This window comes from Vibrio crassostreae (assembly GCF_024347415.1).
Classification (GTDB): domain Bacteria; phylum Pseudomonadota; class Gammaproteobacteria; order Enterobacterales; family Vibrionaceae; genus Vibrio; species Vibrio crassostreae.
In genome coordinates this window covers 2,536,286-2,593,956 of the sequence record NZ_AP025476.1, presented here as the reverse complement: position 1 = coordinate 2,593,956, position 57,671 = coordinate 2,536,286, and the positions used below count along the sequence as shown (strand labels likewise).

Genomic DNA, 57,671 nt, shown 5'->3' with positions numbered 1-57,671 from the left:
GTGAACTGTCTCGTACCTTTGCTCACGTTGATCCAGTAAAAGAGCCAATCCCAGTAATCCCAACATGTCACTACATGATGGGTGGTGTTCCAACACAAGTTTCTGGTCAAGCTATTAAGCAAACTGAAGATGGCACTGATGTTGAAATCCAAGGCCTATTTGCTTGTGGTGAAATTGCATCAGTATCTGTACACGGTGCTAACCGTCTAGGTGGTAACTCACTGCTTGATTTAGTGGTATTTGGTCGTGCGACAGGTCTACACCTAGGTGAGACACTGAAGAAGCAAGACGAAGCTAAGCCTGCAACTGAAGCTGACATTGAACGTTCACTAGAGCGTTACAACCGTTGGGAAAACAGCACAGACGGTGAAGATCCAGCGCAAATTCGTAAAGATCTTCAGCAATGTATGCAGAACAACTTCTCGGTATTCCGTGAAGGTAAAGCAATGGCTGAAGGCCTAGAAGAGCTTAAGGCGATTCGCGAGCGTCTGAAGAATGCACACCTATCTGACAAGTCGACAGAGTTCAACACTCAACGTATCGAGTGTCTAGAGCTTGAAAACCTGATGGAAACTGCATTCGCAACCGCGGTTGCTGCAAACTTCCGTACAGAGAGCCGTGGTGCACACGCTCGATTCGATTTCCCTGACCGTGATGATGAGCAATGGCTATGCCACTCTCTTTACAACCCAGAGTCAGAGAGCATGACTAAGCGTGGTGTAAACATGGAACCTATCCATCGTGAAGCGTTCCCACCAAAAGCACGTACGTACTAAGGAGATATGACCATGAAACTGAATTTCTCTTTATACCGTTACAATCCAGATGTCGACCAGAAGCCTTATATGAAGGAATACACCCTAGAGGTGGATGAAGGTTCAGACATGATGCTTTTGGACGCGCTTATTCTGTTGAAAGAGCAAGATCCAACTATCTCATTCCGTCGCTCATGCCGTGAAGGTGTATGTGGTTCGGATGGTTTGAACATGAATGGTAAAAACGGTCTGGCTTGTATCACTCCATTGTCTGCGCTTTCTGGCCAAGACAAGATTGTGATTCGTCCGCTGCCTGGTCTACCTGTTGTTCGTGACCTGATTGTAGACATGACTCAGTTCTACGATAACTACGAGAAAGTGAAGCCATTCTTAGTGTCTGATGGCAATGTACCGCCGGCACGTGAAAACTTACAAAGCCCTGATGAGCGCGCGCACTTAGATGGATTGTACGAATGTATCATGTGTGCATGTTGTACGACATCTTGCCCATCGTTCTGGTGGAACCCTGACAAATTCATCGGACCAGCAGGCCTACTTGCAGCGTACCGTTGGCTAATTGATAGCCGAGATACAGCGACAGACGAACGTTTGTCCGATCTTGATGATGCATTTAGCGTTTTTCGTTGCCATGGCATCATGAATTGTGTAAGTGTTTGTCCTAAGGGATTAAATCCGACGAAAGCTATTGGTCACATCAAGACCATGTTGGTGAATCGTTCGGTTTAAGTTATATAAAAATTGCCGCCCTAGAAGTTTTGGGGCGGCCTTTTAATAGCTCGGCATAGACCGCAGCAAACGTGAAAACTACTGGTTAAGGGAAAATATGCACAACGGCGTGATGAAGGCATGGCTCGAGTCTTCACACTTGGCTGGCGCCAATGCAACGTACGTAGAAGAACTCTATGAACTGTATCTAAGTGACCCAGATTCGGTAAGTGACGAATGGAGAAGTGTTTTTGAAGAACTGCCTGTGCAAGCTTCAGAGACAGTGGAACAACCACACTCTCGTGTTCGTGAATACTTCCGTCGACTCGCTCAAGAAACAAAGCATTACAGTGTCCAAGTTAGTGATCCAGATGTCGATGCGAAACAAGTAAAGGTTCTGCAACTTATTAATGCCTATCGATTCCGAGGGCATCAATCAGCAAATCTAGACCCCCTAGGTTTATGGAAAAGAGATACAGTTGAAGAGCTGGATCCTTCTTTCCACACTCTTACCGAAGATGACCTCAATGAGACGTTTAACGTCGGCTCTTACGCGATTGGCCAAGAGACGATGGTGCTTAAAGATTTATACAAATCTCTAAAGCAGACTTATTGTGGTTCTATTGGTGCTGAATACATGCACATGACAAATACAGAGCAAAAACGTTGGATTCAACAACGTTTAGAGTCTGTATCTGGTCAACCCTCTTTCAATAAAGAAGAAAAGCAAGCTTTCCTAGAAGAGCTAACTGCAGCTGAAGGTCTTGAGCGCTATCTTGGTGCGAAATTCCCAGGCGCGAAACGCTTCTCGTTGGAAGGTGGTGATGCGCTTATCCCAATGACGAAAGAAATTATTCGTCATGCTGGCGGACAAGGCATGCGTGAAGTTGTTGTTGGTATGGCTCACCGTGGTCGTCTAAACATGTTGGTCAACGTGCTTGGTAAAAAGCCACAAGACCTGTTTGACGAATTTGCGGGCAAGCACGATGACACGTGGGGTACTGGTGATGTGAAATACCACCAAGGCTTCTCTGCGGACTTCGCAACGCCAGGCGGCAACGTTCACTTAGCACTTGCATTTAACCCATCTCACTTAGAAATCGTAAACCCGGTAGTTATCGGTTCAGTACGTGCACGTCAAGATCGCCTTGGTGATAGTGACGGCAGCCGTGTACTTCCAATTACTATCCACGGTGACTCAGCTATCGCTGGTCAGGGTGTAGTACAAGAGACGTTTAACATGTCTCAAGCTCGTGGTTTCTGTGTGGGTGGTACGGTTCGTATCGTTGTAAACAACCAAGTTGGTTTTACAACGTCTAACCCACGCGATACTCGTTCTACGATGTACTGTACTGATATCGCGAAGATGGTTCAGGCTCCGATTTTCCACGTTAACTCTGATGATCCAGAAGCGGTTGCGTTCGTCGCTCGTTTGGCATTGGATTACCGTAATACGTTTAAGCGTGATGTTGTTATTGATTTGGTTTGTTACCGTCGCCACGGTCACAACGAAGCCGATGAGCCGAATGCAACACAGCCTTTGATGTACCAAAAAATCAAGAAGCATCCAACGCCACGTAAGCTTTACGCTGACGTGCTAATGGAGCGCGGTGAGTTTGGTATTGATACAGCAACTCAACTAGTTAACGAATATCGTGATGCACTTGATCACGGTGAAGTTGTGGTTAAAGAGTGGCGCCCAATGGCACTTCACTCTGTGGACTGGTCTCCTTACCTAGGTCACGACTGGAACATCGAATGGGATAACAAGATTGATATCGAGCGCCTGAAAGAGCTTGGTACCAAACTTTGCCAATACCCAGACAGCCATAAGCTGCAAAGCCGAGTCAATAAACTGTACAACGATCGTACTGCCATGGTGAATGGTGAGAAACAAGTCGATTGGGGCATGGCTGAAACCCTGGCATACGCAACACTGGTTGATGACGGTAAGCGTATTCGTATCTCTGGCCAAGATTCTGGTCGTGGTACGTTCTTCCACCGTCACTCAGTACTGCACAATCAATCAGATGCAAGCACGTATGTTCCTCTTGCGAACATTCATGATAAACAAGGGCCATTCCAAGTGTTTGACTCTGTGTTATCTGAAGAAGCGGTACTCGCATTTGAGTATGGTTATGCAACAGCAGAACCAAGCGGTCTAACCCTTTGGGAAGCACAATTTGGTGACTTCGCAAACGGTGCACAAGTTGTTATCGACCAATTCATTTCATCAGGTGAGCAAAAGTGGGCACGTCTATGTGGTTTAACTATGCTGCTTCCTCACGGTTATGAAGGTCAAGGCCCAGAGCACTCTTCTGCACGTCTTGAGCGTTACCTTCAGTTATGTGCTGAACAAAACATGCAGGTTGTTGTTCCTTCAACACCGGCTCAGGTTTACCACATGATTCGTCGTCAGGTTGTTCGACCAATGCGTCGTCCTCTGATTGTAATGTCGCCTAAGTCATTGCTTCGTCACCCTCTGTGTACTTCTTCTCTGGAAGATTTGGCAGAAGGTACGTTCCAACCAGCTATCGCAGAAATTGATGATCTGGCTCCTGAGAACGTAAAACGCGTCGTGTTCTGTTCAGGTAAGGTTTACTTTGACCTACTTGACCAAAGACGTAAGAACGAGCAAGACGATGTCGCTATTGTGCGTATTGAGCAACTTTACCCGTTCCCTTACGAGGACGTGAGAGCTGCAATCGCACAGTACACGAATGTAGTCGATTACGTTTGGTGTCAAGAAGAGCCTCAAAACCAAGGTGCTTGGTACAGTAGCCAACATAATTTCCGAGCTGCTATCCCAGTGGGTGCTGATATTCAATACGCAGGTCGTCCTGCATCAGCATCACCAGCTGTTGGCTATATGTCGGTACACTTGAAACAACAAAAAGCGTTAGTTGACGACGCTTTGACCCTACTTAAGAACTAGAAGTAAAAGGAAAATACGCACATGACAATTGAAATTCTGGTTCCAGATTTACCTGAATCTGTGGCTGATGCAACAGTTGCTACTTGGCACAAAAAACCGGGCGAAGCGGTTGCACGTGATGAAGTCATTGTAGATATCGAAACAGATAAAGTAGTTCTAGAAGTACCGGCTCCTGAAGCGGGTGTTCTGGAAGCTATCATCGAAGAAGAGGGTGCTACGGTACTTTCTAAACAGCTTCTGGCTAAAATCAAGCCGGGTGCTGTCGCTGGTGAACCAACGAAAGATACAACTGAAGATACAGAAGCTTCTCCTGATAAGCGCCACAAAGCGGCTCTTACAGAAGAGAGCAACGACGCACTAAGCCCAGCTGTTCGTCGCTTGCTTGCAGAGCACAACCTACAACCAGCTGACGTTAAAGGCACTGGTGTTGGTGGTCGTATTACTCGTGAAGACATCGACGCACACCTAGCAGCAGCGAAAGCGGCTCCGGCAGCAGCATCTGCACCAGCAGTTGAAGCGCCAGCAGCGGCTCGTAGCCAAAAACGCGTGCCTATGACTCGCCTACGTAAGACAGTGGCTAACCGTCTTCTAGAAGCGAAGAACAGCACAGCAATGCTGACTACTTTCAACGAAGTGAACATGAAGCCAATCATGGACCTTCGTAAGCAGTACAAGGACCAATTCGAGAAGCGTCACGACACGCGTCTTGGCTTCATGTCTTTCTACGTGAAAGCAGTAACAGAAGCGCTAAAACGTTTCCCAGAAGTGAACGCTTCTATCGATGGTACAGATATTGTTTACCACAACTACTTCGACATCAGCATGGCAGTATCAACGCCACGTGGTCTAGTAACTCCAGTACTGAAAGACTGTGACACACTAGGTTTCGCTGACATCGAAAAAGGCATCAAAGAGCTAGCAATCAAAGGCCGTGACGGCAAGCTAACTGTTGATGAGCTGATGGGCGGTAACTTCACTATCACAAACGGTGGTGTATTTGGTTCTCTAATGTCTACGCCAATCATCAACCCGCCTCAAGCGGCAATCCTGGGTATGCACAAAATCCAAGATCGTCCAATGGCTGTTGACGGCAAGGTAGAGATTCTACCAATGATGTACCTAGCGCTTTCTTACGACCACCGTCTAATCGATGGCCGTGAATCAGTTGGCTTCCTAGTGACCATCAAAGAGCTACTAGAAGATCCTGCACGTCTGCTGTTAGACGTTTAGTATCGCTAAAACGTCTAGTTAACCCAGTTAGCTAGACGTAAAAAGTTTCAAAGGCTAGGCTGCTCAACGTCTGGCCTTCACTTGAACTGTAAAGCCATTAGAAAATGGACAGCAGTTTATTTGAGAAGACCCTACAGACGTAACACAGGAAACTGTGTCGTTATGGAAATAATAATCCCTTAAGGGAAAATAAACGGAATATCAAAATGAATTTGCATGAATACCAAGCCAAACAGCTGTTTGCAGAATTCGGTTTGCCTGTACCAGAAGGTTTCGCATGTGATACTGCACAAGAAGCTTTCGAAGCTGCAGGTCGTATCAGTACAGCCAAGAAAGTCGTTAAGTGTCAAGTACACGCTGGTGGCCGCGGTAAAGCGGGCGGCGTAGAGCTACATGACACGAAAGAAGGCGTTAAAGAGTTTGCACAAAAGTGGCTAGGTAAAAACCTAGTAACTTACCAAACAGACGCTAATGGTCAGCCTGTAACAAAGATCCTAGTTGAAGAAGCATCGAACATTGCTAACGAACTTTACCTAGGTGCTGTTGTTGACCGTGCAACGCGCAAAATTGTATTCATGGCGTCAACTGAAGGCGGTGTGGACATTGAGAAAATCGCTGAAGAAACTCCAGAGTTGATTCACCAATCAGCGATCGATCCTCTAGTGGGCCCTCAAGCTTACCAAGGCCGTGAACTTGCGTTCAAACTTGGTCTAGTTGGCGATCAAATTAAACAGTTCGTTAAGATCTTCATGGGTCTTGGCCAAATGTTCTCTCAGTACGACCTAGCTCTACTAGAAATCAACCCGCTTGTAATTACTGGCGAAGGCAACCTACTTTGTCTAGACGGCAAAATCAACATCGACTCAAACGCGATGTACCGTCAGCCTAAACTACGTGAAATGCACGATCCATCTCAAGAAGATGAGCGCGAAGCACACGCAGCACAGTGGGAACTAAACTACGTAGCACTAGATGGCAACGTTGGCTGTATGGTTAACGGTGCAGGCCTTGCGATGGGTACGATGGATATCGTAAACCTACACGGCGGCAAGCCAGCAAACTTCCTTGATGTAGGCGGCGGCGCGACAAAAGAACGTGTAGCTGAAGCATTCAAGATCATCCTTTCTGATGACAATGTTAAAGCAGTACTAGTAAACATCTTCGGTGGCATCGTTCGTTGTGACATGATCGCTGAAGGTATTATCGGTGCGGTTAAAGAAGTTGGCGTAACAGTTCCTGTAGTTGTTCGTCTAGAAGGTACTAACGCAGATCTAGGTCGCGAAGTACTTGCTAATTCTGATGTTGATATCATTGCAGCTGAATCTCTAACAGATGCTGCTCAGAAAGTTGTTGCTGCTGCGGAGGCTAAATAATGTCTGTATTAATTAACAAAGACACTAAAGTAATCTGTCAGGGTTTCACTGGCGGTCAAGGTACATTCCACTCAGACCAAGCTATCGCATACGGTACGCAAATGGTTGGTGGTGTTTCACCTGGTAAAGGTGGTCAAACTCACCTAGGCCTTCCAGTATTCAACACAGTACGCGAAGCAGTAGAAGTAACTGGCGCAACAGCAACCGTTATCTACGTACCAGCACCTTTTTGTAAAGATGCAATCCTAGAAGCGATTGATGCAGGTATCGAACTGATCGTAACGATCACTGAAGGTATCCCTACAACAGATATGATCGACGTTAAGGTGAAGCTAGAAGAAACTGGCGTTCGCATGATCGGTCCTAACTGTCCAGGTCTTATCACTCCAGACGAGTGTAAGATTGGTATCATGCCTGGTCATATCCACAAGAAGGGTAAAGTAGGTATCGTATCTCGTTCAGGTACTCTGACGTACGAAGCAGTTAAGCAAACAACAGATGAAGGCTTTGGTCAGTCTACATGTGTTGGTATCGGTGGTGACCCTATCCCAGGTTCAAACTTCATTGATATCCTAAAACTTTTCCAAGAAGACCCAGAGACTGAAGCAATCGTAATGATTGGTGAGATCGGTGGTACTGCGGAAGAAGAAGCAGCTGAGTTCATCAAAGCAAACGTAACTAAGCCAGTTGTTTCTTACATCGCTGGTGTTACTGCTCCTCCGGGTAAACGTATGGGCCACGCAGGCGCAATCATCTCTGGCGGTAAAGGTACTGCTGAAGATAAATTCGCGGCACTAGAAGCAGCAGGCGTTAAGACAGTTAAGTCTCTTGCTGACATCGGTAAAGGCCTACGTGAAATCACAGGTTGGTAATCAGTTCACTTTTATCGAGTGAGATAGAAGCTAACTGAACGATATTAAAAAGGCTTGGTCACTGACCAAGCCTTTTTTGTATGTCTTCAATGATACGAGATACGAGATACGAGATACGAGATACGAGATACGAATCGTATGATTACGCTCGGGTCTTCACCATTTGAGATAGCATAAACATCGCAGCCGCACTGATAACCACAGACGGGCCTGCAGGCGTGTCATAGAACCAAGACAGGCTTAATCCACCGAATACAGAGATAGAGCCAATAATCGATGCGATGAAGGCCATTTGCTCGGGTGTATTCGCGAATTTCCTTGCTGTAGCCGCAGGGATGATCAGCAGCGATGTCATGATTAACGCACCAACAAACTTCATACCGACAGCAATCACGATACCAACAAGCAACATCAAAATCAGACGCATTAAATCAATGTTGATGCCATCAACCGCCGCTAGGTCTTCGTTAACCGTTGTGGATAGTAGTGGGCGCCAAAAGATAGCAAGTACCAATCCAATCACGGCTGCACCCGCATAGATAAACACTAAATCAGTCGGAGATACCGCCAGCAAGTCACCAAATAGGTAGCTCATCAGATCAACGCGAACATTATCTAAGAAGCTGACAGCAACCAAACCAAGTGATAGTGCACTGTGCGCCAAAATACCGAGTAGGGTATCGGTCGCGACCAGTTTTTGTTTTTGCAATGTTACGAGCAACACAGCCAGCATCAAACAACAGATCAGCAGCGCGAAGTACAAGTTAATGTTGAACAGGAAGCCAAGTGCTAATCCCATCAAAGAAGCGTGAGCAAGCGTGTCACCAAAGTAAGCCATCTTGCGCCAAACCACGAATGAACCTAGTGGGCCTGCAATCAGTGCAATACCCAAACCCGCCAAAATAGAGGGAAGAAGAAACTCAAGCATTAGTGGTGTCCGTGTTTATGGTTTGAACATTCATGTGCACCGCCCGTTACTGGTTGGCCTGCAAGATCATGGTGGTGATGTTCGTGTTGGTGGTGATAAAACGCTAGCGTCTCTTGGGTCGCGGTGCCAAAGAGCGCAATATACGAAGGATGGTGTTTGATGTCTGCAGGTGCACCTGAACAGCAAATGTGGTGGTGCAAACAGATAACATCGTCTGTTTTTGCCATCACTAAATGCAGGTCGTGCGAAACCATAAATACGGCACAACCAAAGCGGTGACGAATGGTGTCAATCAAGTCATACAGGTCAATTTGCCCTTGAACGTCGACTCCTTGAGCCGGTTCATCAAGAACCAGTAGGTCTGGTCTTCTTAGTAATGAACGAGCAATGAGCACACGTTGGTTTTCACCGCCTGATAACTGGTGCATGTTGCTCTTTTGCAGATGTTCAGCACCAACGAGCTTCAATGCTTCAAGGATTTCTTGCTGACTGAACTTGCCAGTGAGCTTTAGAAAACGCTCTACGTTGAGCGGTAGTGAGTCATTGAGCTTTAATTTTTGTGGTACATAGCCAATTTTCAGTTTTTTGGCTTTTGTTATTGTGCCTGAAAATTTGGTCTGTAAACCCAGTACCACTTTTACTAATGTCGACTTTCCTGCACCGTTTGGCCCAATCAGGGTGGTGATTCTGCCGCGCTCTAAATTTAGAGAGATGTTGTCTAGAACTTTTCGACCGTCAAATTCGACGCTCACAGAATCTAGTTGGATTAAGTTATCCATGAATAGAACTCATTTGCAATTCGCTGATGTTATAATGTAACATTTACCTCAAGCCTAAGCTACTTTTCAATTATCGAGGGATTATGTCACGTTCATCTTTTATACTTGCTACTTTGCTTTTAGCGCCAAGTGTCGCAAGTGCCAATACTATTCTAACAAGCTTTAAACCAATTCAAATGATTGTGACGGAATTAACGCAGGACGTTAGTGAACCGGATGTGTTGATGAACAGCAATGCTTCGCCGCACGATTATGCGCTTAAGCCATCTGATGTCAAAAAAGTTCACAGTGCCGATATGGTTATCTGGTTTGGCCCTGACCTAGAAGCCTTTTTGACTAAGGTGATTGGTTCAAAAGAAAACGTTATCAAGATCAGCGAGATTCCAGGAATTAACTTGCGAGAGTTCGGACACGATGACCACGATGCTCATGAAGGACATAATCATGGTAGCCATGACCCGCATTTTTGGTTAGGCATCGATCAAGTTGAAGTGGCCGCAAAATACATCTCAGCAAAGTTGATTGAATCTGACCCTGATAACGCAATGGCGTATCAAGAAAACCTAGATTCATTCCTGATTGTTTTAAAAGAAAAGCAGCAGTCTATTCATGAACAACTTGCGCCAGTGAAAGACAAAGGTTACTACGTATTTCACGATGCGTATGGCTACTTTGAGCAAGAGTTTGAACTAAATAACTTAGGCCACTTTACGGTGAGCCCAGAGCGTAAACCGGGCGCAAAAAGCCTGATTGCTATCAAGAAAACCTTGGTGCGTGACAATGTTCAATGTGTATTCGCAGAGCCTCAATTTACTCCGGCTGTGATCGAATCGGTGACTCGTGGAAGTAACGCTAAACAAGGCCAGCTTGATCCGATCGGTTCAACGGTTGAAGTGAAGAGTGGAAGTTATTTCGATTTTCTTCAGCAACTTACAGATAGCTACACAAGCTGCTTAAGTGGGAAGTAATTCATAACGAGTATTCTTTACTCTACTTTGCTCTCGTTAATTTATGAATGATGCCGCTTTTTGCGGCATTTTCGTGACCGTTAAGATAAAACCTCCTAACAAATAGCAAACCTCCTTTCTCCTTTTCTAATTTCCGCTAAAATAGAAAGATAATAATAATCACAAAAAAACTCAGTTTTTGGTTCAGCAACGATAAGACGTTGTGGTGCCCAAAATTTCATGCGTTGTTGCTGTTCAGGATTAAGAGTTGTATCGAATTATCTTTAAAATGTTCATGTTTATGAGCATTTCATTTAGCGTTCTAGCGGTAAATACATCACCCTCCGTTTTCTATCCTTTGCCCGTTCAAGCGCAAGGGAATTTTCTTGCGGCTAAAAACTTGTACCTAGGTGCTGGAGGTGGGCTTTGGGTTCATGATGTGCATGGAAAAATACTTTTTTACGATGGCCGAACCTTATTTCCTCGCAAAGGTAGCTTGCTGCAATTTTCTTCAGAAAGAGTCGCGTTTCTTAATGATGAGTTTTGGACATTTTTCGACAACGAGGTGTATCGACATAGCCCAGGAATTGGCAATGAATTGGCGTTTAGCCTAAGTCCCGGCGCTGAAATAACGAATATCGGTGCATCAGGCGATTATATTTGGGTCACTGACGGCAGCAATTTTTATACCTACAACACTCAATCTTTAGAATTCAACACGTACTCTTTACTGAAATTGTACCGATACAATAACAGTAGTGACATTGCGATTAACGATGCGGAGTGGGTGCTGTCAAAGTGGGTACTGGCGACCAGTTCAGGCGTTTACCTTTCAGAGAATCAAGAGTTTACCCATGTCACCGCATCAAACAAGAGCCATATTGAGACGGTTTATTTTTCGAATGCTCGACGTGAGTTAGTGATTGGTACCTTAAATGGTGCTGTGATTGTTGATCTCGCGAACCCAGATAAAGAGACCATCGTTAAAGGGTCGCATGTTCTCTCGTTGGCCGAAACTTCGGACCAGTATTGGATTGGTACAGAGCACGGCCTTATTAGCTACAATTTTATTACGGGACAAATTACTCGATTCAAACAAGCCGCCAATCAAGACTTCTCGTTACCGGGTGAGAAAATATATTCATTGATCAATGACCATGCTGGTGGCATGTGGATTGCGACAAACAACGGTATCCGATATTTCTCACTGTTCAGCAAAACTTTTTCGAGAACGCCCCTAACTGGTATGGGCATGCATTCGAGTAGTGTGGTGATCAACAAAGTACTGCCTGTCAGTGACCAGTTATCTTGGGTCGCGTCTTCAATGGGGCTCTACTTGGTTGATTCTGAAAGTGAAGAGAATCCAATTCGTGTTTACTCTAATTCCGTTAATGATTTTGAGATTTTTGGCTCGTCAATTTGGTTGGCGACCGAAGAAGGCATCATTAGTCTAAATACGGAAACGCTACAACCTGAAGCCCTTGATTTACCAAGGCCGATTAAGGGAGTACACGTTGAAAACTTTGCGCTTCAGGCAGACAACGTACTTTGGATGACTTCTGGGCAAAACCTTTATTCGTTATCTATCGAAACCATGAAACTAACGAGCTATGGTACTGACTGGTTAGTCGACAAGTTTTTGCCTGCGAAGATCACTGATCTCAATATAGGCTTGCTCGGTCGTATCTATATAGGCACTGACCATGGCTTCTACTCGTTCATTGATAAACGAATTAGTTTTAGTCGTTCCAGCGAGCGTTTTGGCAAAGTCGTCGATATTGAAAAAGCGAAGGACGGGGCTCAGTGGTTTGCAAGCAGTTATGGCGTGTATCGAATCCCTGATGACAGCTCTATTATTCAAGAAATCACGCTTGTTGAAGATAATATTAGCCCTAACTGCTTGATAAGCGATGATAATGGTGTGTGGTTAGGCTCTTCGAAAGGCATCAGTTATTACGGGTTGGATGGACAGTTGCATAAACACATCGGTTCACCATTTGGTTTGATCACCAATGAATTGGCGGCGGGAGCATGTGCTCTGTTTTACAGCGAAGAGAGCCAATCTTCGAGGTTGGTTTTCGGCTCAAAGTATGGCGTAGTCAGCGCATTATCCAACGAATTACTGGTATCCACAACACCTCATAGCCGTGCCTTATTGAGTAAGATAAGTGTCGATCAACAAACGGTATCTCTTGGCGGAAGAACGGCTGAACTGGATGAGATCCCTTATGGTTCCTCGATGGGTTTTAAGCTAGGCATCTTACCAGCAACGTTCGCGCCTGCGATGGAGTATCGACTGAGCGATGATGAACCTTGGAGTGAGTTTGAAGGGGGATTGTTAACGCTCGACCATCTTCTTCCTGGAGATTACACACTTGAAGTGAAGCCGGTTAAGGACTCCCATTACCGCTTTGTGTCAACGAACCAAAGTTTTTCGATTGCGGAGCCTTGGTATCTGACGAATTGGGCTGCAGCAAGCTCTCTGATGTTACTGATTGGCGTTGTAACTATCTTGGTGTTTTGGCGTTCGCGTTATGTCACTTTTGCCAACAGGCACTTAAAAGCGCAAGTTGCATTGAAGACGGATCAATTGAGACACCAAAGCCGTATACTACTTACGACCAATCAACAGCTTAAAAAGCAGCTATCGGTTAAGAATGCGCTTGTAGCTCACACTGCCAATGAACTCTCTTCTGAAGTGAATCATATTGCTGCGATGATCCCTAATTGGAATGACGAGCACGGGAAGTCGCCAATTCTAACCTTGAAAAATGGCTTAGCTCAATTGAGTAATACCCCTCAAGGGGAAGGGCAAGTTTGTTACGATATAATTTTAATCTTAGAGGCGGTACTCAAAGCTTGGCAAGATGACTTAGCCAAAGCCGGTATTGAACTGGATATTAAAGTCGAAACAAAGCAACGATATGTCTCTTTGCTGTATTTTAATCTCGATATTATCTTCAATAGCTTGGTTGCGAGCATCATCAAGAGAAACTTTAAGTCTCAGAGTATGGTGGTTCTGGTTGAAGAGGTTAAGGAGCATCTTGTTGTTACCATTCGAGATCATGGGATGCCTTTCCCTAAACTGGCATCAAGTATGAGTGACAATACCGGAAAGTCGACCGATCTTAACATCGAAAAGCTGCCTCTATTGATGAATCAAAGCGGTGGCGAGCTTAACGCCTTTGTTTCGGAATCTCAAAATAAGGTTCAGCTTTCGTGGCCAATTGAATATCAAGTACTCGATAATCTTGAAGCCAGCACAATTGAACAGATTGAAACCATTAAACTTACCGCTTCAACGCCAGAGCAGCAAAAACTGACAGCGGAACAAGAGTGGAAGAACAGAGTGTCTCAGCTTGTGAGTGAAAACTACGCTGATGCTGAGTTCAGCACTGCAACTGCTGCCAAGTATTTGTTCATGTCTGAGAGAAGCTTGCAGAGACGCTTTAAATTGGCTTACAACAAGACCTTCAAAGAGCACTTGAATGAAGTACGTCTAGAGCATGCGTGTGAGCGCTTACTCGCTGGAGAGAAGATCTCTGATGTGGCGTTTGATTCGGGCTTCAATGACCCTTCCTATTTCAGTCAAAGGTTTAAGCACCACTTTGGTATGTCACCATCTAAGTTTGCGGAAAACAACGAAGAGTAGTGAGTTGCAGATAATAGAACGTAGATAAAGATACTTTAGCCTCGACATTCGTGTTGGGGCTTTTTTATGCTCTTACGAGATACGAGATACGAGATACGAGATACGAGATACGAGATACGAGATACGAGATACGAGATACGAGATACGAGATACGAGATACGAGATACGAGATACGAGATACGAGATACGAGATACGAGATACGAGATACGAGATACGAGATACGAGATACGAGATACGAGATACGAGATTAATATGGAGTGCAAAAAGGTTGTTGGGATAAAACAAAAGAGAAGAAAAAAAATATCGTGGTATAGCCGGGGGGACTATACCACGGGTGCCAATGACACCTTCGCTTGCTGCCGGAGTGATATAGCAAAGCTATATCACCTCTGGAATAAAATTAAAGAGAAGGAGTTTCTCTTCGATGGAGTAACTATACGTTCAGGTACTTATTTTACTTATAAAATTAACGACAGAAGGCTATGAGAAAAGCGACATTATTCTAAGTGTTTGATAATTTTGAGTTTGTTGTTTGTGAGGGCGATTTGTACTAGTGAGGTAGTTCTCGCTAATTGTTGAAAGTAACGTTTTTGACGTAAACGTTTTTAACGAAATTTACGAGTATGTATTTTCGAAAACATTGATTTCACACAATGGAATTGTGGACATGTATGTGTATCATGGCGGTAATAACAATCTTTCTCATTATCAGTCACGAATTGGGTATTTATGAAACTCTCACAACTAGAGCAAGGAAAGGCGGCTTCTATTGTTGCACTAACAGGTTTAACTCCAGACGTAAGAAAAAAACTTATGGTCATGGGTATGTTGCCAAAAACCAAGGTGACGCTTATCCGCCGTGCACCTATGGGGGATCCGCTTCAAGTTGAAGTGAGAGGTGTTTCGATCGCCATTCGTGAAAGCATTGCAGAACAAATCGAGGTTATCTAAATGGATTATCAAGTTCTTACCGTTGGTAACCCGAATAGTGGTAAAACAACACTGTTCAATGCACTAACTGGTGCCAAGCAGCACGTTGGTAACTGGGTTGGTGTCACCGTAGAAAAGAAGACGGGTTTATACTCACACGCAGGTGATCAGTTCCAGCTTACCGACTTACCCGGTATTTACGCGCTAGACAGTGGTAATGACGCGAACAGCATCGATGAATCTATCGCGTCTCGCGCTGTTCTGACTCACCCTGCAGATGTGATCATCAATGTTGTTGATGCTAGCTGTCTAGAACGAAGCTTATACATGACATTACAACTACGTGAGTTGGGTCGCCCAATGATCGTTGTATTGAACAAAATGGATGTATTAAAGCGCGAGCGTCAGGTGATTAACCTTAAAGCGCTAGAGAAAGAGCTAGGTTGCCCAGTTCTGAGCTTGTCCGCAAACGACAAAGGTCAAGTAGTTCGCTTTAAAGAACGCCTTCATAAACTGCTTGTTCAGGGTGTGAGTCTTGACCCTATCTCTATTGATTACGATGTCGCGTTAGAAGCTCTCATCCCTTCTGTTGAGTCACAATTTGATGATGCTGACGTATCTCACCGAGCGCTCGCGATTCGTGCTTTAGAAAATGACTACTTGGTATTGAATGGACTGGCTCCACAAACTCGCACTCAAATTGACAATGTGCGTCTAGGTGCCGATTTCGATATTGACCTTGCTGTTGCTGACGCTAAGTACACTTTCTTACATGACCTTTGTAAACGTGTTCGTCGCAGCGAAGGCAAACTAAGCCGTAATTTTACAGAGAAAGCAGACCAATTCATTTTGAACAAATGGGTCGGTATTCCTTTCTTCTTCGTCATCATGTACTTAATGTTCATGTTCTCTATCAATATCGGTAGCGCGTTTATCGACTTCTTCGATATTGGTGTTGGGGCAATATTAGTTGATGGTGGATACCACTTATTGGATGGTCATTTGCCTGTTTGGTTAGTTACTATACTTGCTGATGGTATTGGCGGCGGTATTCAAACCGTTGCGACCTTTATTCCGGTTATCGCGGCGCTTTACTTGTTCTTAGCTGTGCTTGAAAGTTCAGGTTACATGGCGCGTGCTGCGTTTGTACTTGATAAAGTGATGCAAAAGATTGGTCTGCCGGGCAAAGCATTTGTCCCACTTGTACTAGGGTTTGGTTGTAACGTGCCTTCAATCATGGCAACTCGTACTCTTGACCAAGAGCGCGAACGTAAATTGGCAGCATCAATGGCGCCGTTTATGTCATGTGGTGCTCGTTTACCGGTATACGCATTGTTCGCAGCGGCATTCTTCCCTGGTGCTGGCCAAAACGTAGTATTCGCTCTGTACATCATGGGTATCGTTGCTTCTGTATTTACGGGGCTGTTCCTGAAAAATACGATCTACCCGGGTAGCAGTGATAGCTTAGTGATGGAAATGCCAGATTACGAACTGCCGACAGTGCAAAACGTAATGCTGAAAACTTGGCAGAAGCTAAAGCGTTTCGTACTGGGCGCAGGTAAAACCATCGTGATGGTTGTGGCTATTCTTAGCTTCCTAAATTCACTAGGTATGGACGGTAGCTTTGGTAACGAAGACAGCGAAAATTCAGTACTTTCTAAGGCAGCTCAAGTAGTGACCCCTGTATTCCAACCAATTGGTATCACAGAAGAAAACTGGCCAGCAACAGTAGGTATCATCACTGGTATCTTCGCGAAAGAAGCGGTAGTCGGCACGTTGAATAGCCTTTACACAACACCATCAGACGAAGAAGCAGCTGAATTCGATTTGGCAGCAAGCTTGCAAGAAGCGGTAATGACGATCCCTGAAAACCTATCAGGCTTGAGTTACTCAGATCCGCTAGGTATTGAGGTTGGCGATTTAAGCGATTCAGGCGCAGTTGCTGAAGAGCAAGAGGTAGACTCATCAATCTTCGGTAACCTAAAAGACAAATTTGTTTCTGGTCATGCTGCATTTGCTTACTTAATCCTTATCTTGCTTTACACGCCTTGTGTGGCAGCGATGGGTGCTTACGTTCGTGAATTTGGTCAAATGTTTGCACGCTTTATTGCGGTTTGGACAATGGCGCTTGGTTACTTTGGTGCGACCTTCTACTACCAAGCAGCAAACTTTGCTGCACATCCGGTGACAAGTGCAGTGTGGATGGTGGCAATTGCTGGTGGTTTTGTGGTGACGTATCGCGTGTTCAAGAAAGTCGGCAGTAAGCAGAAAGCGCTAGAGGTGCAAGTCGTATGATTTTAACTGAACTTCATCAATACATTGATAGCCAAGGTGTTGCGGCTCGTAAAGAACTCGCTGCAAAGTTTGGCATGAGTGAAGATGGCGTCGATGCGATGCTGAGTGTGTGGGTTAAGAAAGGGAAAGTATCTCGCTTGGTCGACACCAACAAGCATGGTCATACAACACGTGTTCGCTACACCATCAGCAAACAAGATGGCCTGTCGCTGAATGTGATGATGTAGTTCAGAGCTGTATACACTCGTTGAGAATGGCGATGTTAGAAAATTAAAAGGCCGCTTATCTATTTTAGATAAGCGGCCTTTTGTTATGTGTCTTTTCTAAACGGTCTGGTTTTAAAGCTTAACAAGATACTCGAATTAAGCTTTCTTAAAGATAGAGCTTAGTGACAGAACGTTCTGAATACGAGTCAGAATAGCAGCTTGCTCTTCTTCACTACGTTGTTCACCTTTGGTGTTGCCCCATACTGGACCAGGCCAAGCAATGTCATCTTTGAAACGCGCAATATGGTGAATGTGCAGTTGTGGCACCATATTACCCAGCGCGCCTAGGTTGAGCTTATCCGGTTGGAACGTTGCTTCTAGTGCTTGGCTTACCGCTTGAGATTCATGTAAGAATTGCTGTTGCTCTTTCATTGGTAGGTGGTGCAGCTCTTTCAGGTTGGCACGTTTTGGTACCAAGATAACCCAAGGCACTGCGTTATCTTTGCTTAGTAGTGCTAGGCTCAGAGGAAACTCGCCGATAAGCGTGGTGTCTTTCGCTAACTGTGGGTGAAGTTCAAAGCTCATTATTATTATCCATTTCGATTTCTTGAATTCAGTATACGTTAGATAAAACAAAAGGTTGATGCTCTCACATCAACCTTTGTATTTATTCTTTGTAACCCTAAGGGAATTACATACGCTCTAGAGTATCGATACCTAGAAGCGATAGACCTTGCTTGATAGTCTTCGCTGTTAGTGCAGCAAGCTTCAGACGGCTCTGCTTAACAGTTTCGTCTTCAGCAACTAGGATAGGGCATGCTTCGTAGAAGCTAGAGAATTGACCCGCTAGTTCGAACAGGTAGCTACACATGATGTGTGGTTGACCTTCACGAGCAACAGACTGTACCGCTTCTTCGAATTGTAGAAGTTTCGCGATAAGAGCTTTCTCTTTCTCTTCAGTGATTTTAATTTCACCCTCAAGAGAGTCCATAGAAATGCCAGCTTTAGCAAAGATTGAAGCAACACGAGTGTATGCGTATTGCATGTACGGTGCTGTGTTACCTTCGAACGCAAGCATGTTGTCCCAATCGAACACGTAGTCAGTAGTACGGTGCTTAGAAAGGTCTGCGTACTTAACCGCTGCCATAGCAACCGTGTTAGCGATCACTTTCTTCTCGTCTTCTGCTAGTTCTGGGTTCTTAGATTCGATCAGTTGTGCTGCACGAACTTCTGCTTCATCAAGAAGATCAGCAAGACGAACAGTACCGCCTGCACGAGTCTTGAATGGCTTGCCGTCTTTACCTAGCATCATGCCGAACGCGTGGTGCTCAAGAGAAACAGATTCTGGGATGTAACCTGCTTTACGAACGATAGTCCAAGCTTGCATTAGGTGCTGGTGTTGACGTGAGTCGATGAAGTAAAGAACGCGGTCTGCGCCTAGTTCTTCAAAACGGTATTTTGCACAAGCGATATCAGTGGTTGTGTAAAGGAAGCCGCCGTCACGTTTCTGAATGATAACGCCCATTGGGTCGCCATCTTTGTTTTTGTATTCTTCTAGGAATACAACCTGTGCGCCGTCATCTTCTTTAGCAAGACCTTGCTCTTTTAGGTCAGCAACGATAGTTGGTAGCATGTGGTTGTACATGCTTTCGCCCATTACGTCATCACGCGTTAGAGACACGTTTAGACGATCGTAGTTGCGTTGGTTTTGAATCATTGTAACGTCAACAAGCTTCTTCCACATCTCTGCGCAGAACTCGTCGCCGCTTTGCAGTTTCACAACGTAGCCACGTGCTTTAACTGCGAACTCTTCGTCTTCATCGTAAAGCTTTTTAGATTCACGGTAGAAGCCTTCAAGGTCAGCAAGTTCCATTGAAACTTCACCAGACTCAGCTTGAACGCGCTCAAGGTTTGCGATAAGCATACCGAATTGAGTACCCCAGTCACCGATGTGGTTAGCGCGGATAACATTGTGGCCTAGGAATTCTAGAGTACGAACAACGGCATCACCGATGATCGTTGAACGTAGGTGGCCAACGTGCATTTCTTTAGCAACGTTTGGCGCAGAGTAATCCGCAACAATAGTTTGCGTTTCAGCAACTGCAACACCAAGGCGAGAGTCAGCCAATGCTGCGTCTGCTTGTTTTGCTAGGAAAGCTTCATCTAGGAAGATGTTTAGAAAACCCGGACCTGCGATTTCAACTTTAGACGCGATACCGTCTAGGTTTAGAACGTCCAATACTTTTTGAGCAAATTCTCGTGGGTTAGTGCCTAGTCGTTTAGCAACGCCCATAACGCCGTTTGCTTGGTAGTCACCAAACTGTGGTTTTGCAGATTGACGAACAGCAGCAGGAGAGCCTGCAGGTGCGCCAGCGGCTTCTAGAGCCTGAGATACTTTGTCATTAATAAGTGCTTGGATATTCACACGCGTTTCCTTCAATTCAAGGATGATAAGAGTGGCCGTTAATTCTTGGTCATTAAATTGGTTAATTATGCTTCTAGTTAACGATTTAATGCCAAAATCAGCAGCAGACTCTGTTTAAGTTCACAGAAATGGCGGTAATCATACCAATTTTGTGCGGTTTCTTATAGGTCGAATTGATAGAAAATTAACATTTCCTCAGGGGTTTTTGACAAACAACTTTTGCCAAGCCGAGTTTGAATGTTTAAGGAGTCGAATGAGCATACTTATTGAGTCTATTTTGCAAAAGCAACGCTTGTTGAAGAAAGCAAAACTGATAACATGCTGCCATTAATTGGAGAACACAGACAATGACGATGAGCCTCAAGCAAGCCGAACTCGAACCACAACAAATGATTGCCCGCCTTGATACGTTTATGGCGAAAATTGAGAACCTAGGAAATACACTGGGTTTGGATTTAAGCTTTGCTCAAGCGGATCATATTGCGCTGCGAGTCAATGACACTGAGTTAGCCAAATCTGCGCATCAAGCATGGTCTGAGTACGGCTCTACCATTTCAGAGGCGATGATCAACGGTCGCCCAATTGTGGTGTTGGCTTTCGATGAACCACTGCAAAGCCTTGGTTGGAAGATTGAATGCTTAGAGTTGCCATACCCAGCAGAAGGCAAGATTTACCCGAGCCAAGATTGGGAACACGTTGAGTTCGTGATTCCTTCTCACGCTCAAACGGCTGATGAGTACTTAGCGGATCTGAAAGACACTTACCCGCAATTCGCAGCTAACTTTGAAACGCTGGCTGAGCAAGGCGTTAAGATCAAACTTTCTAGCCCGAAGGGCGAGGGTGAACGTTTGAATAACCCAACGGTTGCATTCAAGTATCAAGGAATTTGTATCAAGCTGCACCCACACTCTTTGAAGAAGATTGTGGAGTCAGAGCAGGCTTAGCTTAAGGTTGTTCAAAGAAGAGATTCCTGATCTCGCTTAGGCTCGTCGGAAAGACGGATACGAATTGGACTTGTGCCATGCTGTCACTTGGTTTGGCCGACGTTTTTCGAGTTGTAGCTTTTGCTAGGTTAGAAAACACCGTCATTCCCGATAGCGACGAAGGAGTGTAGTCGGGAATCCCTTAAAGTTACCCTGAAGATCAAATACAAAAAACGCGCAATGGGTTAACCCTATTGCGCGTTTTTTTATTGGGTGCTAACTGGAAGTCGACCTTAAATAAGCGACTTACAGAATCACAGTCTTGTTGCCGTAAACAAACACGTGATCGTTGATCACCTTGTTGAGCGCCTTACTTAATACGTTCTTCTCTACGTCACGACCCGCTTGCGCCATGTCTTTCGCGCTGAAGTTGTGATCCACTGGGATAACGTCTTGCTTAATGATTGGACCTTCATCTAAATCATTAGTCACGAAGTGTGCCGTTGCACCGATGATTTTTACGCCGCGCTCATACGCTTGTTGGTATGGTTTAGCGCCAATAAACGCTGGCAAGAAACTGTGGTGGATATTGATGATCTTGTGGTTGTACTTTTCAACAAACCCTGGAGTCAGCACTCGCATGTATTTAGCCAAAACAAGGTAATCAGCATCGTATTGGTCAATCACTTCCAGCATTTTTTGCTCATGCTCTTCACGGTTCAGACCTTCGTGAGAAACATGGTGGTAAGGAATGTCAAAACGCTCGGTTAGGCTTTGTAGAATGTCATAGTTGCCAACAACGGCTGCGATTTCTACGTCTAAACTGCCATCGAAGTTCTTCATTAGAATGTCGCCTAGGCAGTGCGCTTCTTTGGTTACAAGAATCACAACACGCTTGCGAGAAGAGCTCATTAGCTTGCGTTTTGCGTTCTCTGGTAGCGCTTGGTCTAAATCGGCTAACAAGGTTTCGTCATTGAAGTAACCCTCTAGCTCGGTGCGCATAAAGAAGTGGCCGCTGGTGTTATCTACGAACTCATTGTTGTGCACAATATTGAGTTGGTGTTTGTAACAAATGTTGGTGATCTTCGAGATGAGGCCTGGGGCATCAGTACAATGTGTTAGTAAAGTTTTTCTTTCCATTTGCATCTTACTTCCATGAAATGTTGCACTTATTATATGAAATCGGGATTCTTCAAATTTAATGCAGGCCGTCGAACGGTGAACTGAGCCGCAATATCACCGTTATAATTAATCTATTATCAAGTTGGTTTCAACAAATTCTGCTGCTCATTTATCGCTTTGATAAATTGCTTGATGTGGAAATATCAGTTTTTAGACAGAAAAACAGGCAGAAGCTTCATTTTTAAAGTTTTGACCGTAGTACGCATTTGAACTTCAACCGAGGCATTTACGCCTTGGCCAAAAATAGAGGTGATACTTATGGATAAAGAGTTACTAGCAAAAAAACTGTACTGCAAGCGAGTGAATTCATTGGCGGGTGGTACGGAGTTAGATGGTAATGTTTTAGATGAAATGTGGGAAAGCAAAACCTCACCAACCGATGCTGCGAAAGCCATGCAGCCTTGCGAGAACCAATTTGAAGGCGCCCCTTGGTTGTCGCGTTACCTCAGCCGCAAATAAAACCCTTTCTTTGATTTCTGTTCCTTTCTCTTTTCAGGACGCTCAGACTAAACCAAACACCTCCGGTGCGAAGTCATTCTTGATTCGCGCCGGCTCACTAAACCTGCCATAATTCGCCTTCTATTTTTCTAAACTTCGTACTCTATGATATCTAAAACGTTTTCTGCTGATGGCGCTCTGGGCAAAGCAATCCCTGGGTTTCAACCAAGACAAGCTCAGTTAGACATGGCTGAAGCGGTTTCACAAGCGATTGAAAAACAAAGCCAATTGGTTGTTGAAGCGGGAACAGGTACCGGTAAGACGTTTGCTTACTTAGTGCCTGCGCTGCTTAGTGGCAAGAAAACCATCATTAGTACGGGGTCTAAAAACCTTCAAGAACAGCTGTTTCATCGCGATTTACCATTAATGGTCGATGCGCTTGGCTTTTATGGTCAAGTTGCGTTACTTAAAGGACGTTCCAACTATTTGTGTTTGGATAGGCTGAGCCGTCAAATGATCGAGAGTCATGGCACTCACACCGATCCAACACTGCTGGCTCAGTTAGTCAAAGTTCGTAGTTGGTCGTCATCCACTCAAACGGGGGATTTAGGTGATTGTGATGATATTGCAGAAGACAGCCTAATCATTCCGACGATTACTTCGACTAACGACAACTGCTTAGGTAAAGAGTGTCCAAGCTATACCGATTGCTTTGTGCTTAAAGCGCGTAAAAAAGCGATGGATTCCGATGTGGTCGTCGTAAACCACCATCTGTTCTTAGCCGATTTAGCGATTAAAGAAACCGGGTTCGGTGAGTTAATCCCAGAAGCAGACGTGTTTATCTTCGATGAAGCCCATCAGCTTCCCGATATTGCCAGCCAATACTTTGGTCAGTCCGTGTCGAGCCGACAGATTAATGAGCTCGCTAAAGACATCGAGATCGCCTACCGAACCGAAGCGAAAGACATGCGTCAGTTACAAAAGGTGGGGGACAGGCTTGTTCAGTCAGCTGCCGACCTACGCATTGTGTTGGGCGATACCGGCTTTCGTGGTAACTGGCGTGAAGCACTAAAGTCTGAGTCAATTGCACGAGAACTTGTTCGTCTACAAGATGCGTTGCAACTGGCCGTCGATGTATTGAAGCTAGCATTGGGTCGAAGCCAACTGTTAGACACCGCTTTTGAACGTGCGAACATGATTAAGTCACGCATTGAACGTGTGTGCGATGTGTCGATTACGGGTTACTCCTATTGGTATGACACAACACCAAGGCAATTCGCTTTGCACATCACACCACTGTCGGTTGCGGATAAATTCCATGAGCAAATCGAACTTAAACCGGGCGCTTGGGTATTTACCTCAGCAACCTTGGCGGTGTCAGATGATTTCGATCACTTTACCTCTCGACTTGGCTTAAAGCCGTCGGCTCAGTTTTCACTGCCGAGTCCATTTGATTATCCGAATCAGGCACGTTTATGTGTGCCTCGTTATCTTCCAGAACCCAATAGTCCGGGTTTGGCGGATAAGTTAGTTCGAATGCTGACTCCGGTGATTGAGCAAAACCAAGGCCGCTGTTTTTTCTTGTGTACTTCACACAGCATGATGAAAGAGTTGGGTGAGCGATTCCGAGAAACCCTCACTGTACCAGTCCTATTACAAGGTGAGACAAGCAAGCAAAAAACCTTAGCCGAGTTCATGGAATTAGGTAACGCATTGCTCGTAGCTACAGGTGCTTTCTGGGAAGGGATAGATGTTAGGGGCGACGCATTAAGCTGTGTTATCATCGATAAATTGCCCTTTACCGCCCCTGATGACCCTTTACTTAAGGCTCGAATCGAGGACTGTAAGTTAAAAGGGGGTGATCCTTTTGCACAGGTACAGTTGCCAGACGCCGTGATTACCTTGAAACAAGGTGTAGGCCGATTGATACGTGACAAGCGCGATAATGGCGCTTTGATTATTTGCGATAACCGATTGGTGACTCGCGATTACGGTGGCATATTTTTGGCGAGTTTACCGCCTATCCCACGTACCCGTGATTTAGGGGTCATTAAAGAATTCTTAGCTAAAGACCATTCAATCGCTGCTGAGTAATTGGCATTGTTGAGCTTAGCCATTATTTTTAGATTAGATAACAGATATTTGAGACACAAATGAGCGCGAAAATTCTTGCAGTAGATACCGCAACTGAAAACTGTTCAGTTGCATTAGTAATGGGTGACCAGGTGTTCGCACGTAGCGAAGAGGCTCCTCGAGACCATACAAAAAAAATTCTACCTATGGTTGATGAAGTACTGAAAGAAGCGAATGTCGCTTTAACCGATATTGATGCTATCGCGTTTGGCCAAGGTCCAGGCAGTTTCACGGGTGTACGTATTGGTATTGGTATTGCTCAAGGCTTGGCTTTTGGTGCGGATTTACCGATGATCGGTGTCTCTACACTGGCTGCGATGGCGCAAGGCAGCTACCGTAAATTTGGTGAAACTCATGTTGCGACAGCGATTGATGCGCGTATGAGTGAAGTGTACTGGGCTCGCTACAGCCGTGAAGAAGATGGTCGTTGGACTGCGGTTGATGCAGAGTGTGTTACACCACCGAGTGAGTTGGCAGCGCAGCTTGAAGCGGACTCTGAAACATGGGCAAAAGTCGGTACAGGTTGGGAAGCGTACGCAGAACATATGGATACTCTAGCGATCAACACCAAAGCATGTGAAGTGCTATTCCCAGAAGCTCAAGATATGGCTTTCCTTGCTCAATTCGCTTATGCAGAAGGCAAGGCGGTTGCAGCAGAAGAGTCTGAGCCTGTTTATCTTCGTGATAAAGTGACTTGGAAAAAACTGCCTGGCCGCGAGTAAATACATATTATTTTGGCTCTGCATTTACTTTGCGGAGCCGCTATTAAAGCCAGACACAAAGTCATTAAATTAGGTACAAAATTTCTTAAGCATGGTTTCAATAAACGGCTTACCTCCTTCTTCGATAGGCAATACATCCAAAACCAATCGAACCAATAAAAAGAATGAGGTAAAAAAAGGCGATGCAAAAACCTCAGTTGGTCAGCCAACTAAGGTCGCGAATGCTGTCTCGCATTCCATTCGCCAAGTCAAAGAATCTGAGATTCACAAAGCTCAGGTTCAGTATGATCTTCCAGAAGGGCGTGGTCGACGTGCGATGGAAGAGTATATGGATGTGATGAATCAAGCTAAAAAAGAGGAACTTGCGAAGCTTATTGGAGTCGATATTTACATCTAGCTTTGTGCTTTTATTTATCCTGTTCTAAGGACCAGCATTATGTTTTCTCTCATTTCTAAATCTCGCTTATTCTTCCTTATCGCTTTCTCTTCGATGGTGATGGGGTGCTCCTCGCTACCTCAAGAACTTAATGCAAACTCTGAACAAGTGGTCACCGATTACCAAGAGTGGGTTAACACAGTGCCTGATGCGGGTGACGTTCGCTTGGGTGGCGTGATTGCTAAAGTAACCAACTTGAAAGATAAGACTCGAGTTGAAGTGGTTAATTTACCTATTTCAAGCAATGGTAAGCCAGATATTGACGCCGAGCCAAAAGGACGTTTTGTTGGTTACATTGATGGCTACGTTGAACCATTGAGCTTTGCTGAAGGCCGCTTAGTCACTTTAGTTGGCACATCAAATGGCACTGAAGATGGCACCATTGGTGATTACCCTTACACCTTCCCAGTCATGAATGTCTACAATCAACGTTTATGGCAGATCACTGAGCGAGTGGTTATCAACGATTTTTCGCCGAACTATTACTCTTGCCGCAGTTTGCATTGTCGCAGTTTTCAAACCATGCCTAAGTCAGGGCGTGTGATTCAAGATGTGGAATAGTCGAACCTTACCCCGACACACTTAACGACAGGGACAACTTAAAATCAATGATTGAAAAGTCATACTCCCTTGCGAGCGGGACGCTTGCCACACAACAGATAGGCAACCCACAAACGACCGCAACGACGGTCGTTTTTATTCATGGGTGGTTGGATAATTCGTCCAGCTTTAATCAGGTTATACAGCAAGTCGCTAAGTTTGCGCCCAATGCTCACCTTGTTGCTATCGATCTCTTCGGACACGGCTTCTCGTCGCATAAATCGGGAAGTTATTACCCATTTCATGATTATATTGATGACTTGCATCAGTTGGTGACTAAATTATCGCCAAACAGACTGGTACTGGTAGGACATTCACTTGGTGCATTGATAGCAAGTTGCTATAGTGCCGCCTTTCCTGAAAAGGTGTCAGGATTAATTCAAATTGAAGGTCACGGACCTCTTTCTGAAGCTCCCCACGAAACAGTCTCTCGCTTGAGGGATGGGGTACTCAGTCGTCTTCGACAGCGAAGAAAGCCTTCACGTCCTCTGGCAAGCCTTGAGGATGCTATTAAGCTGAGAGCTCACGCCAACCAAATTAATGCTGAATTAATCGCTCCTATTGTTGAGCGAGGTATTGTCGAGTTCGAGAACTCTTGGCAATGGCGATGCGACCCTAATCTAAAATGTGACTCGTTATATCGAATGTCACAGGCGCACGCTGAAGCGATTATGGCGGCTATTGAATGCCCTCAATTAATAATCCTAGGGAATGGTGGATTCCGACATTTGCAGCATAATCGCTACAAATCAGTGCATAGTCCTCTGCATATAGAGACTGTTCCTGGCGGACATCATTGTCATTTAGAGAGCCCAGAGCTAGTTTCAGAGCTAATTCTTGGTGTAGTTAACAAAATTTAAACAAGTGTTTGAGCCTTTTAGTGCTCATGCACTAAAGCTGTGCTGTAATACCGCAATGATAAAAAGCGGCGAAGCAGTCGTCAGCTGATAAACGAGGAGTAACATCGTGGATAAACCTTGGCTTTCACGTTATCCAAGTGACGTACCAGAAACGATCAACCCAGATCAGTACCCATCTCTTGTAGAAATGTTTGAACAGTCGGTACAGAAGTACGCAGACCAACCTGCATTCGAGAACATGGGCTCGATTATGACATTCCGTAAGCTAGAAGAGCGCAGCCGTGCTTTTGCCGCTTACCTGCAGAATGACTTGAAACTGAAGAAGGGCGATCGCGTCGCGCTAATGATGCCAAACCTACTGCAATACCCAATTGCACTATTTGGTGTATTGCGTGCAGGTATGATTGCAGTGAACGTCAACCCACTGTACACACCTCGTGAGCTTGAGCATCAACTGAACGATTCTGGTGCAAAGGCGATTGTTATCGTATCTAACTTTGCGAGCACGCTAGAGAAAGTGGTTGATAACACGCCGGTTAAACACGTTGTACTCACCAGCCTAGGGCAAATGCTGCCACGCGCGAAAGGTACAATTGTCGATTTCGTAGTGAAGTACGTAAAAGGCATGGTGCCTAAGTATGACCTGCCGGGTGCTATCTCATTCAGAAAAGCACTGCACAAAGGTCGCCGTCTTCAGTATGTGAAGCCGTTTATGGCGGGTGATGACATTGCATTCCTACAGTACACGGGTGGTACAACGGGTGTAGCTAAGGGCGCAATCCTAACGCACCGCAATATGATTGCGAATGTACTTCAAGCGAAAGGGGCTTACGGTCCTGTTCTGCAAGAAGGCCGCGAGTTGGTTGTAACAGCACTGCCGCTTTACCACGTATTTGCACTGACCGTGAACTGCTTACTGTTTGTTGAGATGGGTGGTCGTAACCTTCTAATTACTAACCCTCGTGATATTCCAGGTTTCATTAAAGAGCTACAAAAGGTTCCGTTTACCGCGATTACTGGCGTAAATACCCTGTTCAATGCGTTGGTAAATAACGAAGATTTCCATGAATTGGATTTCAGTAACATGCGTTTATCTGTTGGCGGCGGCATGGCGGTTCAACGCGCTGTTGCTGAGCAATGGAAGAAAGCAACAGGCGTTCACCTATTGGAAGGCTATGGGTTAACCGAGTGTTCACCACTGGTAACGGGTAACCCATACGATCTAAAAGACTACACAGGTGCAATCGGCCTACCTGTACCATCGACAGAAGTTCGTATTGTTGATGATGAAGGGAAAGTAGTAGGCAATGACCAAGTGGGTGAGTTGCAGGTTCGTGGCCCTCAAGTGATGCAAGGTTACTGGCAGCGCCCTGAAGCGACTAAAGAAGTGATCGATCAAGACGGTTGGCTATCTACAGGTGACATCGTTAAGTTTGATGACGAAGGCTTGTTGTACATCGTAGACCGTAAGAAAGACATGATTCTTGTGTCTGGATTCAACGTTTACCCGAACGAGATTGAAGACGTAGTGGCTCTGCATGGCAAAGTGTTAGAAGTAGCAGCTATCGGCCAGCCTCATGAAGTGTCTGGTGAGTTAGTTAAGATCTACGTGGTTAAGCGTGACCCTAGCCTAACCAAAGAAGACATTATCGCGCACTGTCGTGAGCACCTAACGGGTTACAAGATCCCTAAATTAGTCGAGTTCAGAGATGATCTTCCAAAGACTAACGTAGGTAAGATCTTACGCCGCGTACTGCGTGAAGAAAACGATGCAGAACTTGCGAAACGCGCTAGCAAATAATTAGCCCGTTTACGCGAAAGTACTGCACCATAACCATTGAGGCGCTTAATCTAAGCGAGCGCTGAAAAATGGTGTTAGAATGCCGACAGTTAATGTCGGCATTTTTGTATCCGGCGATCAAATAGAAACCAGTGAGAGTTTTTGTGGATTATCAAATCATTACCCAATTGAAAGACCTTGAGCGAGTTTGCCAACAAGCACGTGAAGCCGATGTCGTTATGCTTGATACGGAGTTCGTTCGTACAAGAACCTATTACCCTCAATTAGGCTTGATTCAGTTATTTGATGGTGAAACGCTGTCACTGATTGACCCTATTGCTCTTGGTGAAATGACACCATTTGTTGGATTGTTGAAAGATGCTTCTGTTCTGAAAGTACTGCACGCTTGCGGTGAAGATTTGGAAGTGTTCCAGAACGCATTCGGTTGTACGCCAACTCCAATGGTCGACACACAGATCATGGCGGCTTTCTTGGGTCATGGTTTATCAACAGGCTTTGCTGCTCTGGTTTCAGAGTTTGTCGGTGTCGAGCTCGATAAGAGTGAATCTCGCACTGACTGGCTAGCGCGTCCGCTTTCTCAAAAGCAATTGGACTACGCGGCGGCAGATGTGCATTACCTGATGCCAATGTACAACAAGCTTCTTGAAAAAGTGATGGAAGCTGGCTGGTGGGAAGCGGCTCAACAAGAGTCTGATTTACAAGTTGCCAAGCGCATCCGTAAAGTAAACCCAGATACTGCCTACCTTGATATTAAAGGGGCATGGCAGCTTAAACCTAAGCAGCTAGCGATCTTACGACCTCTAGCAACTTGGCGTCTAAAAGAAGCAATCAAGCGCGATTTAGCGCTGAACTTTGTCTTCAAAGAACAAGACCTATGGGCTGTGGCTCGTTTCGCGATGAAAGATCCTAAGCACATGGAGCAAGAAGGTTTTGATTACCGCTCTGTACGCCGCCATGGTGCGAAGATCAGCTCAATCGTTAAGTTGGCGGAACACACGCCTGAAGAAGAGTACCCAGCACCAGTAGAACGTTTAATGGACTTCCCTGGCTACAAGCAACTTTTCAAAGTGCTGAAAGATGAAGTGAAAACAGCATCACAGCACAGCGGTTTGGCTACGGAATTCTTAGCATCTAAGAAGCAACTTAACCAAGTGTTAAGCTGGGTGTGGAAGCACGATCGTAACCCAGAAAAACTGCCTGATGTTATGCAAGGCTGGCGTTTAGATCTGGTTGGCGAAAAGCTGAATAAAGCGATTAAGTAACCTGTTCTTGTTCTAAGAGTTAGCCAGTTACAGATATAAAATGCAGACACAAAAAAGAGAGCCTAGGCTCTCTTTTTTATTTAATCTGCTGACTACTTACAAGATAACGAAGATCACTTATCGTCTTCTGGTAGCTTAACATTCAGCTCTAATACTGAGATGTCGTCATCTTTGTGTTCGAACGTCAGATCAACCATTGATGGATCTACCTCAACGTACTTTGCAATACACTTCAAGATGTCTTCTTTCAGTTGCGGTAAGTACGATGGAGCAGGGTCGTCATGACTGCGGCGCTCAGCAACAATGATCTGCAAACGCTCTTTGGCTAGGTTTGCGGTCGTCTTTTTCTGTGGTCTGAAAAACTCTAGTAATGACATTGCGTATTAGCCCCCGAACAGTCTTTTGAAGATGCCTTTCTTCTGTTCCGTTAAGAAACGGAAGTCCACTTGGCTACCTAGTAGTCGCTCTACAGTATCATTGTAAGCCATACCTGCGTCGGTTGCTTCGTCAAAGATAACTGGAACACCCTTGTTCGATGCATTCAGTACCGCTTGGCTCTCTGGAATCACGCCCAGTAGAGAGATGTGTAGGATCTCTTCAACGTCTTCAACACTTAGCATCTCACCTTGAGTTACGCGTGCTGGGTTGTAGCGAGTCAGTAGAAGGTGAGTTTTCACAGGCTCCAAGCCGTCTTCTGAACGACGAGATTTAGAGTCAAGAATACCTAGAATACGGTCTGAGTCGCGTACAGAAGAGACTTCAGGGTTAGTCGTTACAATCGCTTCATCAGCAAAGTACAACGCCATTAGAGCGCCTTGTTCGATACCCGCAGGAGAATCACAGATGATGAAATCAAAGCCCATTTCATCTAGCTCATCAAATACGCGACGAACACCGTCTTTGGTTAGTGCATCTTTATCACGAGTTTGAGAAGCAGGAAGAATGAACAGGTTCTCTGTGCGCTTGTCTTTGATCATCGCTTGGTTCAGCGTAGCTTCACCATTGATAACGTTAACGAAATCGTAAACGACACGACGCTCACAACCCATGATTAAATCTAGGTTACGCAGACCGATATCAAAGTCGATAACTGCGGTTTTTTTCCCTTTTAAAGCCAGACCCGAGGCAATAGCTGCACTAGAGGTCGTTTTGCCTACCCCGCCTTTACCTGACGTTACAACGATAATGCGTGCCATTCTGTTTTCCTTTTATTTCTCTTATATTGCGAGGACGTCAACGTGTAATACATCGTTTGCCATACTGAACATGGTTTTCTTCTGCCAGTACTCGCTTTCAATTTGATCGCTGAGCCAGTAATTTCCCGCAATGGATACCAGCTCGGCTTGTAAATCATTACAAATTATTTTTGCTTCAGTTTGACCACTTGCACCGGCAATTGCGCGGCCGCGTAGTGTGCCATGAATATGGATGCTGCCATCGGCAATCACTTCCGCGCCTGCACTTACATGGCTGAGAATCAATAGATCGCCATCTTTCGCATAAACCTGCTGACCAGAACGAATAGGGGTTCTAATCACTTTAATCGGCGCCATCTTAGCGGGTGCTTGTGACGGAGATTTACTTGCCGTCATGACAGCAAAACCGGCTTCTTTCGCTAGATTTTGCATACGCTTATCTGAACAGCCAGCCACGCCAACCGGAATCATACCCGCTTGAGAGATACCATTTTTCAGTTGCACAAAATCGATATCGCCTGCGACTTTGCTGATGTTGATAACAACAGGCGCGGCGGCGAAAAATGTGGGTGCTTGGTCTACTTTCTCTTGAAGAAAAGAGACTGCATTTTCGACTTGATCATCGGATAAGTGCAAAACAGATAGCGTAAAGCTGCTACCTTTTAGATCTGGGTTACTAGACATCGAAAAACTACAGGACCTCAATAGCGAATTGGTACAATTTCTTTATTAATAAAATAAAGGGCATTGCCTGAAACTAGGTTTATCATGTTATATTCCCAGACCAAGCACAGCAAGTAATCTTGTTGTCAAATGAACGTTTTGTTCCCAATATTTCCCTAACATAAACTATTGATCTCGCAAGTGAGAGTTTTGTAGTCATAAACATTTAAAAAAGGTTTGTCATGCTGTGTTCTATATATAAAAGCTCAAAGAAAGAAGGAACATACCTTTATATTCCTAAGAAGGATGATTTTTCACAAGTTCCTGACGCATTGATGCAAATGTTTGGTAAACCTAGTTTTGTAATGGTAATTAAAATGGATGGCCGTAAACTGGCTCAAGTGAACATCGAAAAAGTGAAAGAATCACTGAATACCGATGGTTTCTTTTTGCAAGTTCCGCCACCACCAGTTAACGAACTTGAACTTCATAAAGAGCGTAAAGCTCAACAGAAATCTCAAGACGAAGAGTGATAGCCACCTCAATTCAAGGAGGAGTGATCGTTGAGTAAATTTTCGAAAAGCATATTGGCGGTGTCGGCATTACTTTTAGGTAATAGCTTGGCCATTGGCTCAGTACACGCTCAAGAACTGAGTTTCGAGCAATATGTAGAAAAACTAAAGCAACAAGGCCGTGAAGAAGGCATCTCTGAAGCGATCATTGATGAAGCCTTTGATGGTGTGACGTTTAAACCAAGAGCGGTCAAAGCGGATAAAAACCAACCGGAGAAAAAGCTGACTCTGGATGAATACATCCCACGAGCGGTACCAGATTGGAAAGTGAAGCAAGCAAGGTCACTTTATAAGAAGCATTATACAGCGTTAAAACGTATTGGTGATGAATATGGCGTTCAGCCGCGATTCATTGTCGCGCTATGGGGTGTTGAGAGTAACTTCGGTAAGTTCACCGGTAATTACAGCGTAATCGACGCTTTAACGACCATGGCTTACGAAGGGCGCAGAGAGGCGTTTTTCCGCAGCGAAGCGATTGCGGCGTTAACCATTCTTGACCAAGGCCATATTGCACCAAAAGAGATGAAAGGCTCTTGGGCGGGCGCAATGGGTCAGCCTCAATTTATGCCAAGCTCATTCTTAGCATATGCGGCTGATGGTAATGGCGACGGTAAGAAAGACATTTGGGGCACTGAAGAAGACGTATTTGCTTCAGCGGCAAATTATCTCAGCCAATCAGGATGGGATGACAAATATACTTGGGGTCGTCAGGTTCATGTTCCGTCATCTGTGTCGATCGATTTACAAGGTCGAACTGAAGACAAAGCGAAATACTTAAAAGAGTGGTCTGAACTCGGTATTAAGCGTTATGACGATCGCCCACTGCCAACACTTGATGAAGACATTAAAGCTTGGTTAATCATGCCGGATGATGAAACCGGACGTTCGTACCTCATTTATAACAACTACAATGTGTTAATGAAGTGGAATCGTTCTTACTACTTTGCTTTGGCAGTAAGCCACCTAGCCGACAGAATTAAGTTTGATTAATCGGCCTGATTTGATTAGTAGACTTAATTTGGTTAATTGATTTAGGTCGCTTTGAATAGCATTTGGCCTACCATAGGCAGAACGAACTAAAGGACTCTTCGGAGTCCTTTTTGATTTTATATTTTAGAGATTTGAGAAGGTGGCCTTGTGCTAACAGATAGAGCTGCACAGATGGTGATATTCCATGCGTTAATTAAGCATGAAGGCTTTACCAGTGCTGCAAAGAGCTTAAATGTTTCAGTGTCTCATATCAGCAAGCAAGTCGCTTTGCTTGAAGACTCGATAGGAATCAAGCTGGTGCAAAGGACAACACGAAGCCTCACGCTTACCGAAGCGGGAGACGTGTTCTATCAACACTGTGAGCAGCTGTTTAACACGGTGAAATCAGCTCAGATGGATATGGACAGCCAGCGCGATGATATCTCTGGAATACTGCGCGTCGGTTTGTCGCAGTCATTTGGCACGCTGCATATCATTCCCGCGATCGACCAACTCAGACAGCTTTACCCACAGCTGAGAATCGAGGTCCACTTGTTCGATTATAAGGTGGATATGATTGAAGAGCGTTTGGATCTCTGGATCACCAACAATGAAGACTTGCCTGAAGGTTACATTGCGCAGCGATTAGCCGACAGCCAGTTTGTGGTGGCTGCATCACCGGATTATCTGATTAAGGCCGGGACGCCGCATGTGCCTTCTGATCTGATTGACCACAATTGCCTTATCTATCGCAGCCGAGAGCGAGATTACACATCGTGGGCGTTTGATAACGGGCAAGAAAACCTTAGTGTTAAAGTCGCGGGCGATTATTCAGTCGATTTGGCTGAGGCTGTACGAGACGCAGCAGTATCAGGGTGGGGTGTTGCTTATTTGGCGACTTACTTAGTGAAAGAAGAGTTTAGAACGGGCAAGTTGATTCAAGTATTACCAGAGTGGAGAGCCAGTCAGCTGATGCCATTCTATGCTGTTTACCCAAGCAGAAAGAACATGCCGAAGAAGCTTTCAGCGGTGATTGAGTTCATTAAAGATCATATAGGGTCGCCGACGTATTGGGACAAAAACCTCAAAACTTGTGTTGAACTGCATCGCTAACTGTTTCCTAATCTATAAATATAATTTCCATATGGAAAAAGTACGCTTTTTAATCAAAGTTAATTATTAAAATTCAATAACTTAATTATACTCATAGTTAAATCTTGATTACCCCAACATCACGTTAACAACCTCAGCTTGCCGCAAACGATTTCCTCTATAGAATGCGTCGCCTTTCCTATCTACAACTTTTAGGTTGACGCACATGGCTTCCCTACTTGGAATTATCACTATTTTAGTTGCCGCTTGGTTACTATCTACGGACAGAAAAAATATTCCACTAAGAACAGTCTCTTTGGCTTTCTTATTACAAATCTCATTCGCGCTGTTGGTTTTGTATGTACCAATGGGTAAAGAAGCGTTGAATGCAGCCACGGGTGCGGTATCTAGCTTGATCAACTACGGTCAAGAGGGGATTAACTTTCTATTTGGTGGCCTAACGAATAACGGATTTGTTTTCGCGATTAATGTTCTTGGCATCATTATCTTTTTCTCTGCATTGATTTCAGGTTTGTACCACATTGGCTTTATGCCAAAGGTGATCAACCTTATTGGTGGTGCGCTACAGAAGTTCTTGGGTACAGGTCGTGCAGAATCACTGTCTGCGACTGCCAACATCTTTGTCGGCATGATTGAAGCGCCATTGGTGGTTAAACCTTACCTAAAGCACATGACGGATTCACAACTGTTTGCTGTGATGGTGTGTGGTTTGGCTTCTGTAGCTGGTGGTACGTTAGTGGGTTATGCATCGCTTGGCGTTGACCTAAACTTCCTGATCGCTGCGGCATTTATGTCTGCACCTGCCGGTCTATTGATGGCTAAAATCTTAGTACCTGGCAGCCCAGATGACGCTCAAGAAAATATTGAGTCTGATGTAGAAATTCCACGAGCAACAAACGTAGTTGAGGCAATGGCAGATGGGGCTATGTCTGGACTTCGTATTGCCGTTGCAGTGGGTGCAACACTTCTTGCCTTTATCAGTGTGATTGCAATGCTGAATGGCTTGCTAGGTATTGTTGGTGGCTGGTTTGGCGTAAACTTAAGCTTCGAACTTATCCTAGGTTATGTGTTTGCACCCGTTGCATGGCTAATCGGTGTACCGTGGTCTGAGGCTGTGGTTGCAGGTTCATTGATCGGTAACAAGATTGTCGTGAACGAGTTCGTGGCTTTCATCCAGCTAATGGATGCTAAAGAGGCACTGAGTGAGCACTCACAAGCGATCGTAACTTTTGCTCTATGTGGCTTTGCTAACATCTCTACTATGGCAATTCTGATTGGTGGTTTGGGTAGCTTAGTTCCAGAGCGTCGCTCTTTCATCTCACAATATGGCTTCAAAGCAATTTGTGCGGGTGTGTTTGCTAACCTAATGAGTGCAGCGATTGCTGGTGTTGTACTTTCTCTGTAGCTAACTGATCATGACTTTACTCTCCCTATAGTAAAGTGACTGATTAATCACAATAATATTCGGTTAGCGTGAAAAAGAGAGCCTATAGTGTAAGAACGTAGGCTTTCTTATTTCATTGAATAGTTTGTACCACAGGGTGTGGTGCAAACCTTTTAGGGGCACAAATGGATTTGTCGATTACTTCTTCTTTGGCGTTAATTGGACTCTTGTCTTTAGCTTGTCAGCTGCTCGGTTGGCGTTTACGTCTTCCCGCTATTCTTCCTCTCCTTATCGTCGGCCTATTGTTAGGTCCTGGCTTGAATATCTTAAATCCCGATGCCATTTTTGGTGATGTGCTGTTTCCTATGATTTCATTAGGGGTTGCCATCATCCTGTTTGAAGGGGCATTAACCCTAAATTTCAAAGAAATCAGAGGCCATGGCCGGATGGTGACTCACCTCGTGAGTTTCGGCATGTTGATTACCTGGGCGTGTATCGTGGTCGGTGCTTACTACTTTGTGGACTTTAGTTGGCCGTTAGCCGCACTGTTTGGTGCATTAGTCGTGGTAACTGGCCCAACGGTGATCGTACCCATGCTTCGCAGTATTCAGCCTAAATCCTCCTTAGGCAGTATCTTGCGATGGGAAGGGATAGTGATTGATCCCATTGGCGCTCTGTTTGCTGTTCTGGTTTATGAATACATAGTCTCTTCGGCCGATCCTACAGGACATGTACTTTCAGCTCTGGGACTAACCTTAGCCATTGGTTTAGGTTTAGGGATCATCGGTGGCTATTTGATTGCCAAGATGCTGCAAGGGCATTGGGTACCGCACTATTTACGTAATGTGGCCGTATTGACGCTAATGCTCGCTGCGTTCTCTTTCTCGAATGACTTGAGTGAAGAATCGGGTTTATTAACCGTGACCATCATGGGGATCTGGCTTGCCAACGTGAAAGGCTTGGATATCGAAGACATCATCGAATTCAAAGAAACCCTGACCGTGTTACTCATTTCTGCGTTGTTTATTTTGCTAGCCAGTCGACTCGATTCGGGGACTTTCCTTTCGATAGGTTGGGGCGGTATAGGGTTGTTAGCGGTGGTTATGCTGGTGGCTCGTCCGTTAAGCGTGTGGATCAGCGGGATCGGTACGGATCTTACTTCGGCGGATAAATGGTTTTTGAGTTGGATGGCACCTCGCGGGATCGTAGCAGCCGCGGTTTCTTCTCTGTTTGCTATCAAACTGCAAGAGAAGCAATTGATTGAAGGCGCAGATCTACTGGTGCCAATGGTGTTCTTAGTCATTATTGGTACGGTTGTTATTCAGAGTTTTACCGCAAGCTGGTGGGCGAGAAGGTTAGGTGTGACTCAAGAGAAAGCACAAGGGGTGATTTTCTTTGGCGCAACTCATTTCGCAAGACAGTTTGCCAAGGTTCTAGCCACACACAATATCAACAGTGTGCTTGCCGATACCAACTGGGAGAGCATTCGTTTGGCGAGGATGGATAATTTGAATGTCTACTTTGGTAACCCAGCTTCAAGCCACGCGGAAAACAATCTGGAATTGGATGGGATAGGGCGTGCGATGATCGTCTCGCCTTATCGTCAAACCAACCCGTTAGTCAGCATGCATTACCAAGATGAATTTGGTGCCAATAAGGTGTTTGAGCTTGAATCGTCAGAGACTAAGCATGAAAGGCATCAAGTGAGTCGCGATGGTAATCGAAGTTTGTTTTCTGAAGGAATTACCTACTCCAAGCTCAACTCGTTAATGGCTCAGGGTAGCCAAATTAAAAGTACAGGTTTGACCGAGGCATTTGATTTAAACGAGTTTAACGCGCTGTACCCTAAAGCCATTCCTCTTGGGGTGATTACTGGCGGTGATTTCCGTTTGATTACACAAGGATCTGAGTTGGAAAAACTCATATCAACGGAGTGTGAGCTTATTAGTTTATTACCGCCTTCTGAACAGACGGAAAAAGTCGAGAATCCAGATAAGTAGTGAATAGCAGCGTATCAAAAGCGAGTCGCCCTGTTTCAAAACGAATGTCTAAGTATCAAAAAAGCCGCAGCGTTCATCACGTTGTGAACTGACCCCCAATAGTTGGACACCAATTATTGGGGGTCTTTTTATGTCCAAATATAGCCGAGAGCTAAAATGTATCATTGCTAAGCAATACTTAGATGGCACGTCATCTCTCTACTTAGCCAAACAATATTCAATTTCGTCAAGACAGATTCGGTATTGGGCTCAAGTGTTTGCCATCCACGGCACTGCTTCATTTTTACCAACTAAGCATGCTGCTACTGCTCAGACAAAACGAAAAGCATTGAATTTAATGTGGACGAATGAATGGTCTCTCACGCACACTAGCGCTGTATTAAACCTCTCATCCCCTGGGATACTCTCTGTCTGGCTCAAACGATTTAATGAGCTGGGTATCAAAGGGCTCAAAATGCGCCAGAAAGGAAGACCCTCAATGAAACAGCAACCTCAACGTACCACTAAGCCTGATAATGAAATGACGCTTGAGGAGCTAAAAGAGGAGTTGGTCTACTTACGAACCGAGAATGCCGTTCTAAAAAAGTTGGAAGAGTTGGAGCAGGAAAAAAACCGTCGAACAAAGAAAAAGCGGTCATAGCTCTAACTCTTAAAGGCAAGTACCCACTAAAGCACTTACTGCACACTCTACAGCTGGCAAAAAGTGTCTTTTATTATCAGGCTCAAACGAGCAAGCGCCCAAATAGCTACGAACGTGAGCTGCGGTTGATAAAGTCAATTTATCATGAACATAAGGGTCGATACGGCTACCGCCGTATTCACTTGGAACTAAAAAATCAGGGGGTCGTGCTTAATCACAAAACGGTTCAAAGACTTATGGCTCAGCTGAACCTTAAATCGACAGTCAGGATTAAAAAGTATCGTTCATACCGAGGAGAGTCTGGAACAGCAGCTCCCAACGTGCTTGAAAGAGATTTTAGTGCGACTCAACCCGACGAAAAGTGGGTAACTGATGTCACGGAGTTCAAAGTCAAAGAGCAGAAAGTATACTTGTCTCCCATTGTCGACTTGTTTACTCAGGAAGTGGTTGCTTATAGAGTGGCCCAAAATGCCTGCTTGCCGCTTGTCACGGATATGCTGACGGAGGCTATATCAAAGCTGAAACCCAACTCAAAGCCAATTATACACAGCGATCAAGGTTGGCAATATCGCCATCGACAGTATCAGAAAAAGGTAGCGGAGAGTGGGTTAACGCAAAGCATGTCGAGAAAAGGTAACTGCTTGGATAATGCGGTTGCTGAAAACTTTTTTGCTTTACTCAAAACAGAGATGTATCACAACCAAAGCTTTGAAGATGCAGATGCTCTGATAGAGCAAATTAAAGAATACATCGAGTACTACAATACCAAACGTATAAAAGTGAAACTAAAAGGCCTGACTCCGATAGAATATCGAACTCAGGCCTTGAAAGCCGCTTAACAGAAATGTCCAACTTTACGGGGTCACTTCATTGCGGCTTTCTAATTTTATTTATATGCGCTGCGGATTATTTCGAGTGAAATTGCTCACAAGCGATCATGGTGTTCTCGATTAGGCTCGCAACTGTCATTGGACCAACACCACCCGGTACAGGCGTGATGAAGCTTGCGCTTTCTTTCGCTACGTCGTATTCAACGTCACCCACTAGTTTGCCAGATTCCAAACGGTTGATACCCACATCGACCACAACAGCGCCTTTCTTGATCCAAGCACCTGGAATGAAGTTTGGCTTACCTACGGCAACTACAACAACGTCTGCTTGACGCACGTGGCCTTCAAGGTCTTTGGTGAAGCGGTGACATGTTGTCGTTGTACAACCTGCTAGAAGAAGCTCTAGCGTCATTGGGCGACCTACGATGTTTGATGCGCCAACGACAACCGCGTGCTTACCACGTAAATCGATGTTGTAACGGTCAAGCAGCGTGATGATGCCTTTTGGCGTACAAGAGCGAAGCTTAGGCATACGCTGAGCCAAACGGCCGACATTGTATGGGTGGAAGCCATCAACGTCTTTTTCTGGCGTGATACGCTCAAGAACGTGAGTGCTATCAATACCAGCAGGTAGAGGCAGTTGAACCAGAATACCGTCGATCTCTGGGTCTTGGTTCAGTTGGTCTACCAGTGTTAACAATTCGTCTTCTGTCGCAGTGGCTGGCAAGTCGTAAGATTTAGACACGAAGCCAACTTCTTCACACGCTTTACGCTTACTTCCAACGTAAACCTGAGAAGCAGGGTCTTCACCCACTAAAACAACCGCTAGGCCCGGAGCGCGTAATCCAGCTTCAGTACGAGCTTTTACACGTGCAGCAACTTCGGAGCGAACCGTTTGAGAAATTAGCTTTCCATCAATATTTTGAGCAGTCATGAATTTCCTTAGTATTGATATTCAAGTTAGTGGCTGATGTTTTTGGCGCATTATTCCAGAAAATCTTTTTGATTACCATCAAGCAAACGTTTGCTTTGTTCTATTTTCCAACACTTATATGTTTGTTGCCCTTTTTTTACCCACTTAGATCAGAATGTTACATAAAGCCGTTGCTTTACTGATTCGAATTCGTATAATTCGTTCCTGTAGCGCGCCCTTAGCTCAGCTGGATAGAGCACCTCCCTTCTAAGGAGGTGGTCGAAGGTTCGAATCCTTCAGGGCGTGCCATTATTTAAAGAAACCCGATAACTCTCCGAGTTGTCGGGTTTTTTGCTTTCCTACCATAATAAAAATACTCTTCTCAAAGCGCCACTCATTTCCCCCGCGTTATTCATTTCATTCGGCTCATGTAATAGAAAGTTAAAATTGTTCGTTTTTTGGGGTTTACATCATTTGGTAATAAAGCCACTATGAATTTACGAAGAATAGACAAGTAAAGCTGTTCGCCAGTGGGTTTAGGAATCAAACCTTCTGCTCAATAGCTGATTTAGAGGAAGTAATGGCAGGAAACAGTATCGGACAACATTTCCGCGTGACCACGTTCGGAGAAAGTCACGGTATCGCACTAGGATGTATCGTAGATGGGTGCCCACCAGGATTAGAAATTACCGAAGCAGACCTTCAAAGAGATTTGGACCGTCGTCGCCCTGGTACTTCTCGTTATACAACGGCTCGCCGTGAAGCGGATGAAGTGAAAATCTTATCAGGTGTATTTGAAGGCCAAACTACGGGCACTTCTATTGGTCTATTGATTGAAAATACAGACCAACGCTCTAAAGACTATTCCGAAATTAAAGACAAATTCCGCCCCGGACACGCTGATTATACGTACCATCAAAAGTACGGTGTGCGTGATTACCGAGGTGGTGGTCGTTCTTCAGCTCGTGAAACTGCAATGCGTGTTGCGGCTGGTGCGATTGCGAAGAAATACCTAAAACAAGAATTTGGTGTTGAAATCCAAGCTTACCTTTCTCAAATGGGTGATATCTCAATTGATAAAGTGGATTGGAACGAGATTGAAAACAACGCTTTCTTCTGTCCAGATGCCGACAAAGTACCAGAATTTGATCAACTGATTCGTGACTTGCTAAAAGAAGGCAACTCGATTGGTGCGAAGATTCAAGTGGTTGCGACTAAAGTGCCTGTAGGCCTTGGTGAGCCAATCTTTGATCGTCTAGATGCTGACATTGCTCACGCTCTAATGAGCATCAATGCGGTGAAAGGTGTTGAGATTGGTGATGGTTTTGACGTCGTTAATCAACGCGGTAGTGAACACCGTGATCCATTAACGCCAGAAGGTTTCAGCAGCAACCATGCTGGCGGTATCTTAGGTGGTATTTCTACTGGCCAAGATATTGTTGCAAGCATTGCGCTTAAACCAACATCAAGCATTACCGTTCCTGGTGACACGATCACTAAAGACGGTGAAGCAACGCAACTAATCACTAAAGGTCGTCATGACCCATGTGTAGGTATCCGTGCCGTGCCGATCGCAGAAGCGATGTTAGCGATTGTATTGCTTGATCACTTGCTACGTCACCGTGGTCAAAACTTTGGTGTGACAACTGAAACGCCAAAAATCTAGTTCTGCTTCGTTGTAATCGGAACAGATTTGAAACTGATTTGATAAAAACAAAAAGGGTTGCTTCGTAATGAAGCAACCCTTTTTTATATTCTGCGTAATTGAGAATATATTATCTAATGTACCGAGCTTTCAGGATCAAGCTGGAACGAAGGTAAACGCCACTTGAATCGTACAGCCGCCATACGCAGCAAGTAACCAACCACAAGCGTCACAATCGTCGCGGTTACGTCGTTAATGCCAAGTTCAAGCAAACCTAGGTATAAACCTGAAGCGACAAGTGCGACAGAGGCATATAGCTCTTCATGCAACACCAATGGTGTTTGACGACAGATGAGGTCGCGTAGTAAACCACCAAAGACACCCGTGACTAGCGCAGACACCATGCAGATCATTGGATGTAGACCCATGGTGATCGCTACCTTAGTACCAATGATACTGAACACGATAAGCCCTAGTGCATCTAAACGAATGAATAGCCCTTTGAGCTTGATAACCCATTTAGCCAGTCCGGTTGTAATAACACCTGCGATACAGGTGATTGCCAGATACTGTGGGTTTTCAACCCAACCTAAAGGGTAATGGCCGAGTAAGATATCTCGTACTGTACCGCCGCCAATTGCCGTTGCACTGGCAACCAACATTACACCAAACCAATCCATTTTTTGTTTGCCAGCACTGAGAGCGCCGGTCATGGCTTCTGCCGTGATGCCAATGATATACAAAACACTTAGTAGCATTGCTGTAGCTCTATAATATAGGTCTATAAATTGGAGTCTTATAGGCCTTAGGGATATAAAAATGAAGCGCGAGTGTAGTAGTAAAAACGCTGATTGACGAATGAATATTTGTACCGTGAATGTGTGTTTCAGATTAGCTAAACTAATCATTCGCCTCAAAGTAGTGTAATCTGGGATCAGCAATCGATTGTCACAGTAAAGTATTGGGGGCAACCTAATGCCATTGCTCGTGATAGGGCTTTACCGAGCGCTTAAAAAAACGCAAAATGCCCCGGTTCTTTTTACTTAAATTTGATTTTATGACGCACCAATACCCAGACATCATCGATATTTTCAATCAAACCTTTTTCGAGAGTTACAATACCAAACTCGAACTGGGTGCAGACGAGCCTATTTACCTGCCAGCCGATGGGGAGGTTCCTCATCACCGTATCGTATTTGCTCGCGGATTTTATGCGTCTGCACTTCACGAGATAGCGCACTGGTGTGTCGCTGGTCCTGAGCGTCGTTTGTTGGAAGATTTTGGCTATTGGTATGAGCCTGATGGTCGAACTGAGTCGGTTCAAGCTGAGTTTGAAAAAGTAGAAATTCGCCCACAAGCGTATGAATGGATCATTGCGATGAGTGCAGGCTTTCCTTTTAATGTCAGCTGTGACAATCTACACGGCGATTTTGAGCCAGATCGTTTGGCCTTTATGAATAAAGTACACAGCGAAGTCATGGGTATCTTTGAAGCTGGTCTTCCGCCTCGCGTAAAAATGCTCTCTGAAGCATTACGCAGCTTCTACGATGTAGAACCTTTATGTACTAGCCAATTTATTGTGAAATAAGAGAATATTATGATTATCGAATTTGAAGAAAAACTACTTGAAGTAATTGATGCTCGCATTGAAAACGCATCAGACGATGAACTGTTTGCTGGTGGTTACTTACGTGGTCATATTTCTCTGTCAGTGGCTTCATGTGAAGAAGAAGGCATTGAAGACGTAGCTGAAGTAAAAGCACGCATCGAGAAGAGCCTAGATGACGCTCGCTCTGAACTAACGCCAGCAGATCGCACCATCGTTAATGACCTTTGGGTTGAACTGCAAAACCAAGCTTAATAGCTAACAATTTATCACTATCCGCTCAGTCCCTTCCTTTCCATTTTGCTGAGCTGTTAATTATTTGAGACTCATTCGAAATTTTTGAATGAGTCCGTTCAATCCTTGTGATGGTTCCATTTTCTGACTACGTTATTCTAATCCCACTTAACGGATTTACAGAAAAGGTCACATCATGAAAGTTATCGCATTCGGCGCAAGCACAAGCTCTACTTCTATCAACAAAACTCTAGCAACTTACGCAGCTAACTTGATTGAAGGTGCTGAAGTTAAAGTTCTAAACATCAACGATTACAACGTTCCTATGTTCAGTGAAGACACTGAAAAAGAGATTGGCCAAGCGGAAGGCGCACAAGCATTCTTACGTGATTTAGCTGAAGCAGATGCGTTTGTTATCTCTTTTGCTGAGCACAACGGCCACTACCCAGCTGCGTACAAAAACCTATTTGATTGGGCGACACGCATTGAGCGCTCTGTGTTTGGCGAGAAGCCGGCGGTTTACCTAGCGACTTCACCTGGCCCAGGCGGTGCACAAACGGTACTTGGCGCAGCAACAGGTTCAGCGCCATACTTTGGCGGAAACGTAAAAGCGTCAGTTTCAGTACCAAGCTTCTACGATAACTTTGATTTTGAGTCTGGTTCTATCAGCAACGAAGAGATTGCTCAGCAGATCAAAGACGCGGTTGCTAAGCTGTAAATACAAGTTAGATCAACACGAACAACAAAAAGCCCGAGGGACATAATGTCGCTCGGGCTTTTTAGCTTTTAGTTTCAGGTATTTCCAATATTTAGATATTCAGAATAGTTGAACTAGAAACTACTGATTTGTTTTTGAGTGCTTATCTGCAACCCAGCCAGCGGTTAATGCTTTACCTTTACGCAGCCTGCGTACCCACATTCTGCTTGGGTGAATCGCTTCAAGCACATCGACAGGTAAGGGAAGCGGATCGCCACAAATTTGTGATGCTAACACTTCAGCCAATAATGGCGCAGAGCTCAAGCCACGTGAGCCTAATCCGATAAAACAGTATAGGTTAGGGAAGCTTGTCACCGTTTCAACATCATCAACCGAGTCACGCTGTGGGTTAAAGTTGTGTAGATCTTGGTACTGATCTTTAATGGCTTCGAAATCACCCACATTGCCAACAAATGGCAAGTGGTCACGGCTCACGCTACGGATACCTTGGCGCGCTAGGTTGCTACTGGTATCGACATCTTTTGTCCATGCTTGGTCTGGCAGTGACCCATGCAGACGCTCGCCATTATGTTGCTGAACCTCAATATCAAACTCTTGGTCGATGTTGGTTTTGTCGTAGTTTGCGCCAATACAATGGTGTCCATTGTTTGGGTTTTGTGGTGTTAAGTAACCATCAAAGCACAACACGGTTTTTAGTTTACTGAGGTTATCCGTGGTCGGAATGTGGCTCACTTGACCTTTAACCGGTGTCAGTGGTACTGGCTGAGTCTGCTCAAACTGAGTGAACTTGTGGCCGTTCGCAACCACCACTTGGTCATGCTTGGTTTGAATCTCACCTTGTGGTGTCTCAATGATGAGCAACCATTGTTGTTCAGCTTCGAGCCACTCTAGTTGAGTCACTTGATGTTGATAGTGAGTGCTAACTTGGTTGGCCTCTTCTAACTTTCCGATCAAGCCTTGTGTCAGTTGTAGAGGACTTAACCAACCACCCAGTGGGAAGTAAACACTCTCTTTATCAACCTGTAGGCCAATCTTTTCATTTGCTTGTTCTGGCGATAAACGCTGAATCAAATCTGTATGGAAATTGCCTTCCAACATGCGATTGAGCTTTTTGGTTGAGCCTTCATCCCACATCAGAATGTTCACGCCACACCAACTGTGGTCAAACTGAATAGATTGCGCCGCCTGATTGATGAACTGGCGAGCAAACAGTAAGCCTGGACCAAACACGCGAGAAACGTTCGATGTCGCTTCGCTTAACAATGGGTAAATTGCACCTTGGTTGTTGCCTGAAGCATTGCCCGCTGCTTGTGGGTGCTCGCAATAAAGGGTGATGTCTTTACCGCGGCGGCTCAGCGTTTTAGCGAGTGCAGCACTAGCAACACCACCACCAATGATCGCGATGTCTTGCGAGTCACTATGCTCTGATAGGCCATACCAAGGTTTGATGTTGGTGTGAGCGTGCTTTTCGCCCAGTCGGCCAGCAATCATTTCGCGCTTAGTACCAAAGCCTTTAACCTTCTTCATCTCAAAGCCAGCTTCGATTAAACCACGGCGAACAAAACCAGCCGCGGTGAAGGTTGCGCAGCTACAATCTTGTTTAGCCAGCTTGGCCATACCGTTGAACAGGTTTTGATTCCACATCTCTGGGTTTTTGCTCGGTGCAAAGCCATCTAAGAACCAAGCATCCACTAAGCCTTGTTTTGGTGTAGGGACGTTAGGCATACAATCTTTGATATCACCAAACCATAAATCCAGCGTGATAGCGCCATCACCCAGCACAATGCGGTGACATTCCGGCAGGGCGATAGGGTAGTGTTCTTGGAGTTGCGTCGCATACTCGGCTAATTCTGGCCACGATTGGTGTGCTTTGATGAGATCCTCTTTATTTAAAGGATATTTTTCAAAACTGATGAAATGTAACTCTTTGGTAATAGCTTGAGGGTTATCTTTAAGGAAAGTATCGAACCATTGCCAAACTGCAAGAAAGTTCAAACCTGTGCCAAAGCCGGTTTCTGCAATCACAAAACGGCGTTGTTCATGTTCAAGCCAACGCTCTGGAAGGTGGTTTTGCTTTAAAAAGACGTAGCGAGTTTCTTCTAAACCGTTAACATTGGAGAAGTAAACGTCGTCAAATTGGTCTGAAACTGGCGTGCCAGACTCATTCCATTCCAGTTCTGCATTAGTAATTGAAGTCATAAAATCTATCATTTTGTGATTTGAAGCGATATGTTGGTAGGGATTGTACGAATTTCTAGGAAAGCTGACCACTTTTGTTAGGCTTCTTAGTTATCATCTAGCTGAATTTAGAATTATAGGAATGTCACATGAAACGAGTCGTAATCACCGGTATGGGTATTGTTTCAAGTATCGGTAACAACGTCGAAGAAGTTTTAGCATCACTGAAAGAGGGTAAATCTGGTATTACCGCTTCAGAGCAGTTCAAGGAAAATGGCTTGCGCTCTCAAGTATGGGGTAACCTAAAAATGAACCCTGCTGACCATATCGATCGCAAAAAAATGCGCTTTATGGGTGATGCAGCGGCATTCGCTTATCTTTCAATGGAGCAAGCAATTGCTGATTCTGGTTTAACTGAAGATCAAGTATCTAATGACCGCACGGGTATCGTTGCGGGTTCAGGTGGTGCTTCATCTCTAAACCAAGTAAACGCGGTAGACATCATTCGTGAGAAAGGCGTGAAGCGCGTTGGTCCATATATGGTTCCACGTACAATGGCTTCTACGGTTTCTGCTTGTCTAGCAACTCCTTTCAAAATCCGTGGTGTGAACTACTCTATGAGCTCTGCATGTGCGACATCTGCACACTGTATTGGTCACGCAATGGAGCTTATCCAACTTGGTAAGCAAGACGTTGTATTCGCTGGTGGCGGTGAAGAACTGGATTGGTCTCTGACTATGATGTTCGACGCAATGGGCGCACTTTCTACTAAGTACAACGACACTCCTGAGCTGGCTTCTCGTACTTACGATGCAGACCGTGACGGTTTCGTTATCTCTGGTGGTGGCGGCATGCTAGTAATTGAAGAGCTTGAGCACGCAGTTGCTCGTGGCGCAAAAATCTACGGTGAGATCGTAGGTTACGGCGCAACTTCAGATGGCTACGACATGGTTGCTCCTTCTGGTGAAGGCGCGGTTCGTTGTATGAAGATGGCTATGCAAAACGTCGATGGCGTTGACTACGTGAACACTCACGGTACTTCAACTCCAGTTGGTGACGTGAAAGAGCTAGGCGCTATCCAAGAAGTATTTGGCGGTAACAGCCCAGCAATTTCTGCAACTAAAGCGATGACAGGTCACGCTCTAGGTGCAGCTGGCGTACACGAAGCGATTTACTCAACGCTAATGCTAGACAACGGCTTCATCGCTCCAAGCATTAACGTTTCTAACCTAGACGAAGCAGCTGCTGGCCTAGATATCGTAACTGAAGCTCGTGAACAAGAGCTAACAACGGTTATGTCTAACAGCTTTGGTTTCGGCGGTACGAACGCAACGCTAGTAATCAAAAAGTACCAAGCTTAATTTAGGCTTGAGTCAGATATACAAAGGTTAATCGTTAAAGGGTTACGCGAGTGTAGATCCAACACGCACAGGTAACTCATTAATTATGAACCACAGAACAAAGCTTTATAAACATGGGTTTTAAATCTAGGTTTAAAAGTTGAAAGGTTTCCAGAGCTTGATCAGTAGTGACTTAGTTAGTACTGGTTGAACAGACGCAAGACTCTGTCTCCTGGAGAGCGAGATAGGATCCTTTTGTTCTGGATGTTTGCCCGATTGTTTATTCAATCGGGCATTTTTCGTTTTAGCCGTTTGATCTTGGGTGTTCACTTTGGTTTCGGTTCTTGTCTGTCAAGGCTAGCCGATTCAGCCCTTTATTTATAATGTATTCCAATTGCTACTCGACACCGTGTGTGGAATTTTGCACAATCATTTCAATTCACATTTAGGTCGATAGACCCCAACGAAAGTACTCGCCAAATGAAAATCTTAATCGACGAAAATATGCCTTACGCTGAAGCGCTATTTAGCCAGCTAGGGGAAGTGACAATGAAGTCTGGTCGCACATTAACAGCTGACGACCTAGTTGACGTAGACGCATTGATGATTCGCTCTGTTACCAAAGTAAACGAGTCATTAATCAGCAAAGCCAATAAGCTGAAGTTTGTCGGGACTGCGACGGCTGGTATGGATCACGTTGACCAAGAATTGATGAAAGAGCGTGGCATTTTCTTTACTGCGGCTCCTGGCTGTAACAAGGTGGGTGTTGCTGAGTACGCGTTCAGTGCGATGATGGTTCTTGCGCAGCAGCAAGGCTTCTCTGTTTTTGATAAAACGGTTGGTATTATCGGCTGTGGTCAAGTGGGCAGCTACTTAGCGAAGTGCTTAGAAGGCATAGGTATTAAAGTTCTGCTGAACGATCCTCTAAAACAACAAGAGGGTGATTCTCGCGAATTTACTGAGCTAGAGACTCTGCTTGAGCAATCAGACGTTATTACATTGCACACGCCAATCACTAAGACGGGTGAGTTTCCAACGCATCACTTGATCAATGATCAAGTGCTGAACAACTTACGTGCTGATCAAATTCTGATTAATGCCGCTCGTGGCCCTGTGGTGGATAACCAAGCGCTAAAAGCTCGTTTACAAAAAGCTGATGGATTTACTGCGGTTCTTGATGTATTTGAGTTTGAACCTGAAGTCGACTTTGAACTTCTTCCGTTACTCGCTTTTGCAACTCCTCACGTAGCGGGCTACGGTTTAGAGGGTAAAGCGCGTGGTACCACGATGATCTTCAACAGTTATTGTGAGTTTTTAGGTACTGAACAGCGTGCGTATGCAAGTGACTTATTGCCGACAGCGCCTGTACCTCAAATGAAATTAGATAGAGCTTGGGATGAAGCAACACTGCACAATTTGACTCAGTTGATCTATGATGTGCGCAAAGACGACGCCTTATTCCGTCGCAATATCGCTACGCCGGGTTCTTTTGACAAGATGCGTAAAGAATATTGGGACCGTAGAGAATACAGTGCAGTCGAGTTAACGGGCGACGAATCTTGTAATTTAACGCCGTTATCTAAACTCGGTTTTATGGTAAAGCCAACTTTATAAAAGAGAGAAACAATGAGCCAAGAATTTAATATTGCTATTTTAGGTGCGACTGGTGCGGTTGGTGAAACCATTCTTGAAGTACTTAAAGAGCGTAAATTCCCTGTCGGTGAACTGCACTTACTAGCAAGTGAACGTAGTGAAGGCAAAACTTCCCGTTTTAACGGCAAAACAATACAAGTACAAAACGTAGAAGACTTCGATTGGTCTCAAGTACATATTGCGTTTTTCTCTGCAGGTAGCGAACTTTCAGAGCGTTGGGCTCCAATTGCTGCTGATGAAGGTGTTGTTGTTATCGATAACACATCACGTTTCCGTTACGAATACGATGTTCCTCTGGTTGTGCCTGAAGTGAACCCTGAAGCAATTGCTGAGTTCCGTAACCGTAACATCATCGCGAACCCTAACTGCTCGACTATCCAAATGGTAGTAGCGCTAAAACCAATTCACGATGAAGTGGGTCTTGAGCGTATTAACGTCTCAACTTACCAATCTGTGTCTGGTGCAGGTAAGCCAGGTATCGATGAGCTAGCGGGTCAAACAGCTAAGCTTCTTAACGGTATGCCAGCTGAAAATTCAGCGTTCTCACAACAGATCGCTTTCAACTGTATTCCTCAAATCGATGAATTTACAGAGAACGGCTACACGCGTGAAGAGATGAAGATGGTTTGGGAAACTCAAAAAATCTTTGCTGATTCTTCAATCACAGTGAACCCGACTTGTGTTCGCGTACCAGTATTCTACGGTCACGCAGAATCTCTACACATTGAAACTCGCGCGCCTATCGGTGCAGAGCAAGTGGTTCAGCTTCTAGAGAACACAGAAGGTGTTGAAGTATTCCAAGCGCTAGACTTCCCAACTCAAGTTCGTGATGCCGGTGGTAAAGACCACGTAATGGTTGGTCGTATTCGTAACGACATCAGCCATCACAGCGGCGTGAACATGTGGGTTGTAGCTGATAACGTTCGTAAAGGCGCGGCAACAAACGCAGTTCAAATCGCTGAAGTTCTGATTCGCGATTACTTCTAAGCTTTATTGCTTTGATAAACAAGCCTCACTCTTTAGTGGGGCTTTTTTAATCGATTAAAAATATTGTTAGTCAAATTGTGTGAAATTGCTGCGAATATTGTTGCTGCAACACATTTTTTGTTTTCATCTCTATAGTTTTACGTCATTTATCCGATATATTTAATAGATCATCACTTTTCCGAATTTAAGCACCTAGCTGAGCCTTTTATGTTTCAAATTTTCAAGCCGTGGTTAATGCCTTTTGCCTTTATCATTGCGACTCAGATTTCCGTTGTTCGTGCAGATTCCATTCGAGTTGTAGGGCCTAATGGTCAGATACAATCAGCGCCTACGTTTTCAGAACCTCTTCAAAGAGCGCAATCGAATAGCGCTGAGCCTTCACGTTTCTATGGTCCAACTCGCAGCTCAGAGACATTGTGGTCTATTGCTTCAAAGTTACGCCCTGATAACTCCGTTTCAGTCCAACAAACCCTGTTGGCTATTTATCGCTTAAACCCACAAGCGTTTGAAAACCAGAATATCCATAGTCTGCTGCCTGCCAGCAATTTACGTGTGCCTTCTTTAGAGCAAACACGTGCAAGTTCGACGCAGCAAGCTATCAACATCATGAACTCACATCTTGCTAAGCTTGATGCTCCTGCGAGCAAGCCTGTCGCTTCAAAACCAAAAAACTCGAGTTCTGATGCAAAAAATACTACTCCTGCCAAGCAAGTAAGCTCTGCTGAAACTGCAAAAAAACCATTGTCTCTAACTCAGTCTTCTCTAGAACAATCCGCTCCAACCCAAGAGATGAACAAGTTAGAGAAGCAGCTAGAGCTTTCAGAAACTGAACTCTTGTCACTTGAAGAGAAAAACCACCAACTTCGTTTGATGTTGTCGAATGTTCAATCGGAAGTTGATGAACTAAAAACTGAGCTCAGTGATGAAGACCGCATTCGTAGCGAAGTGGAAAAGCTGCTTGATGAAGAGCGCAGAAAGAACGCCGAAATTGAAAAGATGGCACCAAGTGCCATGGACGAATTGTTATCGAATGGTTGGTTAGTGGCGGCTCTTGCGATTATTCCAGGTCTGCTACTTGGTTTGATCATTGTGATGTTGTTAGGCCGTCGTTCTAAAAATGATGAGCAACAGCAAACTACTCAAGAGCAACCGATTCAGCCAGAACCAAGCGTCGTCGCGCCTATTGCATTGGGCGACGAGATGGATGACCTTAACGAGCTGTCGTTAGACGATGATTTGTTTGGTACGGAAGATGACGCCAACAAGTTGTTTGACGATCAAGCGCTAGCTGAAGAAGACGATGTCTTTGCCGGTTTAGATGAGTCGGATCTCGATTTTAACCTCGACGGTGAAGATGATGACCCGTTTGCCAGCATTGGCGAAAACGGTGATTTAGACACTAACTTCGATGATCTTGATTTAGACAGCAGCAACGGCATTAGTGTTAATGGCGAAGAGAAGGCTCTTGGTCTTGAAGAGATGGAGCGCGCACTCGATAAAACAGCGGAAAGCGCACTTGATACAGATGAAGTCGATTTTGACCTTTCTGATGATAACGCAATGTCTGCTGATGACATTGAAGCCTTGTTATCTCAAGAGGGTGAAACTGAGGACTTAGGCTCTAACGAGCTAGACCAATCTTTATTAGATGATCTGTTTGCTCTTGATGACGAAGATGATGACAGCTTTGATATTGATGCGTTGATTTCGGAAGAGCAAAGTAATTCGCCGTCTAACACTGAAGCACCAGCAAGCGATGATTTTGACATTGATGCACTTATCTCAGAACAACAAAGCGATACCAAGCCTGCTGATTTGAGCAATGACGATTTTGATATTGATGCTCTAATCTCTGAACAACAGAGCCCTGAGCCTGCGTCACCGACAGCAAATGACGATATTGATGACATCTTTGCCCAGGTTGCCGCTCAGAACGATCAAGCGAATGACCCTTTCAACCTCGATAACGACGATGAGATTGCCACTAACCTAAACAGTGGTTTAGCGTCTGATGATGATATCGAAAACATTTTGTCTCAGTTCGATAAGCCAATCGTAGATGAAGAACCTCAAGACAGCGTTGATCTGCTTGATGAGCAATTGGCTGGGGATGACGTTGATCTAAGTCACTCGACCGACCTTCTTGATGAAATGTTGGAAGACGAATCGGGTGATGAGTCTGAAAGTGAGCCTTTAGGTTTTGATTCATTATCTGAACTTGAAGAGCTTTCTGGTTTATCGACCGATGATGACCTAAACATCGCAGAAGACAGCACGGAAACCTTGGATGAACTGATAGGTGATTCTGACGATGATGATTTCGAACTTGATGCCGAAAGTACCGACTTATTGGATGACTTCCTTGATAGTGAATTGTCAGGTGATGGGCTGTCAGTAGACGAAGCAGATGCCCCAAAAGCGGAATCTTTAGACCCGTTTGATGACTTACTGACAACTGGCATTGAAGACGAGCTTGAATCTGAAGAGAAGGCGTTTGATAAAGAGCTAGACGCGGCCTTTGGTTTTGACAACGCTAACGATGAGTCTGCAAATAACGCAGACGTTGAGCATACTCCGTTAACCTCTGAAACATCTGAAGTTGAGCCTGAGCAAGCGTCGGATATAAGTGAAACACCACAATCTGAAGCCGTTAGTGATGAGTCGTTAGATTCGAAACTGATCCAAGAAAGTGCTGACGTTAAGCCAGATAATGATGAAGACTTTAATCGTGATGACTTTATCGATGATTTGTTCGGTGTCGCACCGGCAACGGATGCTTTACTTGATGACTCGCTAGAAACGACAGACGAAGCGTTGATTGATGAGTTAATGACTTCTGATGACAACGATTCGCTGCCAGCGACAGAAGAGCCTGCTGAACCATCTCTTGAAAATACGGTTGAATCAGAGCAAGCGCATTTTTCAAACAGCAACCAAGTATCATCGGAAGAAAGCGCATCATCGGTTGAAGATGATGAACTGGATATCGACTCGCTGTTATCTGAAAATTCTGATTTTGACAAACCAGATTTTGAAGAGCGAGTTCAAGAAGAAACCGCACAACAAGAACCAGAGCCGAAAGAAGCCGACGTCCAAGAGCAACGTGAAGACATCGCTGCTAGCTTTGAAGATCAAGCTTCACCATCCTCTTTAAATGATATCTCTGACGATGATGAAGAGACGGTTGAAGATTGGTTAGCTGAAGCGATCGACGATGTAGAGTCGCCTGCGAACGTTACCTCTGATTTTGACTTTGAACCGAAGATCCAAGGTAGCGATCAGTTTGAAGATGTCGTTGAATCCTTGCCAGAGCCAGAGCCAGAGCCAGAGCCAGAGCCAGAGCCAGAGCCAGAGCCAGAGCCAGAGCCAGAGCCAGAGCCAGTTCGTGCTGCCAATATGCCAGAAATTATTCCAAATGAATTTGGCGTACCACAAGACGACGATTGGCTGATTGAAGATGAGACGTCTGCACCACAAGCATTAGCAGAAACTGACGCAACACCAGAACCTGTAGCACCTGTTGTTGAACCTAAATTAGACGCTGAATCGCAAGTTGAAGCTACTCCACAAGCGGAAGTAGCAGAACAAGAAAGCGAAGACGAATTCTCGTTTGATGACTTCGAATTACCTGAGTTTGGTGAAGAAGACGCACTGGCGGAAGCTGATGCTGAAGCAACACCAGAATCAGTAGTACCTGCTGTTGAGACTCAAGCTGAAGCTAAGAGTCAAGACGACGAAGAGTTTTCGTTTGATGACTTTGAGTTGCCAGAGTTTAGTGAAGAAGACGCACTGGCGGAAGCTGATGCTGAATCAACATCAGAGCCAGCAACGCCTGATATCGACTCTCAACCAAGTGTTGAATCGCAACTAACCGCTGAGCCTCAGCTAGAGGCTGCACCACAGGCTGAAACTGCGAAACCAGAAAGCGAAGAAGAGTTCTCGTTTGATGATTTTGAGCTGCCAGAATTCGGTGAAGAAGATGCATTAGCTGAAGTTGTTAGCGAACCAGACGAAGCTCAATTAGAACAAGATCTATCTGATGGCACTGAGAAGTTCGAATTCGATGACCTTGATCTGCCTGAATACGATGAAGAGAGTGCGAAAGCCGATTCTGTCTTAGATGATATTGAGCAAAGCAGTGCTGAGCCAGTAGCAGAAGATGAAGGCGTAGAGTTCAATGAACTTGATTTACCAGAATACGGTGAAGATGAAGCCATCTCTGATGCTTTTGCTGAGAAGCCAACACCGCTAACGTCTTTCAGTCCACAAGGCGAAGAGCAGGATGCGTTGCATGATTTGTTCTCAAACCCGCAGAGCTTCAGTCACGCTGAAGATTTCTCGAATGCACAAGATTCTGAGTTGGCTGGTTTTGCACAGCCAGAAGAATCACTGAGCGCTGCGTCAGAGCTAAACTCAACGCCTGCAGCGGTTCAAGACGAGCCACTAGAAGGCTTTGATGACTTTGATGAGACAGCATTAGCTGAGTTGCTTTCTGAAGATGTTCAAGACTCTGTCGACAACATGTTCGATAAGCCATTGGATGCAACATCGATTGATAGTGCAGGGCTAGATATTGATGCCATGCTAGAAGTTGGCGGCGAAGACTGGAAAGGCTTTAACCTAGCGCCAGAGCAACAATCGAGCATGCATAATGATGTGCCTGATGACCAACAAGAGATTTGGGCGTCGGCTGAACAGCAAGCTGAACCGAAGATCAAAGAAGAGAACTGGGCTCAACAAGACAACCTAACCGAATCAGGCAGCAGCCGTGATAAGCAATACATGACCATTGATGAACTGATGGCTCAAGTCGAGCAAGAAGGTGAAGAGGTCATTAATCCGGATGATGAAGAGCTTAAACTGGATGTTGGCCTAAATGAATTCCCAGACGTTATCGGCGACATTGGCAACTATGATGTTGATAGCAACGCAGAGGCTGCAGGTAAGCTTGATTTGGCTAAAATTTACATCGAGATGAGTGACTCGCAAGGTGCAATTAAGCTTCTAGAAGAGGCAATCGTTGACGGTAGCGATGATATTCGTCGAGAGGCAAAAAACCTGATCGATTCGTTAAACGGTCGATAAATTAAAAATCATAAAGGGTAGCGTTGGCTACCCTTTGTTTTAAGGCGATACAGAGCGCCACTGTATTATTTGGTTTCTTAAAAGTATCGTCTCGGTCGATGCTGATTGTTTATTGAAGTTTTAGCCCCATCCTATTTGGGCTAGCACTGATTTCCGTATATACTTCTCGCCCATTTTCAAAGAGAACAAGAACATGAAAATTGCTTTAGGTATTGAATATAACGGTACCCACTACTTTGGTTGGCAGCGCCAACGAGACGTGAAAAGTGTCCAAGAAGAATTGGAAAAGGCTCTTTCAGTTGTCGCGAATCACCCTGTAGAAGTTATGTGCGCAGGTCGTACAGATGCCGGTGTTCACGGTACGGGACAAGTCGTTCACTTTGAAACTAATGTCGATCGTAAAATGGTGGCATGGACAATGGGCGCGAATGCCAACATGCCAAAAGATATTGCGGTTCGTTGGGCGACAGAAGTGAATGAGGATTTCCATGCTCGTTTCTCAGCAACTGCCCGCCGTTATCGCTACATTATCTTTAACCATGCACTTCGCCCAGGCATTTTGAATTCAGGCGTGAGCCATTATCATGGTCATCTTGATGAGAAAAAAATGCACGAAGCGGGTCAGTACTTACTTGGTGAGAATGACTTCACTTCGTTCAGGGCAACACATTGTCAATCCCGTAGCCCATGGAGAAACATGATTCACTTGAATGTGACTCGCCATGGACACTACATTGTGATCGATATTAAAGCGAATGCGTTTGTTCACCACATGGTGAGGAATATTACTGGTAGCCTTATTGCCGTTGGTAAGGGTGAGCAGAAACCAGAGTGGATCCAGTGGCTTTTAGAAGCTAAAGATCGAAAAGTAGCCGGCGCAACTGCAAAAGCGGAAGGTTTGTATCTGGTGGATGTTGATTACCCCGAACATTTTGAACTACCACGAGAGCCAATTGGTCCTCTATTTTTGCCGGATAATTTGAACTAAATGTGAGACTTAGGTTCAAAAATTATTACGGTTTAGTGCGTAAGATAGTCCCAGAAAATAGGTACAACCAGTTTTTTATCTACAGTCGCTGTTTTATGTGCTTTAATTCCCACGCATAATTCCCAAATTTATTTCTTTCGCAATCAAGCGGAAGAATCGAAACAAAAAGGTCTTCCATGAGTTGGCTTGAAAAGATTTTAGAAAAAAGCAACATCGTAACATCTCGTAAAGCGTCTATCCCTGAGGGTGTTTGGACTAAATGTACTTCTTGTGAGCAGGTTCTGTACCATGCTGAACTAGAGCGTAACCTAGAAGTATGTCCAAAATGTGACCATCACATGCGCATGAAAGCACGTCGTCGTCTGGATACATTCCTAGACAAAGGTGAGCGTGTTGAACTAGGTACTGATCTTGAGCCACAAGATAAGCTGAAATTTAAAGATTCTAAGCGTTACAAAGAACGTATCTCTGCTGCACAGAAAAACAGTGGTGAGACAGACGCACTAGTAGCAATGAAAGGCGAACTGCTTGGTTTACCTATCGTAG

Annotated in this window: 48 protein-coding genes, 1 tRNA gene and 1 pseudogene (2 of these 50 running past the window's edge); 38 read left to right on the top strand and 12 right to left on the bottom strand. The window is 44.9% G+C overall.

Features of this window, described 5'->3' with window-relative positions; all coding sequences use genetic code 11:
- The 6 genes from sdhA to sucD form a co-directional block, all read left to right on the top strand.
- Positions 1 to 776 carry the final stretch of a succinate dehydrogenase flavoprotein subunit gene (gene sdhA, locus OC193_RS11460; protein WP_019820485.1) on the top strand. 991 nt of this gene lie to the left of the window's left edge, so only the last 776 of its 1,767 coding nucleotides appear in the window; its start codon lies beyond the left edge, outside the window; the stop codon is at positions 774 to 776.
- Positions 777 to 788: 12 nt separating this feature from the next.
- Positions 789 to 1,502, top strand: coding sequence for a succinate dehydrogenase iron-sulfur subunit (locus OC193_RS11455; protein WP_010436773.1), 714 nt, complete (start codon positions 789 to 791; stop codon positions 1,500 to 1,502).
- A 97-nt stretch (positions 1,503 to 1,599) separates the two neighbouring features.
- Complete coding sequence (gene sucA / locus OC193_RS11450; protein WP_017630648.1) at positions 1,600 to 4,416, top strand: 2-oxoglutarate dehydrogenase E1 component; 2,817 nt, start codon at positions 1,600 to 1,602, stop codon at positions 4,414 to 4,416.
- A 21-nt stretch (positions 4,417 to 4,437) separates the two neighbouring features.
- The gene (gene odhB, locus OC193_RS11445) at positions 4,438 to 5,646 is read left to right on the top strand and encodes a 2-oxoglutarate dehydrogenase complex dihydrolipoyllysine-residue succinyltransferase (RefSeq protein WP_009847318.1); all 1,209 of its coding nucleotides are present in this window, start codon (positions 4,438 to 4,440) and stop codon (positions 5,644 to 5,646) included.
- Positions 5,647 to 5,852: 206 nt separating this feature from the next.
- Positions 5,853 to 7,019 carry an ADP-forming succinate--CoA ligase subunit beta gene (gene sucC, locus OC193_RS11440; protein WP_010436793.1) on the top strand — a complete coding sequence of 389 codons (1,167 nt, stop codon included), beginning with the start codon at positions 5,853 to 5,855 and terminating at the stop codon, positions 7,017 to 7,019.
- Positions 7,019 to 7,891: a succinate--CoA ligase subunit alpha gene (sucD, locus tag OC193_RS11435; protein ID WP_004734209.1), complete on the top strand. Its 873-nt coding sequence runs from the start codon at positions 7,019 to 7,021 to the stop codon at positions 7,889 to 7,891. Before sucC ends, sucD begins: the two co-directional genes overlap by 1 nt.
- 142 nt (positions 7,892 to 8,033) lie before the next feature.
- On the opposite strand, the gene znuB is transcribed toward sucD, so the two are convergent.
- A complete protein-coding gene (znuB, locus tag OC193_RS11430) occupies positions 8,034 to 8,819 on the bottom strand; it encodes a zinc ABC transporter permease subunit ZnuB (protein WP_048664642.1) in 786 nt (261 codons plus the stop codon).
- The gene (gene znuC, locus OC193_RS11425) at positions 8,819 to 9,598 is read right to left on the bottom strand and encodes a zinc ABC transporter ATP-binding protein ZnuC (RefSeq protein WP_048617861.1); all 780 of its coding nucleotides are present in this window, start codon (positions 9,596 to 9,598) and stop codon (positions 8,819 to 8,821) included. Before znuC ends, znuB begins: the two co-directional genes overlap by 1 nt.
- An 83-nt stretch (positions 9,599 to 9,681) precedes the next feature.
- On the opposite strand from znuC, the gene znuA reads away from it, so the two are divergent.
- The 5 genes from znuA to OC193_RS11400 all read left to right on the top strand — a co-directional run bounded on the left by znuA (position 9,682) and on the right by OC193_RS11400 (position 17,650).
- Positions 9,682 to 10,566 carry a zinc ABC transporter substrate-binding protein ZnuA gene (znuA, locus tag OC193_RS11420; protein ID WP_048660850.1) on the top strand — a complete coding sequence of 295 codons (885 nt, stop codon included), beginning with the start codon at positions 9,682 to 9,684 and terminating at the stop codon, positions 10,564 to 10,566.
- 247 nt (positions 10,567 to 10,813) lie between these two features.
- Positions 10,814 to 14,197, top strand: coding sequence for a helix-turn-helix domain-containing protein (locus OC193_RS11415; RefSeq protein WP_048664640.1), 3,384 nt, complete (start codon positions 10,814 to 10,816; stop codon positions 14,195 to 14,197).
- 730 nt (positions 14,198 to 14,927) lie between these two features.
- Positions 14,928 to 15,149, top strand: coding sequence for a FeoA family protein (locus tag OC193_RS11410; protein ID WP_048660847.1), 222 nt, complete (start codon positions 14,928 to 14,930; stop codon positions 15,147 to 15,149).
- Positions 15,150 to 17,423 (top strand): Fe(2+) transporter permease subunit FeoB, encoded by a 2,274-nt coding sequence (feoB, locus tag OC193_RS11405; RefSeq protein WP_048664636.1) that lies wholly within the window; start codon positions 15,150 to 15,152, stop codon positions 17,421 to 17,423.
- Entirely contained in the window at positions 17,420 to 17,650 is a 231-nt protein-coding gene (locus OC193_RS11400) for a FeoC-like transcriptional regulator (RefSeq protein WP_048660845.1), read from the top strand. The genes feoB and OC193_RS11400 overlap by 4 nt, the downstream gene beginning before the upstream one ends.
- 135 nt (positions 17,651 to 17,785) lie before the next feature.
- Here OC193_RS11400 and OC193_RS11395 read toward each other — a convergent pair whose 3' ends face one another.
- Together OC193_RS11395 and argS are read right to left on the bottom strand one after the other, a co-directional pair.
- Positions 17,786 to 18,214: an HIT domain-containing protein gene (locus OC193_RS11395; protein ID WP_048664634.1), complete on the bottom strand. Its 429-nt coding sequence runs from the start codon at positions 18,212 to 18,214 to the stop codon at positions 17,786 to 17,788.
- Positions 18,215 to 18,320: 106 nt separating this feature from the next.
- On the bottom strand, positions 18,321 to 20,054 hold the full coding sequence (argS, locus tag OC193_RS11390; RefSeq protein ID WP_048664632.1) for an arginine--tRNA ligase: 1,734 nt from the start codon (positions 20,052 to 20,054) through the stop codon (positions 18,321 to 18,323).
- A gap of 347 nt (positions 20,055 to 20,401) precedes the next feature.
- Here argS and OC193_RS11385 point away from each other — a divergent pair, with 347 nt between their 5' ends.
- The gene (locus OC193_RS11385; RefSeq protein ID WP_048664630.1) at positions 20,402 to 20,998 is read left to right on the top strand and encodes a VOC family protein; all 597 of its coding nucleotides are present in this window, start codon (positions 20,402 to 20,404) and stop codon (positions 20,996 to 20,998) included.
- A gap of 285 nt (positions 20,999 to 21,283) precedes the next feature.
- Here the strand turns inward: OC193_RS11385 and purU are convergent, their stop codons facing one another.
- The gene (gene purU / locus OC193_RS11380; protein WP_048664639.1) at positions 21,284 to 22,117 is read right to left on the bottom strand and encodes a formyltetrahydrofolate deformylase; all 834 of its coding nucleotides are present in this window, start codon (positions 22,115 to 22,117) and stop codon (positions 21,284 to 21,286) included.
- 300 nt (positions 22,118 to 22,417) lie between these two features.
- Here purU and OC193_RS11375 point away from each other — a divergent pair, with 300 nt between their 5' ends.
- The 8 genes from OC193_RS11375 to rnd all read left to right on the top strand — a co-directional run bounded on the left by OC193_RS11375 (position 22,418) and on the right by rnd (position 30,411).
- Entirely contained in the window at positions 22,418 to 22,618 is a 201-nt protein-coding gene (locus tag OC193_RS11375) for a hypothetical protein (protein WP_048664628.1), read from the top strand.
- Positions 22,619 to 22,762: 144 nt separating this feature from the next.
- Positions 22,763 to 24,691 (top strand): ATP-dependent DNA helicase, encoded by a 1,929-nt coding sequence (locus tag OC193_RS11370; RefSeq protein ID WP_048664627.1) that lies wholly within the window; start codon positions 22,763 to 22,765, stop codon positions 24,689 to 24,691.
- Positions 24,692 to 24,750: 59 nt separating this feature from the next.
- Complete coding sequence (gene tsaB, locus OC193_RS11365) at positions 24,751 to 25,452, top strand: tRNA (adenosine(37)-N6)-threonylcarbamoyltransferase complex dimerization subunit type 1 TsaB (protein ID WP_048664625.1); 702 nt, start codon at positions 24,751 to 24,753, stop codon at positions 25,450 to 25,452.
- A 91-nt stretch (positions 25,453 to 25,543) separates the two neighbouring features.
- A complete protein-coding gene (locus tag OC193_RS11360; protein WP_017074520.1) occupies positions 25,544 to 25,849 on the top strand; it encodes a hypothetical protein in 306 nt (101 codons plus the stop codon).
- A gap of 39 nt (positions 25,850 to 25,888) precedes the next feature.
- A complete protein-coding gene (locus tag OC193_RS11355; RefSeq protein WP_048664623.1) occupies positions 25,889 to 26,449 on the top strand; it encodes a Slp family lipoprotein in 561 nt (186 codons plus the stop codon).
- Between the two features lie 47 nt (positions 26,450 to 26,496).
- The gene (locus tag OC193_RS11350; RefSeq protein WP_048664622.1) at positions 26,497 to 27,348 is read left to right on the top strand and encodes an alpha/beta fold hydrolase; all 852 of its coding nucleotides are present in this window, start codon (positions 26,497 to 26,499) and stop codon (positions 27,346 to 27,348) included.
- A gap of 106 nt (positions 27,349 to 27,454) precedes the next feature.
- Complete coding sequence (fadD, locus tag OC193_RS11345; RefSeq protein ID WP_048664620.1) at positions 27,455 to 29,149, top strand: long-chain-fatty-acid--CoA ligase FadD; 1,695 nt, start codon at positions 27,455 to 27,457, stop codon at positions 29,147 to 29,149.
- A gap of 143 nt (positions 29,150 to 29,292) precedes the next feature.
- Positions 29,293 to 30,411 carry a ribonuclease D gene (rnd, locus tag OC193_RS11340; protein ID WP_048664619.1) on the top strand — a complete coding sequence of 373 codons (1,119 nt, stop codon included), beginning with the start codon at positions 29,293 to 29,295 and terminating at the stop codon, positions 30,409 to 30,411.
- 113 nt (positions 30,412 to 30,524) lie between these two features.
- Here the strand turns inward: rnd and minE are convergent, their stop codons facing one another.
- The 3 genes from minE to minC are packed head-to-tail and all read right to left on the bottom strand — an operon-like array spanning position 30,525 to position 32,291.
- Positions 30,525 to 30,788, bottom strand: a complete 264-nt coding sequence (minE, locus tag OC193_RS11335) for a cell division topological specificity factor MinE (RefSeq protein ID WP_004737949.1) — start codon at positions 30,786 to 30,788, stop codon at positions 30,525 to 30,527.
- A gap of 6 nt (positions 30,789 to 30,794) precedes the next feature.
- Complete coding sequence (gene minD, locus OC193_RS11330; RefSeq protein WP_009848498.1) at positions 30,795 to 31,607, bottom strand: septum site-determining protein MinD; 813 nt, start codon at positions 31,605 to 31,607, stop codon at positions 30,795 to 30,797.
- Between the two features lie 21 nt (positions 31,608 to 31,628).
- Complete coding sequence (minC, locus tag OC193_RS11325; RefSeq protein ID WP_017063419.1) at positions 31,629 to 32,291, bottom strand: septum site-determining protein MinC; 663 nt, start codon at positions 32,289 to 32,291, stop codon at positions 31,629 to 31,631.
- Between the two features lie 221 nt (positions 32,292 to 32,512).
- On the opposite strand from minC, the gene OC193_RS11320 reads away from it, so the two are divergent.
- The 7 genes from OC193_RS11320 to OC193_RS11290 all read left to right on the top strand — a co-directional run bounded on the left by OC193_RS11320 (position 32,513) and on the right by OC193_RS11290 (position 39,787).
- On the top strand, positions 32,513 to 32,803 hold the full coding sequence (locus OC193_RS11320) for a YcgL domain-containing protein (protein WP_017062372.1): 291 nt from the start codon (positions 32,513 to 32,515) through the stop codon (positions 32,801 to 32,803).
- A 30-nt stretch (positions 32,804 to 32,833) separates the two neighbouring features.
- The gene (locus OC193_RS11315) at positions 32,834 to 33,832 is read left to right on the top strand and encodes a lytic murein transglycosylase (protein ID WP_048664618.1); all 999 of its coding nucleotides are present in this window, start codon (positions 32,834 to 32,836) and stop codon (positions 33,830 to 33,832) included.
- 171 nt (positions 33,833 to 34,003) lie between these two features.
- Positions 34,004 to 34,924, top strand: a complete 921-nt coding sequence (locus OC193_RS11310; RefSeq protein WP_080967320.1) for a LysR family transcriptional regulator — start codon at positions 34,004 to 34,006, stop codon at positions 34,922 to 34,924.
- A 205-nt stretch (positions 34,925 to 35,129) separates the two neighbouring features.
- Entirely contained in the window at positions 35,130 to 36,329 is a 1,200-nt protein-coding gene (locus OC193_RS11305) for a NupC/NupG family nucleoside CNT transporter (RefSeq protein ID WP_019826134.1), read from the top strand.
- Between the two features lie 164 nt (positions 36,330 to 36,493).
- On the top strand, positions 36,494 to 38,308 hold the full coding sequence (locus OC193_RS11300; RefSeq protein ID WP_048664616.1) for a cation:proton antiporter: 1,815 nt from the start codon (positions 36,494 to 36,496) through the stop codon (positions 38,306 to 38,308).
- Positions 38,309 to 38,438: 130 nt separating this feature from the next.
- A complete protein-coding gene (locus tag OC193_RS11295) occupies positions 38,439 to 38,948 on the top strand; it encodes a helix-turn-helix domain-containing protein (RefSeq protein WP_261978623.1) in 510 nt (169 codons plus the stop codon).
- Positions 38,945 to 39,787 carry an IS3 family transposase gene (locus OC193_RS11290; RefSeq protein ID WP_123961588.1) on the top strand — a complete coding sequence of 281 codons (843 nt, stop codon included), beginning with the start codon at positions 38,945 to 38,947 and terminating at the stop codon, positions 39,785 to 39,787. The genes OC193_RS11295 and OC193_RS11290 overlap by 4 nt, the downstream gene beginning before the upstream one ends.
- 67 nt (positions 39,788 to 39,854) lie before the next feature.
- Here OC193_RS11290 and folD read toward each other — a convergent pair whose 3' ends face one another.
- A complete protein-coding gene (gene folD / locus OC193_RS11285; protein ID WP_017629535.1) occupies positions 39,855 to 40,712 on the bottom strand; it encodes a bifunctional methylenetetrahydrofolate dehydrogenase/methenyltetrahydrofolate cyclohydrolase FolD in 858 nt (285 codons plus the stop codon).
- Positions 40,713 to 40,923: 211 nt separating this feature from the next.
- Here folD and OC193_RS11280 point away from each other — a divergent pair.
- Together OC193_RS11280 and aroC are read left to right on the top strand one after the other, a co-directional pair.
- Positions 40,924 to 41,000: transfer RNA gene (locus OC193_RS11280), tRNA-Arg, on the top strand.
- A 271-nt stretch (positions 41,001 to 41,271) separates the two neighbouring features.
- A complete protein-coding gene (gene aroC, locus OC193_RS11275; RefSeq protein WP_004734182.1) occupies positions 41,272 to 42,357 on the top strand; it encodes a chorismate synthase in 1,086 nt (361 codons plus the stop codon).
- Positions 42,358 to 42,470: 113 nt separating this feature from the next.
- On the opposite strand, the gene OC193_RS11270 is transcribed toward aroC, so the two are convergent.
- A complete protein-coding gene (locus tag OC193_RS11270) occupies positions 42,471 to 43,094 on the bottom strand; it encodes a trimeric intracellular cation channel family protein (protein WP_048662021.1) in 624 nt (207 codons plus the stop codon).
- Positions 43,095 to 43,393: 299 nt separating this feature from the next.
- Between OC193_RS11270 and OC193_RS11265 the strand changes: the two genes are divergently transcribed.
- The 3 genes from OC193_RS11265 (at position 43,394) to OC193_RS11255 (ending at position 44,894) form a co-directional block, all read left to right on the top strand.
- On the top strand, positions 43,394 to 43,924 hold the full coding sequence (locus tag OC193_RS11265) for an elongation factor P hydroxylase (protein ID WP_048660831.1): 531 nt from the start codon (positions 43,394 to 43,396) through the stop codon (positions 43,922 to 43,924).
- Between the two features lie 9 nt (positions 43,925 to 43,933).
- Positions 43,934 to 44,197, top strand: coding sequence for a YfcL family protein (locus tag OC193_RS11260; RefSeq protein WP_017632537.1), 264 nt, complete (start codon positions 43,934 to 43,936; stop codon positions 44,195 to 44,197).
- A 175-nt stretch (positions 44,198 to 44,372) separates the two neighbouring features.
- The gene (locus tag OC193_RS11255) at positions 44,373 to 44,894 is read left to right on the top strand and encodes an NADPH-dependent FMN reductase (protein WP_017632536.1); all 522 of its coding nucleotides are present in this window, start codon (positions 44,373 to 44,375) and stop codon (positions 44,892 to 44,894) included.
- A gap of 120 nt (positions 44,895 to 45,014) precedes the next feature.
- Here OC193_RS11255 and mnmC read toward each other — a convergent pair whose 3' ends face one another.
- A complete protein-coding gene (mnmC, locus tag OC193_RS11250) occupies positions 45,015 to 47,165 on the bottom strand; it encodes a bifunctional tRNA (5-methylaminomethyl-2-thiouridine)(34)-methyltransferase MnmD/FAD-dependent 5-carboxymethylaminomethyl-2-thiouridine(34) oxidoreductase MnmC (RefSeq protein WP_080967399.1) in 2,151 nt (716 codons plus the stop codon).
- Between the two features lie 56 nt (positions 47,166 to 47,221).
- Between mnmC and fabB the strand changes: the two genes are divergently transcribed.
- Positions 47,222 to 48,433 carry a beta-ketoacyl-ACP synthase I gene (gene fabB / locus OC193_RS11245; protein ID WP_048660829.1) on the top strand — a complete coding sequence of 404 codons (1,212 nt, stop codon included), beginning with the start codon at positions 47,222 to 47,224 and terminating at the stop codon, positions 48,431 to 48,433.
- A 79-nt stretch (positions 48,434 to 48,512) separates the two neighbouring features.
- On the opposite strand, the pseudogene OC193_RS26025 reads toward fabB, so the two are convergent.
- Positions 48,513 to 48,806, bottom strand: a pseudogene (locus OC193_RS26025) (hypothetical protein).
- An 86-nt stretch (positions 48,807 to 48,892) separates the two neighbouring features.
- Here OC193_RS26025 and OC193_RS11240 point away from each other — a divergent pair.
- From OC193_RS11240 to accD, 5 genes are all read left to right on the top strand, one after another.
- Entirely contained in the window at positions 48,893 to 50,026 is a 1,134-nt protein-coding gene (locus tag OC193_RS11240) for a 4-phosphoerythronate dehydrogenase (protein WP_048660828.1), read from the top strand.
- Between the two features lie 12 nt (positions 50,027 to 50,038).
- On the top strand, positions 50,039 to 51,052 hold the full coding sequence (locus OC193_RS11235; RefSeq protein WP_010436890.1) for an aspartate-semialdehyde dehydrogenase: 1,014 nt from the start codon (positions 50,039 to 50,041) through the stop codon (positions 51,050 to 51,052).
- Positions 51,053 to 51,259: 207 nt separating this feature from the next.
- On the top strand, positions 51,260 to 56,137 hold the full coding sequence (locus OC193_RS11230) for a FimV/HubP family polar landmark protein (protein WP_132982773.1): 4,878 nt from the start codon (positions 51,260 to 51,262) through the stop codon (positions 56,135 to 56,137).
- 193 nt (positions 56,138 to 56,330) lie between these two features.
- A complete protein-coding gene (truA, locus tag OC193_RS11225; protein WP_004734161.1) occupies positions 56,331 to 57,125 on the top strand; it encodes a tRNA pseudouridine(38-40) synthase TruA in 795 nt (264 codons plus the stop codon).
- Between the two features lie 176 nt (positions 57,126 to 57,301).
- Positions 57,302 to 57,671, top strand: the 5' end (the start) of a protein-coding gene (gene accD, locus OC193_RS11220) for an acetyl-CoA carboxylase, carboxyltransferase subunit beta (RefSeq protein WP_010436898.1). Its footprint extends 557 nt past the window's final position; 370 of the gene's 927 nt are visible here — the first part of the coding sequence; it begins with the start codon at positions 57,302 to 57,304; its stop codon lies off the right edge, out of view.

Excerpts from the sequence above, each read along its gene's own strand:
- OC193_RS11305 (WP_019826134.1), top strand. The coding sequence starts at position 35,130 with ATGGCTTCCCTACTTGGAATTATCACTATTTTAGTTGCCGCTTGGTTA.
- truA (WP_004734161.1), top strand. The coding sequence starts at position 56,331 with ATGAAAATTGCTTTAGGTATTGAATATAACGGTACCCACTACTTTGGT.
- OC193_RS11310 (WP_080967320.1), top strand. The coding sequence starts at position 34,004 with ATGGTGATATTCCATGCGTTAATTAAGCATGAAGGCTTTACCAGTGCT.
- minD (WP_009848498.1), bottom strand. The coding sequence starts at position 31,607 with ATGGCACGCATTATCGTTGTAACGTCAGGTAAAGGCGGGGTAGGCAAA.
- OC193_RS11300 (WP_048664616.1), top strand. The coding sequence starts at position 36,494 with ATGGATTTGTCGATTACTTCTTCTTTGGCGTTAATTGGACTCTTGTCT.
- OC193_RS11395 (WP_048664634.1), bottom strand. The coding sequence starts at position 18,214 with ATGAGCTTTGAACTTCACCCACAGTTAGCGAAAGACACCACGCTTATC.
- OC193_RS11295 (WP_261978623.1), top strand. The coding sequence starts at position 38,439 with ATGTCCAAATATAGCCGAGAGCTAAAATGTATCATTGCTAAGCAATAC.
- znuB (WP_048664642.1), bottom strand. The coding sequence starts at position 8,819 with ATGCTTGAGTTTCTTCTTCCCTCTATTTTGGCGGGTTTGGGTATTGCA.
- OC193_RS11375 (WP_048664628.1), top strand. The coding sequence starts at position 22,418 with ATGGATAAAGAGTTACTAGCAAAAAAACTGTACTGCAAGCGAGTGAAT.
- OC193_RS11265 (WP_048660831.1), top strand. The coding sequence starts at position 43,394 with ATGACGCACCAATACCCAGACATCATCGATATTTTCAATCAAACCTTT.
- OC193_RS11355 (WP_048664623.1), top strand. The coding sequence starts at position 25,889 with ATGTTTTCTCTCATTTCTAAATCTCGCTTATTCTTCCTTATCGCTTTC.
- OC193_RS11240 (WP_048660828.1), top strand. The coding sequence starts at position 48,893 with ATGAAAATCTTAATCGACGAAAATATGCCTTACGCTGAAGCGCTATTT.
- znuA (WP_048660850.1), top strand. The coding sequence starts at position 9,682 with ATGTCACGTTCATCTTTTATACTTGCTACTTTGCTTTTAGCGCCAAGT.
- OC193_RS11360 (WP_017074520.1), top strand. The coding sequence starts at position 25,544 with ATGGTTTCAATAAACGGCTTACCTCCTTCTTCGATAGGCAATACATCC.
- fabB (WP_048660829.1), top strand. The coding sequence starts at position 47,222 with ATGAAACGAGTCGTAATCACCGGTATGGGTATTGTTTCAAGTATCGGT.
- tsaB (WP_048664625.1), top strand. The coding sequence starts at position 24,751 with ATGAGCGCGAAAATTCTTGCAGTAGATACCGCAACTGAAAACTGTTCA.
- sucD (WP_004734209.1), top strand. The coding sequence starts at position 7,019 with ATGTCTGTATTAATTAACAAAGACACTAAAGTAATCTGTCAGGGTTTC.
- odhB (WP_009847318.1), top strand. The coding sequence starts at position 4,438 with ATGACAATTGAAATTCTGGTTCCAGATTTACCTGAATCTGTGGCTGAT.
- sucC (WP_010436793.1), top strand. The coding sequence starts at position 5,853 with ATGAATTTGCATGAATACCAAGCCAAACAGCTGTTTGCAGAATTCGGT.
- feoB (WP_048664636.1), top strand. The coding sequence starts at position 15,150 with ATGGATTATCAAGTTCTTACCGTTGGTAACCCGAATAGTGGTAAAACA.
- OC193_RS11410 (WP_048660847.1), top strand. The coding sequence starts at position 14,928 with ATGAAACTCTCACAACTAGAGCAAGGAAAGGCGGCTTCTATTGTTGCA.
- purU (WP_048664639.1), bottom strand. The coding sequence starts at position 22,117 with ATGGAAAGAAAAACTTTACTAACACATTGTACTGATGCCCCAGGCCTC.
- znuC (WP_048617861.1), bottom strand. The coding sequence starts at position 9,598 with ATGGATAACTTAATCCAACTAGATTCTGTGAGCGTCGAATTTGACGGT.
- sucA (WP_017630648.1), top strand. The coding sequence starts at position 1,600 with ATGCACAACGGCGTGATGAAGGCATGGCTCGAGTCTTCACACTTGGCT.
- OC193_RS11370 (WP_048664627.1), top strand. The coding sequence starts at position 22,763 with ATGATATCTAAAACGTTTTCTGCTGATGGCGCTCTGGGCAAAGCAATC.
- OC193_RS11320 (WP_017062372.1), top strand. The coding sequence starts at position 32,513 with ATGCTGTGTTCTATATATAAAAGCTCAAAGAAAGAAGGAACATACCTT.
- OC193_RS11270 (WP_048662021.1), bottom strand. The coding sequence starts at position 43,094 with ATGCTACTAAGTGTTTTGTATATCATTGGCATCACGGCAGAAGCCATG.
- minC (WP_017063419.1), bottom strand. The coding sequence starts at position 32,291 with ATGTCTAGTAACCCAGATCTAAAAGGTAGCAGCTTTACGCTATCTGTT.
- OC193_RS11260 (WP_017632537.1), top strand. The coding sequence starts at position 43,934 with ATGATTATCGAATTTGAAGAAAAACTACTTGAAGTAATTGATGCTCGC.
- OC193_RS11235 (WP_010436890.1), top strand. The coding sequence starts at position 50,039 with ATGAGCCAAGAATTTAATATTGCTATTTTAGGTGCGACTGGTGCGGTT.
- OC193_RS11350 (WP_048664622.1), top strand. The coding sequence starts at position 26,497 with ATGATTGAAAAGTCATACTCCCTTGCGAGCGGGACGCTTGCCACACAA.
- folD (WP_017629535.1), bottom strand. The coding sequence starts at position 40,712 with ATGACTGCTCAAAATATTGATGGAAAGCTAATTTCTCAAACGGTTCGC.
- OC193_RS11230 (WP_132982773.1), top strand. The coding sequence starts at position 51,260 with ATGTTTCAAATTTTCAAGCCGTGGTTAATGCCTTTTGCCTTTATCATT.
- minE (WP_004737949.1), bottom strand. The coding sequence starts at position 30,788 with ATGTCATTACTAGAGTTTTTCAGACCACAGAAAAAGACGACCGCAAAC.
- OC193_RS11385 (WP_048664630.1), top strand. The coding sequence starts at position 20,402 with ATGACGATGAGCCTCAAGCAAGCCGAACTCGAACCACAACAAATGATT.
- aroC (WP_004734182.1), top strand. The coding sequence starts at position 41,272 with ATGGCAGGAAACAGTATCGGACAACATTTCCGCGTGACCACGTTCGGA.
- OC193_RS11455 (WP_010436773.1), top strand. The coding sequence starts at position 789 with ATGAAACTGAATTTCTCTTTATACCGTTACAATCCAGATGTCGACCAG.
- OC193_RS11255 (WP_017632536.1), top strand. The coding sequence starts at position 44,373 with ATGAAAGTTATCGCATTCGGCGCAAGCACAAGCTCTACTTCTATCAAC.
- OC193_RS11400 (WP_048660845.1), top strand. The coding sequence starts at position 17,420 with ATGATTTTAACTGAACTTCATCAATACATTGATAGCCAAGGTGTTGCG.